This is a genomic window from Bradyrhizobium elkanii USDA 76 (assembly GCF_023278185.1).
GTDB classification, from domain to species: Bacteria; Pseudomonadota; Alphaproteobacteria; order Rhizobiales; family Xanthobacteraceae; genus Bradyrhizobium; species Bradyrhizobium elkanii.
In genome coordinates this window covers 6,430,022-6,486,590 of record NZ_CP066356.1, presented here as the reverse complement: position 1 = coordinate 6,486,590, position 56,569 = coordinate 6,430,022, and the positions used below count along the sequence as shown (strand labels likewise).

53 protein-coding genes are annotated in these 56,569 nt (G+C 65.3%); 27 read left to right on the top strand and 26 right to left on the bottom strand.

Annotation, left to right across the window (positions count from 1 at the left end):
* Positions 1-17: 17 nt before the first annotated feature.
* The 12 genes from JEY66_RS31235 to JEY66_RS31180 all read right to left on the bottom strand — a co-directional run bounded on the left by JEY66_RS31235 (position 18) and on the right by JEY66_RS31180 (position 13,759).
* Entirely contained in the window at positions 18-908 is an 891-nt protein-coding gene (locus tag JEY66_RS31235) for an ABC transporter permease (protein ID WP_018270489.1), read from the bottom strand.
* Positions 909-912: 4 nt separating this feature from the next.
* On the bottom strand, positions 913-1,854 hold the full coding sequence (locus tag JEY66_RS31230; protein WP_016842919.1) for an ABC transporter permease: 942 nt from the start codon (positions 1,852-1,854) through the stop codon (positions 913-915).
* Between the two features lie 31 nt (positions 1,855-1,885).
* Positions 1,886-3,397 carry an ABC transporter substrate-binding protein gene (locus tag JEY66_RS31225; protein ID WP_026192476.1) on the bottom strand — a complete coding sequence of 504 codons (1,512 nt, stop codon included), beginning with the start codon at positions 3,395-3,397 and terminating at the stop codon, positions 1,886-1,888.
* An 18-nt stretch (positions 3,398-3,415) separates the two neighbouring features.
* Positions 3,416-4,513, bottom strand: a complete 1,098-nt coding sequence (locus JEY66_RS31220) for an ABC transporter ATP-binding protein (RefSeq protein WP_018270490.1) — start codon at positions 4,511-4,513, stop codon at positions 3,416-3,418.
* Positions 4,510-5,499, bottom strand: a complete 990-nt coding sequence (locus JEY66_RS31215) for an ABC transporter ATP-binding protein (RefSeq protein WP_018270491.1) — start codon at positions 5,497-5,499, stop codon at positions 4,510-4,512. Before JEY66_RS31215 ends, JEY66_RS31220 begins: the two co-directional genes overlap by 4 nt.
* The gene (locus JEY66_RS31210) at positions 5,496-6,206 is read right to left on the bottom strand and encodes a DUF1028 domain-containing protein (protein WP_018270492.1); all 711 of its coding nucleotides are present in this window, start codon (positions 6,204-6,206) and stop codon (positions 5,496-5,498) included. Before JEY66_RS31210 ends, JEY66_RS31215 begins: the two co-directional genes overlap by 4 nt.
* A gap of 15 nt (positions 6,207-6,221) precedes the next feature.
* A complete protein-coding gene (locus JEY66_RS31205; RefSeq protein WP_016842913.1) occupies positions 6,222-8,027 on the bottom strand; it encodes a gamma-glutamyltransferase family protein in 1,806 nt (601 codons plus the stop codon).
* A gap of 112 nt (positions 8,028-8,139) precedes the next feature.
* Entirely contained in the window at positions 8,140-9,132 is a 993-nt protein-coding gene (locus JEY66_RS31200; protein ID WP_018270493.1) for an ABC transporter ATP-binding protein, read from the bottom strand.
* Positions 9,129-10,112, bottom strand: coding sequence for an ABC transporter ATP-binding protein (locus JEY66_RS31195; RefSeq protein WP_018270494.1), 984 nt, complete (start codon positions 10,110-10,112; stop codon positions 9,129-9,131). Before JEY66_RS31195 ends, JEY66_RS31200 begins: the two co-directional genes overlap by 4 nt.
* Positions 10,109-11,068, bottom strand: coding sequence for an ABC transporter permease (locus tag JEY66_RS31190; RefSeq protein WP_016842911.1), 960 nt, complete (start codon positions 11,066-11,068; stop codon positions 10,109-10,111). Before JEY66_RS31190 ends, JEY66_RS31195 begins: the two co-directional genes overlap by 4 nt.
* A gap of 11 nt (positions 11,069-11,079) precedes the next feature.
* Complete coding sequence (locus JEY66_RS31185) at positions 11,080-12,060, bottom strand: ABC transporter permease (RefSeq protein WP_016842910.1); 981 nt, start codon at positions 12,058-12,060, stop codon at positions 11,080-11,082.
* A gap of 103 nt (positions 12,061-12,163) precedes the next feature.
* Positions 12,164-13,759, bottom strand: coding sequence for an ABC transporter substrate-binding protein (locus JEY66_RS31180; protein ID WP_016842909.1), 1,596 nt, complete (start codon positions 13,757-13,759; stop codon positions 12,164-12,166).
* Between the two features lie 400 nt (positions 13,760-14,159).
* On the opposite strand from JEY66_RS31180, the gene JEY66_RS31175 reads away from it, so the two are divergent.
* The 6 genes from JEY66_RS31175 to JEY66_RS31150 all read left to right on the top strand — a co-directional run bounded on the left by JEY66_RS31175 (position 14,160) and on the right by JEY66_RS31150 (position 22,270).
* Positions 14,160-14,408 carry a DUF6489 family protein gene (locus JEY66_RS31175; protein ID WP_018270495.1) on the top strand — a complete coding sequence of 83 codons (249 nt, stop codon included), beginning with the start codon at positions 14,160-14,162 and terminating at the stop codon, positions 14,406-14,408.
* Between the two features lie 8 nt (positions 14,409-14,416).
* Complete coding sequence (locus tag JEY66_RS31170) at positions 14,417-15,208, top strand: alpha/beta fold hydrolase (protein ID WP_026192477.1); 792 nt, start codon at positions 14,417-14,419, stop codon at positions 15,206-15,208.
* Positions 15,209-15,267: 59 nt separating this feature from the next.
* Positions 15,268-16,818 carry a WS/DGAT/MGAT family O-acyltransferase gene (locus JEY66_RS31165; protein WP_018270496.1) on the top strand — a complete coding sequence of 517 codons (1,551 nt, stop codon included), beginning with the start codon at positions 15,268-15,270 and terminating at the stop codon, positions 16,816-16,818.
* Positions 16,819-16,830: 12 nt separating this feature from the next.
* The gene (locus JEY66_RS31160) at positions 16,831-17,826 is read left to right on the top strand and encodes an alpha/beta fold hydrolase (protein ID WP_018270497.1); all 996 of its coding nucleotides are present in this window, start codon (positions 16,831-16,833) and stop codon (positions 17,824-17,826) included.
* Between the two features lie 129 nt (positions 17,827-17,955).
* Positions 17,956-21,189: a bifunctional cytochrome P450/NADPH--P450 reductase gene (locus tag JEY66_RS31155; RefSeq protein WP_018270498.1), complete on the top strand. Its 3,234-nt coding sequence runs from the start codon at positions 17,956-17,958 to the stop codon at positions 21,187-21,189.
* Positions 21,190-21,595: 406 nt separating this feature from the next.
* Entirely contained in the window at positions 21,596-22,270 is a 675-nt protein-coding gene (locus JEY66_RS31150; RefSeq protein WP_016842901.1) for a polyamine aminopropyltransferase, read from the top strand.
* A 65-nt stretch (positions 22,271-22,335) separates the two neighbouring features.
* Here JEY66_RS31150 and JEY66_RS31145 read toward each other — a convergent pair whose 3' ends face one another.
* A complete protein-coding gene (locus JEY66_RS31145; protein ID WP_016842900.1) occupies positions 22,336-22,731 on the bottom strand; it encodes a nuclear transport factor 2 family protein in 396 nt (131 codons plus the stop codon).
* A gap of 272 nt (positions 22,732-23,003) precedes the next feature.
* A complete protein-coding gene (locus JEY66_RS31140) occupies positions 23,004-23,924 on the bottom strand; it encodes an alpha/beta fold hydrolase (RefSeq protein WP_018270499.1) in 921 nt (306 codons plus the stop codon).
* A gap of 178 nt (positions 23,925-24,102) precedes the next feature.
* Between JEY66_RS31140 and JEY66_RS31135 the strand changes: the two genes are divergently transcribed.
* The 4 genes from JEY66_RS31135 to JEY66_RS31120 all read left to right on the top strand — a co-directional run bounded on the left by JEY66_RS31135 (position 24,103) and on the right by JEY66_RS31120 (position 26,845).
* Positions 24,103-24,486, top strand: a complete 384-nt coding sequence (locus JEY66_RS31135) for a hypothetical protein (RefSeq protein WP_016842898.1) — start codon at positions 24,103-24,105, stop codon at positions 24,484-24,486.
* Positions 24,483-25,565: a PHA/PHB synthase family protein gene (locus JEY66_RS31130; protein ID WP_026192479.1), complete on the top strand. Its 1,083-nt coding sequence runs from the start codon at positions 24,483-24,485 to the stop codon at positions 25,563-25,565. Before JEY66_RS31135 ends, JEY66_RS31130 begins: the two co-directional genes overlap by 4 nt.
* A gap of 25 nt (positions 25,566-25,590) precedes the next feature.
* Positions 25,591-26,187, top strand: a complete 597-nt coding sequence (locus tag JEY66_RS31125; RefSeq protein WP_016842896.1) for a GNAT family N-acetyltransferase — start codon at positions 25,591-25,593, stop codon at positions 26,185-26,187.
* Between the two features lie 181 nt (positions 26,188-26,368).
* Entirely contained in the window at positions 26,369-26,845 is a 477-nt protein-coding gene (locus tag JEY66_RS31120; RefSeq protein ID WP_018270500.1) for a phasin, read from the top strand.
* 115 nt (positions 26,846-26,960) lie between these two features.
* On the opposite strand, the gene JEY66_RS31115 is transcribed toward JEY66_RS31120, so the two are convergent.
* On the bottom strand, positions 26,961-27,785 hold the full coding sequence (locus JEY66_RS31115; protein ID WP_026191947.1) for an IS5 family transposase: 825 nt from the start codon (positions 27,783-27,785) through the stop codon (positions 26,961-26,963).
* Between the two features lie 225 nt (positions 27,786-28,010).
* Between JEY66_RS31115 and JEY66_RS31110 the strand changes: the two genes are divergently transcribed.
* The 13 genes from JEY66_RS31110 to JEY66_RS31050 all read left to right on the top strand — a co-directional run bounded on the left by JEY66_RS31110 (position 28,011) and on the right by JEY66_RS31050 (position 39,800).
* The gene (locus JEY66_RS31110) at positions 28,011-29,294 is read left to right on the top strand and encodes a DUF445 domain-containing protein (RefSeq protein WP_018270501.1); all 1,284 of its coding nucleotides are present in this window, start codon (positions 28,011-28,013) and stop codon (positions 29,292-29,294) included.
* A gap of 189 nt (positions 29,295-29,483) precedes the next feature.
* A complete protein-coding gene (locus JEY66_RS31105) occupies positions 29,484-30,254 on the top strand; it encodes an esterase/lipase family protein (RefSeq protein WP_018270502.1) in 771 nt (256 codons plus the stop codon).
* 227 nt (positions 30,255-30,481) lie between these two features.
* Positions 30,482-31,351, top strand: a complete 870-nt coding sequence (paaX, locus tag JEY66_RS31100; RefSeq protein ID WP_018270503.1) for a phenylacetic acid degradation operon negative regulatory protein PaaX — start codon at positions 30,482-30,484, stop codon at positions 31,349-31,351.
* 77 nt (positions 31,352-31,428) lie between these two features.
* On the top strand, positions 31,429-32,421 hold the full coding sequence (paaA, locus tag JEY66_RS31095; protein WP_018270504.1) for a 1,2-phenylacetyl-CoA epoxidase subunit PaaA: 993 nt from the start codon (positions 31,429-31,431) through the stop codon (positions 32,419-32,421).
* 13 nt (positions 32,422-32,434) lie between these two features.
* Positions 32,435-32,722: a 1,2-phenylacetyl-CoA epoxidase subunit PaaB gene (paaB, locus tag JEY66_RS31090; protein WP_016842890.1), complete on the top strand. Its 288-nt coding sequence runs from the start codon at positions 32,435-32,437 to the stop codon at positions 32,720-32,722.
* Between the two features lie 145 nt (positions 32,723-32,867).
* Positions 32,868-33,644 carry a 1,2-phenylacetyl-CoA epoxidase subunit PaaC gene (gene paaC / locus JEY66_RS31085; protein ID WP_018270505.1) on the top strand — a complete coding sequence of 259 codons (777 nt, stop codon included), beginning with the start codon at positions 32,868-32,870 and terminating at the stop codon, positions 33,642-33,644.
* On the top strand, positions 33,638-34,141 hold the full coding sequence (paaD, locus tag JEY66_RS31080; protein ID WP_018270506.1) for a 1,2-phenylacetyl-CoA epoxidase subunit PaaD: 504 nt from the start codon (positions 33,638-33,640) through the stop codon (positions 34,139-34,141). Before paaC ends, paaD begins: the two co-directional genes overlap by 7 nt.
* Positions 34,142-34,143: 2 nt before the next feature.
* Positions 34,144-35,220 (top strand): 1,2-phenylacetyl-CoA epoxidase subunit PaaE, encoded by a 1,077-nt coding sequence (gene paaE, locus JEY66_RS31075; protein WP_018270507.1) that lies wholly within the window; start codon positions 34,144-34,146, stop codon positions 35,218-35,220.
* A 96-nt stretch (positions 35,221-35,316) separates the two neighbouring features.
* A complete protein-coding gene (gene paaI / locus JEY66_RS31070; protein ID WP_018270508.1) occupies positions 35,317-35,772 on the top strand; it encodes a hydroxyphenylacetyl-CoA thioesterase PaaI in 456 nt (151 codons plus the stop codon).
* 20 nt (positions 35,773-35,792) lie between these two features.
* Positions 35,793-37,124 carry a phenylacetate--CoA ligase PaaK gene (gene paaK, locus JEY66_RS31065; protein ID WP_018270509.1) on the top strand — a complete coding sequence of 444 codons (1,332 nt, stop codon included), beginning with the start codon at positions 35,793-35,795 and terminating at the stop codon, positions 37,122-37,124.
* Positions 37,125-37,257: 133 nt separating this feature from the next.
* Entirely contained in the window at positions 37,258-37,581 is a 324-nt protein-coding gene (locus tag JEY66_RS31060; RefSeq protein WP_026192481.1) for a GIY-YIG nuclease family protein, read from the top strand.
* Between the two features lie 124 nt (positions 37,582-37,705).
* On the top strand, positions 37,706-38,719 hold the full coding sequence (locus JEY66_RS31055; protein WP_026192482.1) for a quinone oxidoreductase family protein: 1,014 nt from the start codon (positions 37,706-37,708) through the stop codon (positions 38,717-38,719).
* Positions 38,720-38,744: 25 nt separating this feature from the next.
* The gene (locus JEY66_RS31050; RefSeq protein WP_018270511.1) at positions 38,745-39,800 is read left to right on the top strand and encodes a YeeE/YedE family protein; all 1,056 of its coding nucleotides are present in this window, start codon (positions 38,745-38,747) and stop codon (positions 39,798-39,800) included.
* Positions 39,801-39,955: 155 nt separating this feature from the next.
* Here JEY66_RS31050 and JEY66_RS31045 read toward each other — a convergent pair whose 3' ends face one another.
* Complete coding sequence (locus JEY66_RS31045; protein WP_018270512.1) at positions 39,956-40,864, bottom strand: DMT family transporter; 909 nt, start codon at positions 40,862-40,864, stop codon at positions 39,956-39,958.
* A gap of 81 nt (positions 40,865-40,945) precedes the next feature.
* Here JEY66_RS31045 and pdxR point away from each other — a divergent pair, with 81 nt between their 5' ends.
* Positions 40,946-42,403 carry a MocR-like pyridoxine biosynthesis transcription factor PdxR gene (gene pdxR, locus JEY66_RS31040; RefSeq protein ID WP_018270513.1) on the top strand — a complete coding sequence of 486 codons (1,458 nt, stop codon included), beginning with the start codon at positions 40,946-40,948 and terminating at the stop codon, positions 42,401-42,403.
* 224 nt (positions 42,404-42,627) lie between these two features.
* On the opposite strand, the gene JEY66_RS31035 is transcribed toward pdxR, so the two are convergent.
* The 5 genes from JEY66_RS31035 to JEY66_RS31015 form a co-directional block, all read right to left on the bottom strand.
* Entirely contained in the window at positions 42,628-43,848 is a 1,221-nt protein-coding gene (locus JEY66_RS31035) for a bifunctional alpha/beta hydrolase/OsmC family protein (protein WP_018270514.1), read from the bottom strand.
* A gap of 28 nt (positions 43,849-43,876) precedes the next feature.
* Positions 43,877-44,539 carry a sulfite oxidase-like oxidoreductase gene (locus JEY66_RS31030; RefSeq protein ID WP_016842878.1) on the bottom strand — a complete coding sequence of 221 codons (663 nt, stop codon included), beginning with the start codon at positions 44,537-44,539 and terminating at the stop codon, positions 43,877-43,879.
* 13 nt (positions 44,540-44,552) lie between these two features.
* Positions 44,553-45,875, bottom strand: coding sequence for an MFS transporter (locus JEY66_RS31025; RefSeq protein WP_016842877.1), 1,323 nt, complete (start codon positions 45,873-45,875; stop codon positions 44,553-44,555).
* An 81-nt stretch (positions 45,876-45,956) separates the two neighbouring features.
* Positions 45,957-47,183: a cytochrome P450 gene (locus JEY66_RS31020; protein ID WP_018270515.1), complete on the bottom strand. Its 1,227-nt coding sequence runs from the start codon at positions 47,181-47,183 to the stop codon at positions 45,957-45,959.
* Positions 47,184-47,257: 74 nt separating this feature from the next.
* Positions 47,258-47,464, bottom strand: a complete 207-nt coding sequence (locus JEY66_RS31015; protein WP_018270516.1) for a ferredoxin — start codon at positions 47,462-47,464, stop codon at positions 47,258-47,260.
* Between the two features lie 208 nt (positions 47,465-47,672).
* On the opposite strand from JEY66_RS31015, the gene JEY66_RS31010 reads away from it, so the two are divergent.
* Positions 47,673-48,305, top strand: coding sequence for a TetR/AcrR family transcriptional regulator (locus JEY66_RS31010; protein ID WP_018270517.1), 633 nt, complete (start codon positions 47,673-47,675; stop codon positions 48,303-48,305).
* A 182-nt stretch (positions 48,306-48,487) separates the two neighbouring features.
* Here the strand turns inward: JEY66_RS31010 and JEY66_RS31005 are convergent, their stop codons facing one another.
* On the bottom strand, positions 48,488-49,909 hold the full coding sequence (locus JEY66_RS31005; RefSeq protein WP_018270518.1) for an amidase: 1,422 nt from the start codon (positions 49,907-49,909) through the stop codon (positions 48,488-48,490).
* An 88-nt stretch (positions 49,910-49,997) separates the two neighbouring features.
* Here JEY66_RS31005 and JEY66_RS31000 point away from each other — a divergent pair, with 88 nt between their 5' ends.
* Positions 49,998-50,849, top strand: a complete 852-nt coding sequence (locus JEY66_RS31000; protein ID WP_018270519.1) for an alpha/beta hydrolase — start codon at positions 49,998-50,000, stop codon at positions 50,847-50,849.
* A 167-nt stretch (positions 50,850-51,016) separates the two neighbouring features.
* Here the strand turns inward: JEY66_RS31000 and JEY66_RS30995 are convergent, their stop codons facing one another.
* Positions 51,017-51,793, bottom strand: coding sequence for an SDR family oxidoreductase (locus JEY66_RS30995; protein ID WP_018270520.1), 777 nt, complete (start codon positions 51,791-51,793; stop codon positions 51,017-51,019).
* Between the two features lie 169 nt (positions 51,794-51,962).
* Here JEY66_RS30995 and JEY66_RS30990 point away from each other — a divergent pair, with 169 nt between their 5' ends.
* Positions 51,963-53,042: a tartrate dehydrogenase gene (locus tag JEY66_RS30990; protein WP_018270521.1), complete on the top strand. Its 1,080-nt coding sequence runs from the start codon at positions 51,963-51,965 to the stop codon at positions 53,040-53,042.
* Positions 53,043-53,202: 160 nt separating this feature from the next.
* Here JEY66_RS30990 and JEY66_RS30985 read toward each other — a convergent pair whose 3' ends face one another.
* The 3 genes from JEY66_RS30985 to JEY66_RS30975 all read right to left on the bottom strand — a co-directional run bounded on the left by JEY66_RS30985 (position 53,203) and on the right by JEY66_RS30975 (position 56,483).
* Positions 53,203-54,114, bottom strand: a complete 912-nt coding sequence (locus JEY66_RS30985; protein ID WP_026192484.1) for an NAD(P)-dependent oxidoreductase — start codon at positions 54,112-54,114, stop codon at positions 53,203-53,205.
* 32 nt (positions 54,115-54,146) lie between these two features.
* The gene (locus tag JEY66_RS30980) at positions 54,147-55,397 is read right to left on the bottom strand and encodes a Zn-dependent hydrolase (protein ID WP_018270522.1); all 1,251 of its coding nucleotides are present in this window, start codon (positions 55,395-55,397) and stop codon (positions 54,147-54,149) included.
* Positions 55,398-55,565: 168 nt separating this feature from the next.
* Positions 55,566-56,483, bottom strand: coding sequence for a LysR family transcriptional regulator (locus JEY66_RS30975; protein ID WP_016842867.1), 918 nt, complete (start codon positions 56,481-56,483; stop codon positions 55,566-55,568).
* Positions 56,484-56,569: the final 86 nt, after the last annotated feature.

The window sequence follows — 56,569 nt, the reverse complement described above, 5'->3', positions numbered from 1 at the left end:
CGCTGTTGCACGACCCTCTACCGCGCCTTCGGGTCCAGTGCGTCGCGCAGGCCGTCGCCGACCAGGTTGAACGACAGCACGACCAGGAAGATCGCAAGCCCTGGCCAGACCGCCATCCAGGGCGCGCTGGTCAGGAAGCGTTGCGCGGCGTTGAGCATGCTGCCCCAGGACGGCGCCGGCGGCTGCTGGCCGAGGCCGAGGAACGACAGCGCCGCCTCGGCGATGATCGCGGCCGCAATCGACAGCGTCGCCTGCACCAGCAACGCCGGCAGGATGTTCGGCAGGATATGGACCAGCGCAATGCGCCAGCGCGGATTGCCCATCGCACGCGCCGCCTCGACATAGTCCTCGACCTTGACGCTCATCACCTGGCCGCGGGTCAGGCGGATGAAGATCGGGGTCGCCGAGACGCCGATCGCGATCATGGCATTGCTGAGACTCGGGCCGAGGAACGCTGCGAGCGCGATCGCCAGGATCAGGAACGGGCAGGCCAGCATGGCATCGGTGATGCGGCTGATCAGCGCGTCGATGAAGCCGCCGCGATAGCCGGCGACGAGGCCGAGCGGCACGCCGATCGCAAGCGCGATGCCGACCGAGATGACGCCGGCAAGCAGCGAGGCGCGGGCGCCGAACACGACGCGGGCGAACACGTCGCGGCCGAGTTCGTCGGTGCCGAACCAGTGCTGCGCCGACGGCGCCTTGCGTACCAGCGACCAGCTCGTCGCGACCGGATCATAGGGCACGATCAGCGGCGCGAACCCGGCGAGCAGGATAAAGAGCGCGATCACGGTGAGCCCGAGCACGGCACCCTTGCGCCGGATCAGCCGCCGCCAGGCGCGCCGCGCCGGGCTCTCGAGCGCCTCAGTGGCGGCAAGTGGAGCGAGGGGGCCGAGTGCAGCGTCGGTCATCCGATCAGCCCCTTAGCCGCGGGTTGACGAGGATGTAGGCGATGTCAGCGATCAGATTGAGCGTGATGTAGATCGTCGCCGTTGTCAGCACCACGCCCTGCACGACGGCATAGTCGCGGTTGAACACGGCATCGACGATCAGCTTGCCGAAGCCCGGGATCGAGAAGATCTGCTCGGTGAGCACCGCACCCGACAGCAGCGTGCCGAGTTCGAGCGCGCCGAGCGTGATGATCGGCGTCAGCGCGTTGCGCATCGCATGCTTGAGGATCACCGTGCGCTCGGACAGACCCTTGGCGCGCGCGGTGCGGACATAGTCGCTCTCCAGCACCTGCAGCATCGCGCTTCGTGTGTGCCGCATCAGGATCGCCGCGATCGCATTGCCGAGCACGAAGGCGGGCATGACGGAAGCGGCGAGGCTCGCGCGCCAGTTTTCGCTGAGCGGCACGTAGCCGGAGGCCGGCAGCCAGCCAAGTTCGACGGAAAAGAGGAAGATCAGCATGATGCCGAGCCAGAAATTTGGCGTCGAGATGCCCCACAGCGCGAACAAATTGGCGCCATAGTCCCACGCCGTACCGATCTTCACCGCCGAGATGATGCCGGCGGGAATGCCGATCAGGAAGGCGACCACGATCGCCATGCCGGCGATTTGCATCGTAACCGGCAGCTTCTGCGCGATCAGGCTCGAAACCGGCATCTTGTTGCGCAGCGACTCGCCGAGGTCGCCCGTGAGCACGCCCTTGACCCAATAGGCATATTGCACCGGGATCGGTTGATCCAAATGGTATTGCTGACGGATTTGTTCGATGACGGCCGGGTCGCGCTCCTCGCCGGCCATGACGAGTGCCGGATCGCCGGGCAGCAAATGTTGCAGCGAGAAGATCAGGAGCGAGACGAAGAACAGCGTCGGGACCAGCTGAACCAGCCGCTTGGCGAGGAAGTTCAGCATTGTCGGCCCCGCGTGTCCTGCGCTGTGGCGATCATTTCAATTTCAGCCCGACCACGCGCACCAATCCGTCCGGCATCTGCCGGTAACCCTCGACCTTGGTGGAGTGCGCGATCAGGAGTGTGCGGTGATAGATGTAGATGATCGGCTCGTCATTGAGCACGATCCTGGTCATCTTCTCGTAGATCGCCTTGCGCTGGACGGGATCGTTGATCAGCCGCGCATCTTCCATCAGCTTGTCGGCTTCCGCGTTGGAATAGCCGCCGTCGTTCTGCGGCGCCTTGGTGTGCAGGAAGACATAGGAATTGCCGTCGGGATCGATCCGGCCGCTCCAGTTGATCTGAAACACCTGAAATTCGCCGGCCTGGGCCTGCTTGAAAGTCGTCGCAAATTCGACCACGCGGATCTTGATGTCAAAGCCTGCTTCGGCCGCCATCGACTGCACGACCTGGGCCACGGCTTCGTTCTCGGCGCCTTTGGGGACCATGTAGTCGATGGCGACGGGCAGCGTGACGCCGGCCTCCTTCAGCAGCGCCTTGGCCTTGGCAATGTCGCGTCCCCGAACCGGAAACGCCTTCTGATAGTAAGGATGCGTCGGGCTGACCCACTGATTGCCCGGCGTGAACTCGCCGTTGAAGACGACTTGGTTGAGCGCCTCGCGGTCAATCGACAGATCGAGCGCCTGGCGCACCTTTTCCGACTGGCTGAGCGGCCCCTTGCTCTTGTCGTTGCCGATGTTGATGGTGAGGCCGAGATAGCCGAGTTCAGGTGCGGTCGACAGCACGAGCCGCTTGTCCGCTCGGACGTCCTTGATATCGGTGGCGAGCACGCGCTCGATCAGATCGAGCCCGCCGGATTTCAGATTGGCGAGCCGCACCGTGGCATCGACGATAGGAAGGAACACGATGCGATCGATGAAGACGTTGTCCTTGTTCCAGTAATCCCCGAATTTCTCGAACACCATGCGGTCCTGCTGCACGCGTTCGACGAACTTGTAGGGTCCGGCGCAGACTGGATGCAGGCCGAATTTGTCGCCCGCTTCCTTCACCGCCTTCGGCGAGACCATCATGCCGGCACGGTCGGTCAACTGGGCGATCAGCGGCGAGTAGGGCGTCTTGAGCACCAGCTTGATGGTCAGGGGATCAACGACGTCGACGTGGTCGAGCGCAGCCAATTCCGGTTTGCGAAACGAGGTCGGCAGCGTCAGATGGCGCTCCAGCGAGAATTTGGCGGCTTCGGCGTCGAACGGCTCACCGTCGTGGAACTTGACGCCCGGCCGGAGCTTGATCGTCATCTCCTTGCCGTCGGCCGAGTTCTCGTAGGACAGCGCGAGTTGCGGAACGATGTTCAGCTTCTCGTCAATGTCGAACAGCTTGTCGCAGAAGGCTGAAAAGACGATGCGGCCGACATAGGTGCGTCCGATTGAAGGATCGAGGATGTCGGGGTCCTCGGCGAGCCCGATGCGAAGTGTCGTCTCGGCACGCGCGCTCGTTCCGCACCAGGTCACGAGGGCCGCCATCAGGACCGCCAAGCGCCAAAATCTCATCGCCAACCCCTTTATTCCCTACGCCTCTGTTCCCTGTGAGATAACCCCGGGCTGCCCCGAGGCTTCCGCCGCATTGAACGCCGCCACCAGCTTTTCCAGTGTCGGCGAGAACCCGCCATCGGAGGGCACGATCGCCTCCGCGCCGGGCAGCTCTCCCGTTCGGTGACAGGCCGTTGCATATCCGGTGCCATCTTCGCGCAACTGCGGCACTTCGCTGCGGCAGCGCGCGATCACATAGGGGCAGCGGGTATGGAAGCGGCAGCCGGACGGCGGATTGAGCGCGCTCGGCAGCTCGCCCTCCAGCACGATGCGGCTGCGCCTGGCGCGCGGCTTCGGCACCGGGATCGCCGACAACAGCGCGCGGCTATAGGGATGGCGCGGCGCCGCGAACAGCGCTTGTGCATCCGCGGTCTCGACGATGGTGCCGAGATTCATCACCGCGACGCGGTCCGCGATGTGCTTCACCACGGCGAGATCGTGCGAGACGAAGATGTAGGCAAGCTTCAGACGATCCTGCAGGTCGCGCAGCAAATTCAGGATCTGGGAACGGATCGAGACGTCGAGCGCCGACACCGGCTCGTCGCAGATGATCAGCTTCGGCTCGACTGCGAGCGCGCGGGCAATCGCGATGCGCTGGCGCTGGCCGCCGGAGAATTCGTGCGGATAGCGCCGCGCAAAGCGCGGCTCGAGCCCGACCAGGCGCAACAGCTCCTCGACCCGTTCGCGGCGGTCCGCGGCCGGGACGAGATTATGCAGCGCCAGCGGCTCGGTCAGGATCTGGCTCACCGTCATGCGCGGGTTGAGCGAGGCGTAGGGGTCCTGGAAGATCAGCTGCGCGTCGCGGCGGAATGCGCGCAACTGCTCGGCATTGAGCGTGCCGAGGTCGCGGCCCTCGAAGCGGATCCGTCCGGCGTCCGGCTCGATCAGCCGCAGCACCAGCCGGCTGACGGTGGATTTGCCGCAGCCGGATTCGCCGACCAGCGCCAGCGTCTTGCCGGCTTCGACCGTGAAGCTGACGCCGTCGACCGCCCTCACATGGGCGGTGGGCCGGCCGAACAGCGAGCGTTCGGCGACGAAATGCTTCACCAGCCCTTCGACCTCGAGCAGCGCGGTCATGACACCAGCCGCTCCAGCGGCGCGCGGATACAGCGCGAGGCGTGGGTCGCGCTCAGCATCGCGAGCGGCGGCGGCGATTGGGTGCAGGCAAGTTCCACGAACGGACAGCGCGCGGCGAAGCGGCAGCCGGCGGGCGGGTCTGCCATGTTCGGCACCATGCCCTCGATGGTGGCGAGATGGCTGGTGCGGCGGTCGAGCCGCGGGATCGAGCCGAGCAGGCCGACCGTGTAGGGATGCTGCGGATTGGCAAACAGCTCGTCGACCGGCGCGCGCTCGACGATTTCGCCGGCATACATCACTGCGACCTCGTCGCAGACTTCGGCGACGACGCCGAGATCGTGGGTGATCAGGATGATCGCGGCGCCGCTCGCGGCCTTCAGCTCCCGCATCAGATCGAGGATCTGCGCCTGCAGGGTGACGTCGAGCGCGGTGGTCGGCTCGTCGGCGATCAGAAGCTGCGGATCGCAGGCCAGCGCCATCGCGATCATCACGCGCTGGCGCATGCCGCCGGACAGCTTGTGCGGAAACTCGTCGATGCGTTTCTCGGGCGAGGGGATGTGGACGCGGCGCAGCAGCTCGATGGCGCGTTCGCGCGCCGCGCGCCGGGAGCCGCCGCGGTGGCGCAAGATCGTCTCCGTGATCTGGTCGCCGATGGTGAAACTCGGGTTGAGCGAGGTCATCGGCTCCTGGAAGATCATCGCGAGGCGATTGCCGCGCAGGTCGCGCAGCGTCGCATCCGGCACGTCGAGCAGGTCGAAACCGTCGAAGCGGATCGCGCCGGAGACCGCCGCGGATTGCTTCGGCAACAGCCCCATGATCGCGAGCGAGGTCACGCTCTTGCCGCAGCCGGACTCGCCGACGAGGCCGAGCGTGGCGCCGTTGGCGACGGAAAGATCGACGCTGTCGACGGCATGCGTCATGCGGCCGTCATCGCCTTGGAAGGTGACACGCAGGCCCTCGATCTCGATCAGCGGGCCTGCCGTCATTCGCGGCTCGTTGTTGCCGCTGCGATGCCGGCGTCGATCGTGGCGCGATCGCTGGTTCCGGCCGGGTTGCCGCGGGTCGGCATGAAGCTCCGGAACGGCACCCAGTGCTCGCGGCTGACGGCTTCCAGCCGCTCAAGCTCGTGCAGGGGATCGGCGTGGTCGTCGACGCGCAGATCGAGCAATGGCCATTCCTCCGCGCCGTGAATTAAGAGAGCGGCGGATTGCTTGCCGCGCTTGTCGCCGCCGGCCGCTTCACCGGCGAACATCGCCTTGATCAGCCGCTCCGCGAACGGCAGCTTCTCGTTCGCGGCATAGACGCGCGCGGTCTCGTCGAGCACCGCGGGTCCCGCCAGCACGTTGCCGGCGATCGAGAATCCGTCGCCGGCGATATGGCCGAACCAGTCGATACAGTCCTTGCCGGAATGCGCCGCGATGCGGCCGCTGGCGTCCATGACATGGAGCTGCCGGCTTTCGCGGCCGCTGTCGGGCGCAATCAGCGCTGCGATCACCTCATGCGGGCTGTTGCCGCTGCGCAGCAGCGCGAGGCCGTCGATGCCGTAATAGGGATTGACCAGCGCCTGCGTCGCCACCGCGCCGATCCCGGGTGCGATGTGTGGCACCAGCGCGCCGACCGCGAAGAACCGCGTCGCGACGGCGATGCCGAGCTGGCCGGTGGCGCTGTCGCGGGCGATGATCGACCAGGTCATCTCAAACCTTTGTGCTTAGCGGCCTGCGGCGTAACCCTGCATGCCGCGCGGATTGGCGGCGGCGCGGCGGCGGGCACCGACCTTCGAGGCCGCGGTGAGGCGGCCTTCCGACCAATCGGGACCAATCTCCACCACATGGCCGCGGCGTTTCAATTCGTCGATGGTCGATTTCGATACGCGGTTTTCCAGCACCAGCACGCCGGGCCGCGAGGTGCGCGGCCAGAACGAGATCGGGAAATGCTCGGAGTGCCAGGCCGGCGCGTCGATCGCCTCCTGCAGATTGAGCTTGGCGTGAACATGGCGCAGGAAGAACTGCGTGATCCACTGGTCCTGCTGGTCGCCGCCCGGCGAGCCCCAGGAGAGATACGGCTCGCCGTCGCGCAGCGCCATGGTCGGCGACAGCGTGGTGCGCGGCCGCTTGCCCGGCGCGAGTGAGGCAGGGTGGTTCTCCTCGAGCCAGAACATCTGGGCGCGGCTGCCGAGGCAAAAGCCGATCTCGGGAATCACCGGCGAGGACTGCAGCCAGCCGCCGGACGGCGTCGCCGAGATCATGTTGCCGGCCTTGTCGATGATGTCGAAATGCACGGTGTCGCCACGCACTTCGCCGAACCGGCCGACGGTCGGCTCGCCCGCGCCCATGGCGCCGACCGCTTCGCGATGTCCTTCGGCGTGTCGCAACTTCACGACGCCGCCGAAACCCTCGACCGAGCCGGGACGGAAGTCGAGCGAAGCCTTGTCTTTTGAGATCAGCTTGCGCCGTTCGTTGTTATAGGCATCGGACAGCAGCGTCTCGATCGGGATCTCCGTGAATTTCGGATCGCCGTAGAACGTCTCGCGGTCGGCGTAGGCGAGCTTGGCGGCTTCGATCTGCAGATGGATGAAGTCGGGGCCTGCGGGATCGAGCCCGTCGAGCTCGAAACCCTTCAGCAGCGCGAGCTGCTGCAGCATCACCGGACCCTGGCTCCAGACCCCGGCCTTCTGCACGGTGTAGCGGCCGTAATCGTAGGTGAGCGGCGCCTCGATGGTCGGCTGCCAGCGCGCCATGTCGTCGGCCGACAACACGCCGCGATGCGGCGAGCCGGAGACGTCCATCACCTCCTGGGTGCGGCAGAACTTGTCGATCGCCTCGGCGACGAAGCCCTTCGACCAGGCCTGCCGCGCGCGCTCGATCTGCGCCACGCGATCGCCGCCGGCGCTCTCCGCCTCGCTCAGGATGCGTGCGTAGGTCTCGGCAAGCTTCTTGTTGGTGAAGATGGTGCCGGGCTTCGGCACCTCGCCACCAGGCAAATAGACGTCGGCCGACGTGGTCCAGTATTTCCGGAACAGTTGCTCGACGGTCTTGATGGTGGCCGATGCACGCTCGACCAGCGGATAGCCGTCGCGTGCGTAGGCGATCGCGGGCTCCAGCACGTCGCGCAGCTTCATGGTGCCGTAGTCGCGCAGCAGCAGCATCCAGGATTCGAATGTGCCGGGCACGCAGGCCGCAAGCAGGCCGGTGCCGGGCACCATCTCGAGCCCCTCGCTGCGATAATGCGCGATGGTTGCCTTCGCCGGCGCCGGGCCCTGGCCGCAGATCACCTCGCTCTTGCCGCGCTTGACGTCGTGCACGATGATCGGCACGTCACCGCCGGGGCCGTTCAGATGCGGCTCGACCACCTGTAGCGTGAAGGCGGTGGCCACGCCGGCGTCAAAGGCGTTGCCGCCTTTCTCCAGCGTTGCCATGCCGACCGCGGTGGCGATCCAGTGCGTCGAGGTGACGACGCCGAAGGTGCCTTCGATCTCGGGCCGGGTTGTGAACGGATCGGGGTTGATGTTGCTCATGGCGATTGACCGTTCGTCGGTTTGTTGTTGGGTCTTCTCGGCGGGCGCACTTGATCACAGGCCGGCTGGTATGCCAACCGCTTGGTGGACATGGCCGCTCCCATCCGCGTGATCATGCCGGAACGGCGGCAGGACTGTTGACGGCATGGCAGGCGACGCCGTCGATCAGTTCCGGCGTCTTCTGGCGGCAGAGATCGAAGGCGAGGGGACAGCGCGGATTGAACGAGCAGCCCTGCGGCGGATCGATCGGGTTCGGAATCTCGCCCTTCACCGGGATGCGCTGGCGGCCCGACATCGCAAGGTCCGGAACCGCGCCGAGCAGCATCTTCGTGTAGGGCATCCGCGGGTTCTCGAACAATTCCCGGCCCTCGGCGATTTCGACGATGCGGCCGAGATACATCACGCCGATCCGGCTCGCCATGTGGCGGACCACCGCGAGATTGTGGCTGATGAAGAGATAGGTGAGGCCGAACTTGTCCTGCAGGTCCCGCATCAGATTGAGGATCTGCGCCTGCACGGAAACGTCGAGCGCCGAGGTCGGCTCGTCGCAGACGATGAACTCGGCTTCCGACGCCAGCGCGCGGGCGATCGCGATGCGCTGGCGCTGGCCGCCGGAAAATTCATGCGGGAATTTTTGGCCGTCGTCGGGGTGCAGGCCGACCAGCGAGAGCAATTCGCCGACCCGGGCCTTGATGTCGCGCTCGCCCTGGATCAGGTCGAAGGCGCGGATCGGCTCGGCGATGATGGCGGCGACCCGGTAGCGCGGATTGAGGCTCGCATAGGGATCCTGAAAAACCATCTGGATGCGCCGGCGCAGGCGGCGGCGCGCCTGGCCCTGCCGCGGGTCGGTCATCGAGACCCCGTCGATGACGACCTCGCCCGAGCTCGGCGGCAGCAGGCCGACCACCATGCGCGCGACGGTGGTCTTGCCGGAGCCGGATTCGCCGACCAGCGCGAAGGTCTCGCCGCGCTTGATGTCGAAAGAGACGCCGTCGACTGCCTTCAGGAATTCGAGATGACCGCCCTCGATCACGCGGTTGAGCCACGGCTTGGAGACGTCGAAGACGCGGCGCAGGTTCCTGACCTCGATCAATGTCCCGCTCATTCCGCCGTCTCCTTCGCGGGCTCGAACAGGTGGCAGGCGACGGATTGCGTGCCTTGCCGGATCGGCTCGGGGCGTTCGACGCGGCAGCGGTCAAAGGCGAATGCGCAGCGCGGATTGAACGGGCAGCCCGGCGGGATCGCCGACAGCCGCGGCATCGAGCCGGGGATCTGCACCAGGCGCTTGTCCTCGCCGGCGAGCGTCGGGATCGCGCCCATCAGGCCCTTGGCGTAGGGATGCAGCGGATTGCGCACCACCTCCTGCACCGGGCCGATCTCGGCGATGCGGCCGGAATACATCACCGCCACGCGGTCACAGGTCTCGGCGATCACGCCCATGTCGTGGGTTACCAGCATCACGGCGGTGCCGTGGTCGCGGCCGAGCCGCTTGATCAGCGCGATGATCTGCGCCTGCACGGACACGTCGAGCGCGGTGGTCGGCTCGTCGGCGATGATCAGCTCGGGCTCGGCGCAGATCGCGAGCGCGATCACGACGCGCTGGCGCATGCCGCCGGAGAATTCGTGCGGGTAGCCGTCGATGCGCTTTTCCGGCGCAGGAATGCCGACCTCGGCCAACAGATCGATGGCGCGCCTGCGCGCGGCGCTCTCGCTCAGATTGCTGTGGGTGCGAATGGTCTCGATGATCTGGTCGCCGATCCGGTAGAGCGGATTGAGGCTGGTCAGCGGATCCTGGAAGATCATGCCGATCCGCTTGCCCCTGATGCGGCGGATCTCTTCCGGCGGAAGATGGTCGATCCGCGTGCCCGAGAGTTCGATCTCGCCGCCGGAAATGCGGCCGGGCGGATCGATCAGGCCGATCACGGCAAGGCCGGTGACCGACTTGCCGGCGCCGGATTCGCCGACCACGCCGAGCACCTCGCCTTTGGCGATGTCGAACGACACGCCGTTGATGGCGCGCAAGGTCGCACGGCGGGTGACGAATTCCACCTCGAGATTGCGCACGGAAAGAACAGGCTTGGTCATCGGAGCTTCGGATTGAGTGCGTCGCGCAGCCAGTCGCCGAGCAGGTTGATGGAGAGGATCAGGCCGGCCAGCGCAATGCCGGGGAAGGCGACGATCCACCATTCGCCCGCGAATAGATAGTTGTTGCCGATCCGGATCAGGGTGCCGAGCGAGGGCATGGTGTCGGGCATGCCGGCGCCAAGGAACGACAGCGTCGCCTCGGTGATGATCGCGAGCGCGAGGTTGATGGTGGCGATGACGAGGATCGGGCCCATCGTGTTGGGCAGCACGTGCCGCAGCATGATCTTCGGCGCCGGCAGGCCGATCAGCTGCGCCGCGGCGACGTAATCCTTGTTCTTCTCGACCATCACCGAACCGCGCACGGTGCGGGCATATTGCACCCAGAAACTGAGACCGATCGCGATGATGAGGACGCCGAGCGTGCTTATCTCGTCGAGCCGGTTGCCGAGCAGCGATTTGGCAACGCCGTTGACCAGCAGTGCGATCAGGATCGCGGGGAAGGTGAGCTGCACGTCGGCGATCCGCATGATCACGGTGTCGACCACGCCGCCGAAATAGCCTGCGATCAGCCCGAGGGCGATGCCGAGCGCGCCGGCAAAGACCACGCCGGCCAGGCCGACCGCAAGCGAGATGCGCAGGCCGTAGAGGATCGCCGAGAGCACGTCGCGGCCCTGCTCGTCGGTGCCGAGCAGGAACGGGCTTTGGCCGTCGGCGGTCCACAGCGGCGCGATCCGCGAGTTGATCAGCTGCAGCTGTGCCGGGTCGAACGGGTTCTGCACCGCGAGCCACGACGCGAAGATTGCGAGCAGAAAGAACAGCAGCGTGATCACGGCGGCGACCATCGTCAGCCTGGAGCGGCGGAACGAATAGAAGACGTCGCTGTCGAGCGCGCGCCTGAACCAGCCGGCAGGGGCCTGGTGGTCTTCGGAACGATGGGAGACGACGGCATCGGACATCGGTCAGCCCCTCACGCCGTGCGGCCGACGGTCGACCGCAAGCGCGGATCGACCACGGTGTAGAGGATGTCGACCACGAGATTGATGGTGACGAAGATCAGCGAGACCATCAACAGATATGCGGCCATGATCGGGATATCGACATTTTGCACGGCCTGCACGAACAGAAGTCCCATGCCCGGCCATTGGAACACGGTTTCGGTGATGATCGAGAAAGCAATAACCGAGCCAAACTGCAGGCCGGCCACCGTGATCACCGGAACCAGGGTGTTCTTCAACGCATGGCCGAAATGGATTGCGCGCGTGGTCAGCCCGCGGGCGCGGGCGAAGCGGATATAGTCGGTCCGCAGCACTTCCAGCATTTCGGCGCGCACCAGCCGCATGATCAGCGTCATCTGGAACAGCCCGAGCGTGATCGCCGGCATGATCAGCGCCTTCAGGCCCGAGACGGTGAGCAGCCCGGTGGTCCACCAGCCGAGCTTCACCACCTCGCCGCGGCCGAACGAGGGCAGCCAGCCCAGCGTCACCGCGAACAGATAGATCAGGAGGATGCCGATCAGGAAGGTCGGCAACGAAATGCCGATCAGCGATACCGCCTGAAATAATTTGGCGAGCACGGTGTCGCGGCGCAGCGCCGAATAGACCCCCATCAGGATGCCGGCCACCATCGCGAACAGCGTCGCGCAGATCGAAAGCTCCAGCGTCGCCGGCAGCCGCTCCGCCAGCAGCGAGGAGACCGGCAGGCGGAACTGGTAGGACACGCCGAACTTGAACTGCAGCGCATTGATGAAGTAGTGGCCGAACTGCACCAGCACGGGATCGTCAAGGCCGAGCGAGTGGCGGATTTCAGCGCGCTGCGCGGCCGAGGTGTCGATCGAGACGATCTGGTTCACCGGGTCGCCGGCGAAGCGGAACATCGCGAACGCAATCACGCCGACGGCGAGCATCACGCCGATCGCCTGCAGGAAGCGGCGAAGAGTGAAAGCCAGCATCTCTACCTTTCACTGCTTTTGACATTCGGCGCGCGGCCTTGCGCGGCCGGAAAACGCGAGGTCCCGGAAGCCTGCGCTTCCGGGACCCAATTCGCCAAAGCCACTATTCACCCTGTTTGGTGGCCCAGTAGAGCAGCACCTGGTTGTCCGCGCGCTGGGTCAATTTGACCTTTTTCGACACGCCCCAGACCAGCGGTTGCTGATGCAGCGGAATGTAGCCGTAATCCTTGATGACGATGTCGTAGGCCTGCTTGATCAACTGGTCGCGCTTGGCAGTGTCGCCCTCGATCAGGACCTTGTCGGTGAGCGCGTCGACGTCCTTGTTGCAATAGCCGCCGAGATTGGCCTCGCCCCGGGTGGCATCCTTCGGATCGTCGCGGCAGCCGAGGATGTCGTGCAGCACGTTGTGCGAGTCGGACGTCGCGGGCGTCCAGCCCAGCATGAAGAACGAGGTCTGGTAGCCGCCGGGCTTCAGCACCTTGGCGAAATACTGCGCCTTCGGCTGCGCCAGCAGGTTCACCTTGACGCCGATGCGGGCCAGCATGCCGACCACCGCCTGGCAAATCGCGGCGTCGTTGACATAGCGGTCGTTCGGGCAGTCCATCGTGACTTCAAAGCCGTTCGGATAGCCGGCGTCGGCCAGCAGCTTCTTGGCACCATCAGGATCGAGCTTCGGCCGGGTGAATTCCTTCGACAGCGGATAGAGCTCGGGCGCGATCATCAACGTCGAGGGGGTCGACATGCCGCGCATGACGCGGGTCTTGATCAGATCGACGTCGATGGTCTTGTAGAAAGCTTCGCGGACGCGGATGTCCTTGAACGGATTCTTGCCCTTGATGTTGGAATACAGCAGCTCGTCGCGCGCCGTATCCATGCCGATAAAGATGGTGCGAATCTCCGGCGCGGTCATGACGGTGGCGACGCCGCTGGAATTGACGCGCTGGATGTCCTGGAGCGGAACCGGTTCGATCACGTCGACTTCGCCCGAGAGCAGCGCGGCAACGCGGGTGGCGTCGGAGCCGATCGGGGTGAAGATGATCTCCTTGAGATTATGCTCGGGCTTGCGCCAATAGCCGGCAAACGCCTTGAACACGGTCTTCACGCCGGGCTGGTGGCTCTCGATCGTGAAGGGGCCGGTGCCGTTCTCGTGCAGCGCCGCGTAGCTCGGCGTGGTTGCGGAGGCCGGCGTCGGTGCAACCGAGTTGTTCTCCTCGCACCACTTCTTGTCCATGATGTACCAGCTATCCCATTGCGAGATCAGGATGGGATTGGGCGAGTCCAGCGTCACGTCGACGGTGTAGTCGTCGACCTTGCTGAACTTGGCGTCGGCCGGGACGTTGCTGAGGAAATTGGAGCCCTTGGCGCGGACGCGCTCGGCCGAGAACAGCACGTCGTCGGCGGTGAAGGGATCGCCATTGTGGAATTTCACGCCCTTGCGCAGATGGAAGCGCCATTTGGTCGGGCTCAGCGTCTCCCAGCTTTCCGCCAGGGCGGGAATGATCTTGAGGTCCTTGTCGCGCGCGGTGAGGCCTTCGTAGACGTGGGCGTGGTGCGCGATCGTCGTGGTTTCCTTCAGCGTGTAGGGATCCAGCGACTTCAGCTCGCCCTGGTTGGCATACTTCAGCGTCTGGGCCGATGCCGGCCAAGCAAAGGCGACGAATGCGACGGCAGCCGCCGCAAAACTCCAACGTACCGACATGTGATCCCGCGTCCCCGTTTTTGTCCGCCGGCTGCTGTGTCCGGCTGGTATTATCGATCCATGTTGCCAGAGTTTACCGGCTGCGCAAGCGCGATTTGCCAAAGGGTTAACCCGTCCGCGCGGGTGCAGCGCAATGAACCGGATTAGAGAGTAGGCTGTTGGCGCGAACGCGTGACATTCGACTTTCGGAGTGCCGCTCGTCGCTCCCGGGAATGATCTCCGGCGCGCCGCGTTCATGCCGGCCGCTCCAAACGGTTTGGAGCAACCGCTCCAAACGGTTTGGTTGACCATAACGGATGATTGAGGCCGACTGCCCCCCGGGGCAGGTACGGCTCGCTTGCGCAACTCGCCCCGTCGCGGCGATACTATGGCGGGCCAAGGCGCATTTGAGGAGGCGGATATGAAGGTCAACGTCGAGATAGATTGTACGCCCCTCGAAGCGCGGCAATTCTTCGGCCTGCCGGACGTGGCACCGATGCAGACCGCCGTCATGGACAAGCTGCAGCAGCAGATGCTGTCGAACATCGAGAAGATCTCGCCGGAATCGCTGATGCAGAGCTGGTTCACCTTCGATCCCAAGCTCGCCGAGCGCTTCCAGGACATGTTCGTGGCGATGGCCGGCTTCGGCGGCGCGAGCAAGAAGAAATAGTGACCAGCATGGACAGGAGCGTTGATGGGACCGAACGCCGGTTGCGCCCGCCGAGCCTGTTCCTGATGCTGGCGGAGGCGCGCGGCGTGCTCGAGCTCAATTCGAGCCTGCTGCTGTCGCCTTTGCTGATGCGGGCGCCGAGAGGCGACGGTCATCCGGTGCTGGCGTTGCCGGGCTTTCTCGCCAGCGACCTTTCGATGGCGCCGATGCGGCGCTATCTGAAGGAGCTCGGCTACGACGCCTATGCCTGGAACATGGGCCGCAATTTCGGCGGGATTTCCAGCAGGCGGGCTGCGCTGCGCGACCTGCTGAAGCGGGTCCATGAGGCGTCCGGGCGCAAGGTCTCGATCATCGGCTGGAGCCTCGGCGGCGTCTATGCGCGCGACCTGGCGTCGCAGATGCCGGAGTTGGTGCGCTCCATCATCACGCTGGGCAGCCCGTTCGCCGACGACATCCGCGCCACCAATGCGACGCGGCTCTATGAGGTGTTGTCCGGCGAAGCTGTGAACGACATCCCGGAAATCCGCGCCGCGATCGCCGGCGACATGCCGGTGCCGACAACCTCGATCTATTCCCGCACCGATGGCATCGTGAACTGGCGGACCTCGCGCGTGCGGCCGTCGGCCACCGCCGAGAACATCGAGGTGCATTTCGCCAGCCATATCGGCCTCGGCGTCAATCCCGCGGCGCTGTGGGCGATTGCGGACCGGCTGGCCCAGCCGGAAGGGGAATTCCGGCATTTTGACCGCTCGGGCCCCTTTGCCATTGCCTACGGGCCGGCAGAACAGGCACTATCCTGACCAAACGACCAGAAGCGCCGCCCAAGGCGCCCGCGTAAGTAGGCTCTCGGGAGGAGATCATGAGCGACGCCAAGAAGCTGTCCTCGCTGGACGCATCGTTTCTCTATCTGGAAACGCCGGAAATGCCGATGCATGTCGGCAGCATGGCGATCTTCCGCCTGCCCGACGGCTACAAGGGCGACTTCTTCGAGGAGTTCAAGGCGATGATCGCCTCGCGGCTGCACATCGCGCCGATCCTCAAGGCTCGGCTGCAGAAGGCGCCGCTCGACATCGATCATCCGTCCTGGGTCGAGGACGATCAGTTCGACATCGACCGTCACATCTTCCGCGCCAGCCTGCCCGCACCGCACGATCGCGCGACGCTGGAGCGCATCGTCGGCTGGATGCACGCCAAGCTTCTGAATCGCGCCCGCCCGCTCTGGGAGTTCTACGTCTTCGAGGGCATGAAGGACAACGAGATCGGGCTCTATTCCAAGATGCACCATGCCTGCATCGACGGCGGCGCCGGCGCGGCGCTGACCAGCATGATCTACGACCTGACGCCGGTGCCGCGCGAGATTGAGCCGCCGAGCGCGAAGAAAGTCGCGCAGGAACCGCGCGACATCGCGGCCAATCTGATCGATGCCTATCAGCAGCTCTGGACCCAGCCGTTCGAGGCGGCGGCCGCCGCGCAGAAGAGCCTGGAGCTGCCGCGTTCCGGCAAGAGCGACCTTGGCTCGATCCTGTTCGACAACGCCATGTTCCAGATCGAGAGCGCGGTGAAGTTCGCCGGCTCCATGCCGACGGTCATGAAGAGCCTGTCCGACGTCGTCGCCAAGGTCGCCGATCCGAGGTCGCGCGAGAGCCTGCAGGCGATGTCCTCGCCGCCGACCATCCTCAACAAGGCGATCTCGTCCGAGCGCAGCTTTGCCGGCACCTCGATCTCGCTGTCGCGTGCCAAGGCACTGGCGAAGGCGTCCGGCGGCAAGCTCAACGACGTCGTGCTGGCGCTCGCCTCCGGCGTGGTGCGGCGCTATCTGATCAGCCAGGGCGCGCTGCCGAACAAGTCGCTGACCGCAGGCGTGCCGATCTCGCTGCGCGAGGAGGGCAATGCCGAATCCAACAACCAGGTTTTCGGCATGATCTGCTCGATCGCGACCGACATCGAAGACCCCCGGAAGCGGCTGGAAACCATCATCGCGCAGTCGACCAAGTCCAAGGAGATGTCGCATCCGCTGCGCGCCTTGGTGCCGCAGGTCACCAACATCTCGCTGCTGGGCGCGCCGATCCTGGTGCAGATCCTGGCGCTGCTCTACAGCCGCTCCGACCTCTCCAACGTGCTGCCGCCGGCCACCAACATCACGGTCTCGAATGTGCCGGGGCCGCGGCAGACGCTGTATGCGGCGGGTGCCGAGCTGCTGCACATCTTCCCGGTTTCGATCTCGACCCACGGCGTGGCGCTCAATATCACCGTGCAGAGCTACCGCGATCAGCTCGATTTCGGCTTCATCGTGGGCGCCAACATCATTCCCCACGTGCAGGTGATGTGCGACATGCTGCCGCTCGAGTTCGATGTACTCGAGGCGGCGTTCGCTCCCCCGCCTGCGGACATCAAGGGCGCAGCCGAATAAGGATCCCTGCCGATGATTGAGATGCCACCGCTGCAGTTCGCCGAGACGAACGGCATCCGCATGGGGTTTTATGAAGCGGGCCCCAAGACCGACACGCCGCCGGTTATGCTGTGCCACGGCTGGCCTGAACTGGCGTTCTCCTGGCGCCACCAGATCAAGGCGCTGGGCGAGGCCGGCATCCGGGTGATTGCGCCGGATCAGCGCGGCTATGGCGCGACCGACCGGCCGGAGCCGGTCGAGGCCTACGACATGGAGCACCTGACCGGCGACCTCGTCGGCCTGCTCGACCATCTCAAGATCGACAAGGCGATCTTCGTCGGTCACGACTGGGGCGGCTTTGTCGTCTGGCAGATGCCGCTCAGGCATCCTGCGCGGGTCGCCGGCGTCGTCGGCGTCAACACGCCGCATTGGGACCGTGCGCCGATGGACCCGATCGCGCTGTTCCGCCAGCGCTTCGGCGATCACATGTACATCGTCCAGTTCCAGGATCCGGGACGCGAGCCCGACCGCATCTTCGGCAGCCGCGTCGAGCAGACCTTCGACGCCTTCATGCGCAAGCCGGCGCCGCGTCCGGCGGATGCGCCGCCCGAACAGCCGATCGCCGGCGTCGGCGCCTCGGCGCGGCTCAATCTGGCGTTTCCGCAGATGATCGCGAATTACGACGCCAGGCATGATCCGCGCACGCCGATCCTGTCCGCGGACGAGAAGAAGGTGTTCGTCGACACCTTCACCAAGACCGGCTTTACGGGCGGCATCAACTGGTATCGCAATTTCACCCGCAACTGGGAGCGCTCGGCCGGGCTGGACCATCACGTCCGGGTGCCGTCGCTGATGATCATGGCCGAGAACGACGCGGTGCTGCCGCCCTCGGCCGCCGACGGCATGGAGCGGCTGGTGCCGGACCTCGAGAAGTACCTGGTCAAGGACAGCGGCCATTGGACGCAGCAGGAAAAGCCTGACGAAGTCAGCGCCAAGCTGATCGAATGGCGCAGAAAGCGGTTTGGGTGACGACGGGACACTAACGCCGTCATTGCGAGCGAAGCGAAGCAATCCATTGGTCCGCATATGAGGACAGATGGATTGCTTCGTCGCTTCGCTCCTCGCAATGACGAATAGAGGACAGGGGGCACTTCGAAAATGGCGTCCGGCAACAGACTGAGTCCGATTCCGCATCCGCCGACGAAGCCGGTGGTCGGCAACATGCTGTCGCTGGACTCGACCGCGCCGGTGCAGCACCTCGTCAAGCTCTCCAAGGAGCTCGGACCGATCTTCTGGCTCGACATGATGGGCGCGCCGCTGGTGATCGTGTCCGGCCACGACCTCGTCGACGAGCTCTCCGACGAGAAGCGCTTCGACAAGGCGGTGCGCGGCTCGCTGCGCCGGGTGCGCGCGGTCGGCGGCGACGGCCTGTTCACCGCCGACACCAAGGAGCCGAACTGGAGCAAGGCGCACAACATCCTGATGCAGCCGTTCGGCAACCGCGCCATGCAGTCGTACCACCCGAGCATGGTCGACATCGCCGAGCAGCTGGTCAAGAAATGGGAGCGCCTCAACGCCGACGAGGAGATCGAGGTCGTCCACGACATGACGGCGCTCACCCTCGACACCATCGGCCTCTGCGGCTTCGACTACCGCTTCAATTCGTTCTACCGCCGCGACTACCACCCGTTCGTGGAATCGCTGGTGCGCTCGCTCGAAACCATCATGATGACCCGCGGCCTGCCGCTCGAGGGTCTGTGGATGCAGAAGCGGCGCAAGACGCTGGCCGACGACGTCGCCTTCATGAACAAGATGGTCGACGAGATCATCGCCGAGCGGCGCGGCAACACCGCCGCGACCGACGACAAGAAGGACATGCTGGCGGCGATGATGACCGGCGTCGACCGCGCCACCGGCGAGCAGCTCGACGACGTCAACATCCGCTACCAGATCAACACCTTCCTGATCGCCGGCCACGAGACCACCAGCGGCCTGTTGTCGTGCACGATCTACGCGCTGCTGAAGCACGCGGAGGTGTTGAAGAAGGCGTATGAGGAGGTCGATCGCGTCCTCGGGCCCGACGTCAATGCGCGGCCGACCTATCAGCAGGTGACGCAGCTCACCTACATCACGCAATGCCTGAAGGAGGCGCTGCGGCTGTGGCCGCCGGCGCCGGCCTACGGCATCGCGCCTTTGGCCGATGAGACGATCGGCGGCAAGTACAAGCTGAAGAAGAACACCTTCATCACCATCCTGGTGATGGCGCTGCATCGCGATCCCAGCGTCTGGGGCCCGAACCCCGACGTGTTCGATCCCGAGAATTTCAGCCGCGAGGCGGAGGCCAAGCGGCCGATCAATGCCTGGAAGCCGTTCGGCAACGGCCAGCGCGCCTGCATCGGCCGCGGCTTCGCCATGCACGAGGCGGCGCTGGCGATCGGGATGATCCTGCAACGCTTCAAGCTGCTCGACGTGCATCGCTACCAGATGCATCTGAAGGAGACGCTGACCGTCAAGCCGGATGGTTTCAGGATCAAGGTGCGGCCGCGCGACGACAAGGACCGCGGCGCGTTCGCCGGCAGCACGGGCGCGGTTGCAGCCGCGCCGAAGGCCCAGCGGGCGCCGGCCACGCGCCCGGGCCACAACACGCCGATGCTGGTGCTGTACGGCTCCAATCTCGGCTCCGCCGAGGAGCTGGCGACCCGCATGGCCGATCTGTCGGAGATCAACGGCTTCGCGACGCGGCTGGGTCCGCTGGACGACTATGTCGGCAAGTTGCCGGAGGAGGGCGGCGTGCTGATCATCTGCGCCTCCTATAATGGCGCGGCGCCCGACAACGCGACGCGGTTCGTCAAATGGCTCGAAAGCGACCTGCCGAAGGATGCGTTCGCCAAGGTCCGCTACGCGGTGTTCGGTTGCGGCAACAGCGATTGGGCGGCGACCTACCAGTCGGTGCCGCGTTTCATCGACGAGCAGCTCACCAAACATGGCGCGCGCGCCGTCTATCCGCGCGGCGAGGGCGATGCGCGCAGCGATCTCGACGGCCAGTTCCAGAAATGGTTCCCGGAGGCGGCCAAGGTCGCGACCAAGGAATTCGGCATCGACTGGAATTTCACCCGCACCGCCGAGGACGAGCCGCTCTATGCGATCGAGCCGGTGGCGCAGGGCGCGGTCAACACCATCGTGACGCAGGGCGGCGCGGTGCCGATGAAGGTGCTCGCCAACAGCGAGCTGCAGACCAAGGCAGGCGCCCACCCGTCGGAGCGTTCGACCCGGCATATCGAGGTCGAGCTGCCGGCCAGTCTGAAATACCGTGTCGGCGATCATCTCAGCGTGGTGCCGCGCAACGATCCGACCCTGGTCGATTCCGTTGCGCGCCGCTTCGGCTTCCTGCCGGCCGACCAGATCCGCCTGCAGGTCTCCGAAGGCCGCCGCGCGCAACTGCCGGTCGGCAACGCGGTGTCGGTCGGGCGGCTGCTCACCGAGTTCGTCGAGCTGCAGCAGGTCGCGACCCGCAAGCAGATCCAGATCATGGCCGAGCACACCCGCTGCCCGGTGACCAAGCCGAAGCTGATGGCCTATGTCGGCGACGACGATGCCTCGGCCGCGCGCTATCGCACCGAGGTGCTGGCCAAGCGTAAATCGGTGTTCGACCTGCTCGAGGAATATCCGGCCTGCGAGCTGCCGTTCCACCTCTATCTCGAGATGCTGTCGCTGCTGGCGCCGCGCTATTATTCGATCTCGTCGTCTCCGGCCGGCGAGGCGCAGCGCTGCAGTGTCACCGTGGGCGTGGTGGAGGCGCCGGCAAGTTCCGGGCGCGGCATCTACAAGGGCGTCTGCTCGAACTATCTGGCGCGCCGCCGCGCCGGCGACACCGTCCACGCCACCATCAAGGAGACCAAGGCAGGCTTCCGCCTGCCCGACGACAATGCCGTGCCGATCATCATGATCGGGCCGGGCACCGGGCTCGCACCGTTCCGCGGCTTCCTGCAGGAGCGCGCCGCGCGCAGGGCGCAGGGCGCGACGCTGGGGCCGGCGATGCTGTTTTTCGGCTGTCGGCATCCCGAGCAGGACTTCATCTATGCGGATGAGCTGAAGGCGTTCGCGGCCGACGGCGTCAGTGAGCTCCACACCGCGTTCTCGCGTGCCGACGGCCCGAAGACCTATGTGCAGCACCTTGTCGCCGCGCAGAAGGACCGGGTCTGGGAGCTGATCCAGAAGGGTGCGATCGTCTATGTCTGCGGCGACGGCGGCAGAATGGAGCCCGACGTCAAGGCGACCTTGATGTCGATCTATCGCGAGCGCACCGGTGTCGACGCTGACGCCGCCGCGCGCTGGATCGAGGAAATGGGCACCAGGAACCGCTATGTGCTCGACGTCTGGGCGGGTGGGTAGGCTCGGCGCTGGGGACGACGGTGATGTGGTTGAGTGCAAGTTTCTTTCCCCGTCGTCGTCCCGGCCGAGTGCGCGATTGCGCACGGAGCCGGAACCCATAACCACAGGGTTGAGTCGTTGAAGAGGGCTGTGGCCTATAGCGTTTTCGAGCGAAGTGGACGCCGGTTCGCGTGAAGAAAACGCGTCCAAACAACAAGCTAGAGCTTCGGTTCTGATTCAATCAGAACCGAAAATGCTCTAGCGTCGCGCAACTATCTCTTTCGGTGGTTATGGGTCCCTGCTCCCGTGCGCAATTGCGCACTAGGCAGGGACGACACTGAGTTCGTTGCGCCATTCGTGAGTCACTATTTCGCATTCTCCGGGCGCTAGCTTCGCCCGCCCTGCCGGCCATGTTACAAGCCGCCGCATGATTCCATGGGAAAAGATCGATACCGCGCGCATTCCCGGCACCGAGGGTGAATTGCGTCTGATGCGGCGAGGCCGCGAATTCTCGATCATGCTCGGCACCAACGAGCTGATGAACAGCCGCCTGTCGGGCTCGGAAGAGGCGCTGGCGACGCTTGCCGCGAAGAAGATCGAGAAGGTCGCACGGCCGCATTTTCTGATCGGCGGCCTCGGCATGGGCTTTACGCTGCGGGCCGCACTCGCCGTACTCGGGCCCGAGGCGCAGATCACGGTGGCCGAGCTGGTGCCGGCGGTCGTTGCCTGGGCGCGAGGCCCGATGGCGGCGATCTTCGGCGACAGCCTGAACGATCCGCGCGTGAGCATCCGGGAGGAGGATGTTGCCGGCGTGATCGAACGCCAACCGCTCAGCTTCGATGCCATCCTGCTCGACGTCGATAACGGGCCTGAAGGTCTGACCCGCAAGGCCAATGACGCGCTGTATGATGTCGCCGGGCTCAAGGTCGCGCACACGGCATTGCGGCGCGGCGGCGTGCTTGCGGTCTGGTCGTCCGGTCCGAATGCCAGGTTTCCGAAATCGCTGACCCGGGCCGGGTTCGCGGTCAACGAAATTGCCGTCCGCGCCACCGGCCGAGGCCGCGGTGTCCGCCACGTGATCTGGATCGCGGTCAAGGACTAGCCGGCGTCCCGGCGCGCTCGCCAGCCTGATCATGCCAGCTGCCGAGCACAAGCCGTCACGATGTCTCAGAACATCGTGTTGCCGTTCGCCGGGTTTTCCGGAACTGGCTGCGCCACGTCCCAGTGCTCGACGATCTTGCCGTCCTCGAGCTTGAAGATGTCGACGATCGCATTGCCGCGGGTGCCGGGCTCGCGCACGGCGTGGACGTGCAGGATCACGTAGTCGCCGTCGACGAATGAGCGCTTGATCTCGCTGTGCGAGTTCGGAAATTTTTCGCGCAGGAAGCCGATGAACTTGCGGAAGCCTTCCGGGCCGTCGGCCGCGCCGGGATTGTGCTGCACATAGCGGTTGCCGACATAGGCCAGCGCCGCGTCGGCGTCCTCCTGGTTCAGTCCCTTCTCGTAGAACGCCAGCACCGCCTTGCGGTTGGCCTCCTGCTGCGCCTCGCCGGCGGCCGCCATTGCCGATGAAGACGCGAGCGCGAGGAGGAGAGCGGCGACGGCTGTCCGTGGCCGGAGAAGGGTTTTCATCTGGTGGCTCCCGGTGGCTGAGCGGTGGATAGCGCTCTCTACAGCGTCCATGCCGCGCCCGGAAGAACGCACTCCTGGCTCACATGGTTACCGGAAGATACCAGAGCCCCGTTCCGATCGAATCGGGACGGGGCTCCCGATCTGGCTTTGGAGCGTTTTCTTCACGCGAACCGGGATCCACTTCGCTCGAAAACGCTCTCGCCTCACGCCGCCTTCGCCGTCGCGCCATGCGCGTGCTTGTCGATGGCGTCGATGATCTGCGGCCACATCGGGATCGGCAGCGCGTGGCCCATGCCTTCGATCATCACGAGCTTCGCGCCCGGGATCGAGACCGCGGTGTCCTTGCCGCCTTCGGGGTGCACCAGCGGATCGATGGTGCCGTGGATCACCAGCGTCGGCGCCTTGACGCCGCGCAGGCGCTCCTTGCGGCTGCCGGAGGCGAGGATGGCGCGGAGCTGGCGGCCGACGCCCTCCGGATTGAGGCCGCGCTCGAAGGTGCGCCGCGCGCGTTCGGGATCGAGCGCCTCGTCTTCAGGGAACGAGCCGTTGCGCAGGACTTTCCAGGTCTGCCCGAAGCGGACGAAATACTCTTCCTTGCTCTTCGGCGGTGGCGCCATCAGCACCGCGGTCGCCTCGCGGGTCGGCCCCGGGATCTTTGGATTGCCCGTGGTCGACATGATCGAGGTCAGCGAGCGCACGCGCTCGGGAAAGGTGATCGCAACCTCCTGCGCGATCATGCCACCCATCGAGGCCCCGACCAGATGCGGGGTACGGATGCCGAGCGCATCCATCAGCCCGATCGTGTCCCTCGCCATGTCGGCCAGCTTGTAGGGCGCTGCGACCGGGATCTTCAGGAAGCGGAGCTTGAGCAGTTCGAGCGCGGTCAGCCGCTTGCTGCCGCTGAGGCGGGAGGATTTGCCGATATCCCTGTTGTCGAATCGGATGACGCGAAAGCCGCGTGCGGCGAGCTGGCGGCAGAACTCGTCGTCCCAATGGATCATCTGGGCGCCGAGGCCCATGATCAGGAACAGCGGCTCGGCGTTCGCATCGCCAAAAATCTCGTAGCAGATGTCGATGCCATTGGCGCGGATGATCTGCGGCGGTTGATGGGCGAGCGTGGTCACGGGCGTCCCCTGCTGGTGTCGCGGTCAGGAACCTCTATGCCACGGATTGACGCAGCGCAGAAGAGCCTCGGCGTCGCTGGTCGCGCCGCGCAGTTGACCGATCAGCAGCAACAGTGTCGTATGGCAGAAACAAATCGAAGCGCGGCAAGCGCTCAAAATTGGTGTGGAGGAGCGCCGCATGGCCGACAAGGGCAACGATCCTGCCGTGATCTGGCAGACGATGATTGGCGAGATGGAGAAGGGGTTCAACTCCTTCGGCAACCAGCTCATGAGCTCGCCGGAATTTTCCAAGGTGATGAACCAGGCCGGCGGCGTCGCGGCCGGCGCGCAGAAGCAGCTCGGCGAGCTGATGGAGAAATATCTGCTGGCGATGAACCTGCCGAGCCGCGCCCAGCTCGTCGGCATGGCCGAGCGCCTGCAGTCGATGGAGAACCAGCTCAACGAGATCAAGACGCTGCTGCAGCAGGTGCACCACAATTCGCTGGCGCCGGACGACGGCCACGGCGCAACGCCACGGCCACCGCGCACCAAGCAGCCGCCGGCGGAGGGAGGCAGCAAATGAATGCTCCCACCCCCTTTGATTTCGCCTCGATCTCCGAGCGGGTGCAATCCGAGGTGCAGCGTGCGATCCAGCGCAGCATCAAGGGCGTCGAGTATTTCTCGAGCTCCGGCCCGTCGCTCGGCTCGACGCCGAAGGACGTGCTGTATTCGCGCGGCACCATGAACCTCTATCACTACCGGCCGCTGGCCAGCGAAGTCTATCGCGTGCCGGTGCTGATCGTGATGGCGACCACCAACCGCGGCTACATCCTCGACCTGGTGCCGGGGCAGAGCTTCATCGAGTTCCTGCTCAAGCGCGGCTTCGACGTCTACATGCTGGACTGGACTGCGCCCAAGCCCGAGGAAAAATCGCTGCGCATGGAGGATTACGTCCTCGACTTCATTCCGGAATCGGTCCGCCGCGTGCAGCAGGATTCCGGCGAAAAGGACGTCTCGGTGATCGGCTATTGCTTCGGCGGCGTGTTGTCGCTGCTCTATGGCTCGATCTTCAACGACGGGCCGATGAAGAACCTGATCTGCTTCACCACGCCGATCGATTTCCGCGAGATGAAGCTGTTCTCGAATTTTGCCGACCGCCGCTATTTCGATGTCGACCGCCTGATCGACAGCACCGGCAACATGCCGCCCGAACTGATCCTGCAATCGTTCGACATGTTGCGGCCGGCCGCGCGTGTCGTCGGCCAGATCCAGCTCTGGGACAACATCTGGAACGACGAGTTCGTCAAGTCGTACCGGATGTTCGATCGCTGGGCGACCGACACGCTGCCGCTCGCCGGCGAATATTTCCGCGCCATCACCAAGGACCTGATGTGGGACAACAAGCTCTACAACGACACCATGACGGTCGGCGGCCGCGAGGCGAAGCTTGCCGACATCAAGGTGCCGATCCTGCACGCGGTCGCCGAGCACGACCACATCGTGCCGTATGATGCGGCAAAGCACCTGATCACCAAGATCGGCTCCGCGGACAAGGAGGAGGTGATGCTGAAAGGCGGTCACGTCTCGCTGGTCGCCGGCGCCAACGCAATCAAGCGGCTGTGGCCGAAACTGGACTCCTGGCTGGGCAAGAGATCGACCTGAGAAGGGCGACTTGAGAGAGATCGACATGACCGAACAACGCTCCTATCCGCGCCGCATCAAGACCGAAGCGGGCGACATCGAGTTTCGCCTGATGATTCGGGACCACGAGGCCGCGGTGCTGGCCTTCGCGCAGAAGCTGCCGACGCATGATCTCTTGTTCCTGCCGCGCAACATCAGCCAGCCGAAGGTGCTGTCGGCCTGGATCAACGAGATCGAGCGCGGCGACATCACGAGCCTGCTCGCGATCAAGGACGGCAAGGTGGTCGGCTGCGGCACCCTGGTGCGCGATCCGCATTCCTGGTCGCCGCATGTCGGCGAGATCCGGATGGTGGTGTCACCAGACGTGCGCGGGCAGGGCGTCGGCCGGGCATTGTCGCAGGAGACCTTCGCCATCGCGCTCGGTGCCGGGCTGGAGAAGTTCTCGGTGCAGATGACAGTCGACCAGCGGGCGGCGATCGCGTTGTTCGAGAGCCTCGGCTTCAAGGCCGAGGCCCTGCTGCGCGACCATGTCCGCGACGTCGAGGGCAAGACCCACGACATCGTCGTGCTGGGCCACAACGTGGCGCAGGTCCGGGCACAAATGGAGGCGTATGGGGTCTCCGAGGCAGTTGGAGGTAATTAGAAACCTTCTGCCGCCCCTTCAGTAGGCAATCTGCCGGATCTTCATGCTGTTCACAGGTTTGTGATATCGCATCGCACCATCGATGTTGCGATGCACCATGGGGCGTGTCATAACACCGTTGCCCCGGGCCAAACCGGACGGGGTGAGCCCATAGCTCAAACCTGAGGATGGAGAGACCCCAATGACCACCGAAACCAATTCCGTGCTGAACAGCGTCAAGGAAGCCTTCGCGCCCGTCACCGAGGCGTTCACCAAGCTTCAGAACCTGGAAGTTCCGGAAGCCGCCCGTGAGTTCGTGAAGAAGCAGGCCGAGGCCGCCAAGACCCGCGCTGCCGATGCCTATGCCGGCTCGGAGAAGGTGACCAACGTGATCGAGTCCGCTGTTGCCGGTTCGGTGACAGAAGCCGCCAAGATCAGCCGCAACATCCAGCAGGCGATCTACCAGGACGCCGAGGCGTTCTTCGCCGGCATCGACAAGCTCGCGTCCGCCAAGTCGCTGGGCGAAGCCGCCCAGATCCAGTCGGAGCTGGCCCGTGCGCGTGGCGAGCTGTTCGTCTCGCGGGCGAAGGCCACCACGGAGTATCTCGGCAAGCTCGTCACCGACGGTGCGAAGACCGCGCAGGACAACTTCGCCAAGGTCTACGGCAAGACCGCCTGATCGGGTTTTGCACTGACCGACTGCCCTTTTCGAAGGCTCGCCATTTTGCGGGCCTTCTTTTTTGCCTTGTCGGACGTCATCCTGAGAGTCTGACTCAAAACAAGTCATTGAGATCTCACGCTCTGGCCAATCGGCGGGAGAGCAGGCGGATGCTTGCAATGAGAACCCAAGCCTCCGCGCTGGCGATGGTTGCCTCGAAGTCTTTGGCAAGTCGTCGATTGCGGCCGAACCAGGCAAAGGTACGCTCGACGACCCAACGTCGAGGCTCGGCCTTGAACGTTCCAACGCTCTGCGAGCGGGTGACGATTTCAATCGTCCATTGGCCCAAATCAGCGATGGCATCGAGCAGCTTAGGGCCACGGTAGACGCGATCGGCGAAGATGTGGCGCAGGTTGGGGAACAGGCGGCCGATGAGCCGCAACAGCGGGACTGCACCGTGATTGTCTTGAAGGTTGGCGGGATGCACCTGCACAGCCAGCAAGGAGCCCTCGGTGTCGGTGACGATATGACGCTTGCGCCCCTTGACCCGCTTGGCCATGTCAAACCCGCTTGGACCGCCATTTTCCGCGGTCTTCACGCTCTGGCTGTCGATGATCCCAGCCGTTGGAGTGGGGTTGCGTCCTTGCCGTTCGCGCATGCGTCGGACCAGGGCATCATTGACCCTGCGCCACAATCCAGAACCGCGCCATTTGTAAAAATAGTACTGAACCGTCGAGCATGGTGGGAAGTCCTTTGGCAGCGCGCGCCATTGGCAGCCGCTGGCTCCAATGTAGAGAATTGCATTCATGATCACGCGCAGGCTGATCTCGCGCGGACGGCCGCGCCGGCATTGCGCAGGCATCAACGGCTCGATCAGTTCCCACTCCGCATCCGTCATGTCGCTTGCATAACGAAGTCCGTCGCGTCGATATTGTTGTCGGGTGATTTCGGTCCAACACATGTTGTGCTCCCTCGAGTCTTCGCAAACACGAAGGAATCACAACGGGCTGAAATCACTCAACTTTCTTTTTAAAGCAGGCTCTGAGGAGCGAGCGGAGCGAGCCTCGAAGGATGGGAGCGAGCGACGGTGCTTGTGGCCATCCTTTGAGGCGCGCAAAGTGCGCGCACCTCAGGATGACGCCGGTGTGTGTGGCGTCCAGGTAGACTAGCGTACATTCGAAATCCCATGACCCTTCCCGCCGCCCTCATCGCAACGCCCGTCGATGCCGAACGCGCGGCCGAGCTGCGGCGCGTCAAGTGGCTGGCGACCGGCGTGCTGGCGGCAACCTTCGTCATCTTCATCGCAGCGAAGACGCTGCTGCCGGTGCATCCGGTGTTCGGCTTCATCGCGGCATTTGCCGAGGCCGCGACCATCGGCGGGCTCGCCGACTGGTATGCCGTCGTCGCTTTGTTCAAGCGGCCGCTCGGCCTGCCGATCCCGCACACCGCGATCATCCAGAGCAATCAGGCGCGCATCGCCGAGAAGCTCGGCGAGTTCATCGAGAACAATTTCCTGGAATCGGGGCCGGTCGAGGCCAAGCTGCGCGAGATCGATTTCGGTTCGTTCATCGCCGACTGGCTGCGCGACCGCAAACGCTCGGAGGATCTCGCGCGCTTCGTGCTGCGGATGCTGCCCGAGGCGTTCGCGGCGACCGAGAGCTCGGGGCTGATGCAGTTCATCAGCCGCCGCGTCACGACGCAGGTGCTCGCGATCGACCTCGCGCCGCTCGCGGCCGGCGCGCTGCGCGGCTTCGTGCAGGAGGGCAAGCATGGCGGGCTGCTCGACGACATCCTGCGCGTGCTGCACCAGACGCTGACGCAGCAGGAGACCATGGCCGTGATCCGCGACAAGGTCCGCGCCGAGATGCCGACGCTGCTCAGGCTCTATCGCGCCGACAAGTTCGTGGTGAACCGGATCATCGCGTCCGCCACGAAATTCTTCGAGGAAGTGCGCAACGACCCGCAGCATCCGTTCCGCGGCGAGTTCGACCGCATGCTGCTGTCCTTTGTCGACCGGCTCGGCAGCGACAAGGCATTCGCCGATCGCATCGACGGTCTCAAGCGCGATCTGATGGCACGGCCGGAGCTCGCCAATCTCGGGCGCACCGTCTGGGCCAACGTCAAGGACTTCATCGAACGCAGCGCCTCGGGCGAGTCGCAGGTGCTGCAGCATCAGCTGGCGCGAATGCTGGTCGAGGCCGGCGACGCGCTCGACGGCGACGCCGACCTGCGCGGCGAGATCAATCAGGGCCTGGTGGCCATCCTGCGCACCGTCGTCGCCGAGCAGAAGAGCGGCGTCTCGGGCTTCATCGCCGACCAGATGAAGAGCTGGGACATGGAGCAGCTGATCTCCCTGATCGAGGTCAATGTCGGCAAAGACCTGCAATACATCCGCTTCAACGGCGCGCTGATCGGCGGGCTTGCCGGCCTCGCGCTTTACACCCTGGAGTACACGCTGCGGCTGCTGTGACCGATTGGGCACGGACGTCACTTTAGTTGTGGCAAGTGTGACCTGGACCGCTTGCACGAAAGTGTCCGGTTCCCTAGCTTTTCAGGACAGATTGTTGCGTTGCGGAACGATTCCGCCGGGTTTGCGTCAACTCCGTTGACCCATCCCGTTGGTCCCATTGCCGGCGGCCCCGCCGGAAGAGGAGCTGAAATGTCCGTTGCTGCGCAGACGCTACGCCCGCCGTCCAGGACACTGATGTTTCTGGAAGGCCGCGCCATTCATGAGCTCGGCGCCTTTCTTGGTGCATTGCCGCTGCTCAGCCTCGCGCCGCGCGGCGATGGGCATCCGGTGCTGGTGCTGCCGGGGCTGATTGCCTCCGACATGTCGACCCGGCCGCTGCGCGACTTTCTCAGGAGCAAGGGCTATGCCGTCAGCGGCTGGCGCCAGGGCCGCAATCTCGGGCTTCGCGCCGGCGTGCAGGACGGGATGGTCGAGCTGCTGCAGGAGATGAATGAAACCACCGGCCGCAAGGTCTCGGTGGTCGGCTGGAGCCTCGGCGGCCTCTACGCGCGCCAGCTCGCCAAGATGATGCCGGAGCGCGTGCGCCAGGTGATCACGCTCGGCAGCCCGTTTGCCGCCGGCCCGAAGTCGACCAACGCCTGGCGTGTTTATGAGATGGCCAGCGGCCGCCGCGCCGACGAGGAGGATTCCCGTTTCGGCGGCTCGCTCGCCAGCGCGCCGCCGGTGCCGACCACCGCGATCTTCAGCCGCACCGACGGCGTCTGCGCCTGGCAAGGCTGCCGCGAGCAGTCCTCGTCGATGACCGACAGCATCGAGGTCGAGAGCAGCCATTGCGGCATGGGTCATCACCCGGCCGTGGTCTACGCGGTCGCCGATCGCCTCGCGCAGAAGGAAGGCGAGTGGGCGCCGTTCGATCGCAGCGGCTGGCGCAGCATCGTTTATCCGGATCCCAACCGGTAAACGTTGCGCGAGTTTCTCTTCACCTCGCCCCGCGTGCGGGGAGAGGTCGGATCGCATCGCAGATGCGATCCGGGCGAGGGGGAGTCTCCGCGCATTTACGTCTATCCAATTTGTTGAGGCAGCCCCTCACCCCAACCCTCTCCCCGCAAGAGCGGGGCGAGGGAGCAGGGGTCGCGCACCCCGCACCCGCATTGTCGTGAATCGACAAAACGCGCTATGCGTTGGGCATGCCACAGCCGCTTGCCCGCATCGTCGATCAGCTGAAGCGCGAGCCGTCACGCACCGGCTCGATCGTCATCACCGTATTCGGCGATTCCATCGTGCCGCGCGGCGGCTCGGTGTGGCTCGGCACGCTGCTCGAATTCTTCAAGTCCCTCGACATCGACGGCAATGTGGTGCGCACCGCGATGTCGCGGCTCGCCGCCGACGGCTGGCTCGAGCGCAGCAAGGTCGGCCGCAACAGCTTCTATCGGCTGAACGCCAGGGGCCGGCAGACCTTCGACACTGCAACGCGGCACATCTACGATCCGCCGCCCTCGGACTGGACCGGCCGCTTCGAGCTGCTGCTGATCGGCAATGCCGAGGACCGCGACGCCGCGCGCGAGGCATTGAAGAATGCCGGCTTCGGCAGCCCGCTGCCCGGCGTGTGGGTCGCGCCGTCGGGCGTGCCGATCCCTGATGAGGCGTCGCGCGCGATCCGTCTCGAAGTCTCCGCGGAGGATGACAGCGGACGCCGGTTGCTCAGCGAGAGCTGGCCGCTCGATCGCACCGCGGACGCCTATCTGAAGTTCATGAAGACGTTCGAGCCGCTGCACGGCGCAATCGTCCGCGGCGAGCAGCTGAGCGACGCCGACGCCTTCACCGCGCGCATTCTCTTGATCCACCATTACCGCCGCGTCGTGCTGCGCGATCCGCTGCTGCCGGCGCCTCTGCTTCCGAAGGATTGGCCGGGCAGGGCGGCGCGGAAACTCTGCGGCGAGATCTATCGCGGGCTGCTTTCGCCGTCGGAACAATGGCTTGACGACCACGCAACCAACGAGGACGGGCCGCTGCCGAAGCCCAATGGGGCGGTGGCGCGCCGTTTCGAAGGTATCTGAACGTATTACAAAACTTTCTTGCATGTTGAAATTTATGTTATATATACCTGCCTAAACAACACACCGGGAGGTCGGGCATGTACACGCAGGCGCTCAACTCATCCGACGGCGACGATCGCGGCGTCGAGGACGTTGCCCGTGCCAGTCAGTTCCAGGCCCGCATCGATGCCGACGAGCGCATCGAGCCGAACGACTGGATGCCCGCCGCCTATCGCAAGACGCTGACCCGGCAGATTTCCCAGCACGCCCATTCCGAAATCGTCGGCATGCTCCCCGAGGGCAACTGGATCACCCGCGCGCCGTCGCTGCGCCGCAAGGCTGCGCTGCTCGCCAAGGTGCAGGACGAATGCGGCCACGGCCTCTATCTTTACGCCGCCGCCGAGACGCTCGGCACCTCGCGCGAAGAGCTGGTCGACGCGATGCTGTCGGGCAAGGCGAAATATTCCTCGATCTTCAATTACCCGACCCTGACCTGGGCCGACATCGGCACCATCGGCTGGCTGGTCGACGGCGCGGCGATCATGAACCAGATCCCGCTGTGCCGTTGTTCCTACGGCCCCTATGCGCGCGCGATGATCCGCGTCTGCAAGGAAGAGTCGTTCCACCAGCGCCAGGGCTTTGAGATCATGGTGACGCTGTGCCGCGGCACCGCGGAGCAGAAGGCGATGGCGCAGAACGCGCTCGATCGCTGGTGGTGGCCGGTGCTGATGATGTTCGGTCCGCCGGACCAGGTCAGCCAGCACAGCGACACCTCGACCAAATGGAAGATCAAGCGCTTCTCCAATGACGAGCTGCGCCAGAAATTCATCGACGCCACCGTGCCGCAGGCCGAATTCCTCGGCCTGACGATCCCCGATCCCGGCATGAAGCGGAACGCGAACGGCGATTGGGAACACAGCCCGATCGATTGGGACGAGTTCAAGCAGGTGCTGGCCGGCAACGGCCCCTGCAACCGCGATCGTCTCGCCGCGCGCCGCAAGGCGCATGAGGAGGGCGCCTGGGTGCGCGAGGCTGCAATGGCCTATGCCGAGAAGCGCAAGCGCCGCCAGCTCGCGCAAGCCGCAGAATAAGGGAGCGCTAGAGATGGCCACGCCGAACGTTCCGCTCTGGGAAGTCTTCATCCGCAGCCGCAATGGCCTCGCGCACAAGCATGTCGGCTCGCTGCATGCGGCGGACGCGACGCTCGCCCTGCAGGCCGCGCGCGACATCTACACCCGCCGCGGCGAGGGATTGTCGATCTGGGTGGTGCCCTCGAACGCGATCACCGCGTCCGATCCGTCCGAGAAGGGCATGATGTTCGAGCCGGCGGAGTCCAAGATCTACCGCCACCCGACCTTCTACGACGTCCCCGACGAAGTCGGGCATATGTGAGTTTCACCCGTCATGGTGAGGAGGCGCGGTAGCGCCGTCTCGAACCATGACGCCCCGATCGTAACTGCGGCCATCCTTCGAGACGCCTGCTGCGCAGGCTCCTCAGGATGACATCGAGCAAGTGGATGCAGGTGGAATAGGGAACATGGCAACCGCCAACATCGAAGTCTCCGAAACCCCGCTGGTGCTCTATGCGCTGCGCCGCGCCGACGATGCGCTGATCCTCGGCCATCGGCTGTCCGAATGGTGCGGCCATGCGCCCGCCCTGGAAGAGGACATGGCGCTCGCCAATATGGGCCTCGACCTGCTCGGCCAGGCCCGCGAGCTCTACAGCTACGCGGCCAAGGTCGAAGGCCGAGGCAACGACGAGGACAAGTTCGCCTATTTGCGCGACGTCAGGCAGTACCGCAATCTGCTGCTGGTCGAGCAGCCGAACGGCGACTTTGCCCGCACCATGGTGCGGCAGTTCTTCTATGCGGCATTCGCCGATCTCTGCTGGCGCGCGATGATGGCCTCGTCCGATCCGACGCTGGCCGCGATCGCGGCGAAGTCGGAGAAGGAGAGCGCCTATCATGTCAGGCATTCGTCGGAATGGATCGTCCGGCTCGGCGACGGCACCGAGGAGAGCCATCGCCGCGCGCAGGGCGCGATCGACGATCTCTGGGCCTATACCGGCGAGATGTTCGCGGTCGACGACGGCGAGCGCGGCCTGATCGACGCCGGCATTGCGATCGACCCGGCGGCGCTGCAGCCGCGCTGGCTGAAGACGGTCACCGGCATCATCAACGAGGCGACGCTGGCGCTGCCGAAGAGCGATTGGATGCAGCAGGGCGGCCGCAGCGGCAGCCACAGCGAGCATCTCGGCCATCTCCTCAGCGAGCTGCAATCGATGCAGCGGACCTTTCCGGGGGCCACATGGTGACCGTTGCGCTCAGCGATGCCGATCTGCGCCGGCGCGCCTGGCGCGCGGCCGCACAGGTGGTCGATCCCGAGATCCCGGTGCTGACCATCGCCGATCTCGGAGTGCTGCGCGATGTCGCGGTCCACGACGGGCATGTCGAGGTCGCGATCACGCCGACCTATTCCGGCTGTCCCGCCATGAACATGATCGCGCTCGAGATCGAGCTCGCGCTGGAGCGCGAAGGCATTCATCAGCCGAAGGTCCGCACCGTGCTGTCGCCGGCCTGGACCACCGACTGGATGAGCGAGGACGGTCGCCGCAAGCTCAAGGAATACGGCATCGCGCCGCCGCTGCCGGGTTCCTCGCGCCGCGCGCTGTTCGGCGAGCAGCAGGTCGCGTGCCCGCAATGCGGCTCAGGCGACACCGAACTGCTCTCCGAATTCGGCTCGACCTCCTGCAAGGCGCTGTGGCGTTGCAAGAGCTGCCGTGAACCCTTCGACTACTTCAAGTGTCATTGACCATGTCGACACCCCGATTCCACCGCCTGTCCGTCAGCGATCTGCGCCGCGAGGCGTCGGACGCGATCTCCATGACCTTTGCGATTCCCGATGATCTGCAAGGCGATTACCGCTTCACGCCCGGCCAGTATCTGACGCTGCGCACCATGATGGACGGCGAGGAGGTTCGCCGTTCCTATTCGATCTGCTCCGGTCCCGACGACGGCGAGCTGCGCATCGCGGTGAAGAAGGTCGACGGCGGCGCATTCTCGAACTGGGCCGCCGAGGAATTGAAGGCCGGCGACGAGCTCGACGTGATGACGCCGACCGGGCGTTTCGGCGTCGCCCACGCGCCGGGCGAGGCGCGGACCTATGTCGGCTTCGCCGCCGGCAGCGGCATCACGCCGATCCTCTCGATCATCAAGGGCGTGCTGGCGCGCGAGCCGGAGAGCCGCTTCTTCCTGTTCTACGGCAACCGCTCGACCGAGGGCGTCATGTTCCGCGAGGCGCTGGAGGAGCTGAAGGACCGCTTCATGCAGCGGCTCTCGGTGTTCCACGTCATCTCGGGCGAGGAGCAGGACATTCCGATCCTGCACGGCCGGCTCGACGGCGAGAAGGTGCGGGTGCTGCTGCGCTCGCTGGTGCCGGCTGAAACCGTCGATCACGTCTTCGTCTGCGGCCCGGCCGCGATGAGCGAGACCATCGAGGCGACCTGCCGCGAGATCGGCATCGCCGACGAGCGTATCCATGTCGAACGCTTCGTCTCGGAGTTCGGCGGCAAGCCGCGGCCGAAGGTCGTCGTTCCCGCCGGCGCGCCGCCGAAGGCGATCGCCGGGCTGATCATCGACGGCAAGCGCCGCGAGGTCCCGGTGGCCGACGGCGAGTCGATCCTCGACGCCGCGCTGCGCGCCGGCATGGACCTGCCGTTCGCCTGCAAGGGCGGCATGTGCTCGACCTGCCGCGCCAAGCTGGTCGAAGGCGAGGCGCCGATGGATCTGAACTATTCGCTGGAGCCGTGGGAGCTGAAGGCGGGGTTCATCCTCACCTGTCAGGCCAAGCCGTGCTCTGAGAAGGTCGTGGTCGATTACGACCACGTCTAATTCTGCTCGCGCGCGTTGACACCCAAGGTGTCGCGCCCAACACTGATTTGACGCCAAGAGGCCCTCCGCAACGGGCCCGCGCACAGGGAGTTCGATGTGAACGTGAAGGCCACGCTATCGCCCGAGGATGTCGCCCGCGCTTGCGCCGACGCGATGTGGAAGGAAGACGACGCCAGCAAGGGCCTCGGCATGGAGCTCGTCGAGATCAGGCCGGGGCAGGCGGTGATGGCGATGACGGTGCAGCCGCACATGGTCAACGGCCAGCGCATCTGTCATGGCGGCTACATCTTCACGCTGGCCGATTCAGCCTTCGCCTTTGCCTGCAACAGCCGCAACGATCGCGCGGTGGCGGCGCAGGGCAACGTCACTTTCATCCGTCCCGGCAAGCTCGGGGATCGTCTGGTAGCGACCGCGCGCGAGATCTCGCGCAGCGGCCGCTCGGGAATCTACGACGTGAGCGTGACCTCCGGCGACAGCGTGATCGCCGAATTCCGCGGGCATTCGCGCGTGATACCGGGCACCTGGCTGCCCGACACGGACATTAAGGCATAAAGGCTTCAGGGGAAACGTCGATGGCAACGGCAAAGCTCAAAGTCAAGGACAGCGGTTATCACGCCGAGCTCGATGCGGCCGAACGCGCCTCGCGCGACGAGATCATGGCGCTGCAGACCAGGCGGCTGGCCTGGTCGCTCAAGCATGCCTATGACAATGTCGCGCATTACAGGAAAGCGTTCGATGCCGCCGGCGTGCATCCGTCCGATTTCAGGCAGCTGCCCGATCTCGCCAAATTTCCGTTCACGGTGAAGACCGATCTGCGCGACAATTATCCTTTCGACATGTTCGCGGTGCCGCGCGAGCAATTGGTGCGGGTCCATGCGTCCTCCGGCACGACCGGCAAGCCGATCGTGGTCGGCTACACCAGGGCCGACATCGACACCTGGGCGGACGTGATGGCGCGCTCGATCCGCGCCGCCGGCGGCCGCACCGGCATGCTGATGCACAACGCCTATGGCTACGGCCTGTTCACCGGCGGCCTCGGCGCGCATTACGGCGCCGAGCGGCTTGGCTGCACGGTGATCCCGATCTCGGGCGGCATGACCGAGCGGCAGGTGCAGCTCATCAACGACTTCCGGCCCGACATCATCACAGTGACGCCGAGCTACATGCTGGCGATCCTCGACGAGTTCAAGCGGCAGGGCCTCGATCCGCGCAAATCGTCGCTGAAGTTCGGCATCTTCGGCGCCGAGCCCTGGACCAACGCGATGCGCGTCGAGATCGAGCAGGCGTTCGACATGGACGCCACCGACATCTATGGCTTGTCGGAGGTGATCGGTCCCGGCGTCGCGCAGGAATGCGTAGAGACCAAGGACGGCCTGCACATCTGGGAGGACCACTTCTATCCGGAGGTGATCGATCCCCTGACCGGCAAGGTGCTGCCCGACGGCGAGAAGGGCGAGCTGGTGTTCACCTCGCTGACCAAGGAAGCCTTTCCGATCATCCGCTACCGCACCCGCGACCTGACGCGGCTGCTGCCCGGCACGGCGCGGCCCGGCATGCGGCGGATGGAGAAGGTGACCGGCCGCTCCGACGACATGATCATCCTGCGCGGCGTCAACGTGTTCCCGACCCAGATCGAGGAAGCGCTGCTGGCGACCGATTGGTGCGGCGGCCACTTTGTCATCGAGCTGACCCGCGAAGGCCGCATGGACGAGATGACGGTGCTCGCCGAGGCCCGGCCCGAGAGCTGGGACGGCGAAGGGCTGGTTGTTCACGCCGAGAAGGTCTCCGCCTTCATCAAGAACACGATCGGCATCTCGACCCGCGTCCGCGTCGTTGCGCCCGAGACGCTGGAGCGTTCGCTCGGCAAGGCGAAACGTGTTTACGACAAGCGGCCGAAGCAATAGCTTTATCCCCTCATGGTGAGGAGGCGCGTAGCGCCGTCTCGAACCATGAGGCCCGTCTGTGGCCGCATCCTTCGAGACGCCGCTTCGCGGCTCCTCAGGATGAGGGGTGAGAGCGGAAAACGTGGTGGAAAAGATGGCCGAAGGAGCGTTCCTCTATATTCTCCGGTGCGCGGATGGCAGCTTTTACATTGGAATAACGCGTACAGCATTGGAAATCAGAATTGCTCAGCATAACTCCGGCGTACTCGGTGGCTACACGGTGACACGCCGGCCCGTCACGCTGGTTTTCTCCCAATGGTTTGATCGCATCACGGATGCCATCGAGAACGAACGTAAGCTCAAGAAGTGGAGTCGCGCCAAAAAGGAGGCCTTTGTGCGAGGTGACTTCGCCGCGTTGCGACACCTCGCTGCGCGTCGATCGCCGTATCCCTCAACCCCGCCTGGTGGTGTAGACTGAGGCGTTCCTTGGGATATTACCTCTTGATCTAATCCACGAGTCCGTTAGTTACGATGAAAGTCCCGTGGAGCCGGCCGGTGAGGGCTTCAGCGCGCGGCACCACGTCCCTCAGCCGGAGATATGGATGCAATCCGCTTCCAAACCCGACAGTCATCCTGTCGACGCGCGCTGCGTCCGCCTGCTGACAAAGGCCGAGAACGCTGCGGCGGTGGCGCCGGTGGTCGAGACTCATGCACTTTCGCGCGGCGACAACGACGTCTTGATCGAGGTGAAGGCGGCGGCGGTCAATCCGTCCGACGTGAAAGCCGCGACCGGGCTGATGCCCTATGCCGTGTTCCCGCGCACCAGTGGTCGCGACTACGCCGGCGTCGTGATCGATGGTCCCGCTGAATTTATCGGGCGCGAGGTGTTCGGCTCGTCCGGTGACCTCGGCATCCGCCGCGACGGCACCCATGCCACGCACCTGGCGGTCGAGCGCGGTGCCGTGGTGGAGAAACCCGCCGGCATCTCCTGGGACGAAGCCGCCGGGATCGGCGTGCCCTTCGTCACCGCGATGGAAGGCCTGCGCCGCGCCGGCCTGCCGAAGGCGGGGGAGACCGTGCTGGTGATGGGCGTCAACGGCAAGGTCGGGCAGGCCGCGGTGCAGATCGCGAGCTGGCACGGCGCGCGCGTGATCGGCGTGGTGCGCAAGAGCGAGCCCTATGAGGGCCACAGCAATTCGCCGGTCGAGGTGATCGACGCCTCGACCTCCGACGTCGCCGCTCGCGTGCGCGAGCTGACCGGCGGCAAGGGCGCCGACATCGTCTACAACACGGTCGGCGATCCCTATTTCCAGGCCGCGCACAAGTCGCTGGCGCTGCGCGGCCGCCAGATCCTGATCGCGGCGGTCGACCGTATCGTGCAGTTCAACATCCTCGAATTCTACCGCGGCCAGCACACCTATGTCGGCATCGACACGCTTGCGTTGTCGTCGGTTGCGACCGGCGAGGTGTTGCGCGAGCTTGCGCCGGGCTTTGCCGGCGGACATCTGAAGCCATTCCCGATCAAGCCGAGCGCGATCTATCCGCTGGAACAGGCCAAGGCGGCGTTTGTTGCCGTGGCAGGCTCGTCGCGCGACCGCGTGATTTTGCGACCGTGATGACGGGATAGCCGAGAGAACCCGCATGGACCCCGCCACGATCGTCATCATCGCCGCCCTGATCATCGGCCTGATCTATGGCGCGGTCGGGCTGCTCAGCGGCTTCTGCATGATGAGCGGCCTGCGCGGCTGGTGGGCGGAGGGCGACGGCCGCCTGGCGCGCACCTATGCGCTGGCGATGGGCGTCGCGATCGCGGCCTCGCAGCTTTTGGCGGCGGCAGGCCTCGTCGATCTCGGCAAGTCGATCTATCTGCAGCCGTCCTTCTCGGCGCCGGTGATGTTCCTCGGCGGGCTGCTGTTCGGCTACGGCATGGTGCTGTCGAACGGCTGCGGCTCGCGGGCGCTGGTGCTGCTCGGGCGCGGCAATCTGCGCTCCTTCGTGGTCGTGATCGTGCTCGGCATTTTCGCCGAGATGACGCTGAAGGGCCTGATCGCCCCGGTGCGGATCGCGATGGTGCAGGCCTCGCAGGCCACGGTTGCCGCCAGTTCGGTGCCGGCGCTTCTGGCAAGCATCGGCCTCGGCGCGGTGCCGGCGCGAATGGTCGCGGCGTCAGCGCTATCAGCCGTCCTGATCATCTTCGCCTTCTCCCATGCGCCATTCCGGAAATCATTCGGACAGATCGCGGCCGGCCTGATCGTCGGCCTGCTGGTGGCGGGAGGCTGGTACGCGACCGGCTATCTCGGCGCCGATGATTTCAATCCGGTGCCGGTGACGTCGCTCACCTTCATCGCGCCGATCGCCGACGCCCTGCAATATGTGATGCTGTCGACCGGCTCGACGCTCAATTTCGGCATCGTCACCGTATTCGGCGTGTTCGCCGGCAGCCTGGTCACGGCGCTGGCCACCGGGCGCTTCCAGCTCGAAGGCTACCGCTCGCCGCAGCACATGCTGCGCTCGGCAAGCGGCGCCGCGCTGATGGGCGCAGGCGGTGTGATGGCGTTCGGCTGCTCGGTCGGGCAGGGCCTGACCGGACTGTCGACGCTGTCGCTGTCGTCGCTCATCGCGATCGCCGGCATCATGCTCGGCACCGGCGCCGGCCTGCGCGGCGCGCTGCGGGTCAGGCCGCTCGCAACGGCGTGAAGTTAGTTCTACTGTGTCAGGAATCCCTCATGGTGAGGAGCGCGAAGCGCGTCTCGAACCATGCGGCCCGGCCAGTGGCCTCGTCCTTCGAGACGCTTGCAGCGCAAGCTCCTCAGGATGAGGGGATAGACCGGTTATGACGCAGTAGAATTAGGCTAAGCCCGCGCAGGCGCGTCCGCGAGCGAGCTCAGCGCGATCCCGCCGACGATCAGCGCCGCGGCAATCGCCAGCGAGAGGTCGATCGGCTCGCCGAGCAAGAGTGCCGCGGTCACGATGCCGACGATCGGCGTCGCTGTGGTGCCGAGCGAGGTCGTCAGCGCCGGCAGGCTCTTGTTGACCATCGACATCGCCCAATAGGCCAGCGCTGTGCCGATGAAGCCGGAATAAAGGAACAGCAGCACGAGGTGCGGCGACCATGTCACCGTGGGCACGCCCTCGGTGACCAGCGCCGTCATGGTCAGCACCAGCGTCGCGACCAGCACCTGCCACAGCAAGAGCTGCAGCGGCGTCGCGATCCAGCGGTGCGAGCGGATATAGATGATGTTCGCGGCCCAGCAGATCGCCGCGATGATGATCATGCCGGCGCCGGCGATGACATGCAGATTGCTCCAGTCCAGCGATGCCGGGTTGAGGATCACGCAGAGGCCGGCGAGCCCCGACGCGACACCGACGAGCTTGAGCGTTCCGAGCCGTTCGGTCCGTGCGGCGGCCGCGGCAAGCGCGACCCAGAGCGGCGTGGTGTAGCCGAGCACGACGCCCTTGCTGGCCGGCAGATAGCGCAGGCCGGCGGCGACCAGCGTCGAGAAGAATGTCATGTGCAGCAGGGCGACGCTGAGCACGACCGGGACATCGGCGATCCGTGGAATGATCAAATTGCCGCTGGCGCGCAGGATCACGAGCAGGGCGGCCAGCGCGACCCAGCTGCGGATCGAGGCGGTCCACAGCGGCGGCACCGCCTCGACCAGCGATTTCGTGACCGACCAGTTGATGCCCCAGGCCAGCACGACGACGATGAACAGGGCGGCGGCTTTGGCAGGGGATAGCGATGGGCTCACGGGCGGCATCCTTGCAGGCGATACCGCTCGTGAATAGGATCGCACTGGCGCTCTCGAAAGAGCCAGATTTGACAGATATGAGGAGCCAGATTGATCCTTGCCGAATTGCTCGCGCTGAAGCGTGCCGACGATGCCGGGCTGGCCGCGCAGCTGACCCAGCAGCTGCGCGCGCTGATGGCGGGCGGCCGGATCAGAAGCGGCGCCATGCTGCCGTCGAGCCGCAACCTTGCGGCCGAGCTCGACGTGGCGCGCAACACCGTGACGCATGCCTATGAGCAGCTGGCGGCCGAAGGATATCTGCGGGTCGCGGCGCGGCGGCGGCCGGTTGTGACCGACGATATCGAGGCGCGCTTCGCCAAACCTGCGCTGGCGCCAAAGCGCGAGGCCGCCCGCAAACCGTTGCTGTCGCCTTGGGCCTTGCAGCTCTCCGATAGCGATTGGCCGCTGTCCTACCAGGCGGATTTCCGGCCGCTCCGTCCCGGGCTTGCGGATGCGCGCGAGTTTCCGCACGAGATCTGGGCGCGCTGCCTGCGTCGCAGCGCGCTGCGCCGCCGCTTCAACGACCAGACCGTGGTCAACCGGCCGGGCCTGCGCGAGGCGTTGTGCGACTACCTCGAGGTCAACAGGGGCGTGCGCGCCGAGGCCGATCAGATCCTGATCCTGCCGACGGCGCAGGCGGCGCTGACGCTGATCGCCGCGACCACCATCGTGGCCGGCGATGCGGTGTGGACCGAGGATCCCGGCTATCCCGGCGCCGCGGCGGCGTTTCGCGCCGCCGGTGCCGACGTCGTCGGTGTCAGGCTGGATCAATGGGGCATGATGCGGATGCGCGCGACGCGCGCGCCGAAGCTGATCTTCACCACGCCGTCGCATCAGCACCCGACCGGGCGGGTGATGCCGGTCGCGCGCCGCACCGAGCTGTTGGCCTCTGCGGAGCGCGGCAAGACCTGGATCGTCGAGGACGACTACGACGGCGAGTTTCACTATGACAGCCGCCCGATGCCGGCGCTGCAGGGGCTCGATCGCGAGGGGCGCGTGCTCTATCTCGGCACCTTCGCCAAGGCGATGACCGCCGATATCCGCCTCGGCTATCTGGTGGTGCCGCCACAGCTGGCACGGACGATGGAGATCGCGCAGCGCCATCTCGGGCTGATCGCCTCCGTGCATGTCCAGGAGGCGCTGGCCGGCTTCATGGCCGACGGGCATTTCCTGGCCCATGTCAGGCGGATGCGGCGCATCTATCGCGGGCGCCGCGACCATCTTGCGACAGCGCTGACGCGGCATCTCGATCCGGTGCTCACCGCCGAGATCCCGCCAGGCGGCATGCAGCTGATTGCCCGCTTCAAGGACGGCACCGTGGACCGGAACGCCGTGGCACGGCTGGTGGCCGCCGGGGTCGAGGTGCGCGCGCTGTCGAGTCTTGCGCTGGAGCGGCCGCGCGACCACGGCCTGTTGCTCGGCTTCGCCGCCTGGCGCGAGAGCGAGATCGGCGCCGCGGTGCGGATCATGGCGAACTGCCTGACCGGCAAGCGCGCGGCGCGTGGGTAGAGGGGCGTTCGCACAATTTCGGAATAATGGAATAGTATCCCTGAGTTGCCCGACGTGTCAAGTTGCCTTGTCGAGCAGTTGCCTGGTCGAATGCCGGCCGCCGGCTCCTTTGCATGGGGTTGTTTTCGATATTTTTCAGCGCGCCCCCAGCGACGGCCCACAGGTGAGAGGGGGCACTGCCCAGATGCTGCTACGGCTCGGCCTTTCCCCGCTACGTCGCGGGCTCACTCCGCCTCCTTGGTGACGATCCGTATCTCCGACGTCAGCGTCTTGTGCACCGGGCATTTGTCGGCGATCTCCATCAGCCGCTTGCGCTGGTCGGCATCGAGGTCGCCCTCGATCCTGATGACGCGGTCGATCTGTTCGAGCATGCCCTCGCGGGTCTCGCACTCCTCGCAATCCTTGGCGTAGATCTTGCTGTGCGTCAGCGTCACCGTGACGCGATCGAGCGGCAGCGACTTGCGGTCGGCATACATCCGCATCGTCATCGAGGTGCAGGCGCCTAACCCGGCCAGCACGAAGTCGTAGGGGCCGGGGCCGGAGTCCTGGCCGCCGACCGCGACCGGCTCGTCGGCCAGCATGCGATGCGGGCCTGCCGTGACGATCTGCTGAAACTTGCCGGCGCGGGTCTCCTGCACCACGACGTTGCGCGGCGCAGTGCCGGTATCCGCCGCCGGCTGCGGCGCGAGGTCGATGTAGCGTTCGGCCCAGGCCCCGATCAGGTCGGCGACATAGGCGGCATCCTGCTTGCCGCTCAAGAGATGATCGGCGCCGGCCAGCGAGACGAAGCTCTTGGGGTGCCTGGCGGCGCTGAAGATATGCGTGGCGTTGTCGATGCCGACGGTGTCGTCGGTCGGCGAATGCATGATCAGCAGCGCCTTGTGCAGCTGCTTCACCTGCGCCATCAGATTCTGCTCGGCGACGTCGTCGAGGAATTCTCGCTTGATGCGGAACGGGCGGCCGGCGAGCGAGACTTCGCCTTCGCCCTGCGTGCGGATGTCCTCGATCCGGTCCTTGAAGAAATGCGTGACATGGACGGGATCGGAGGGCGCGGCGATGGTGGCGACCGCCTTGGCTTCGGGGATCTGACCCGCGGCGGCCAGGATCGCGGCGCCGCCGAGGCTGTGGCCGATCAGGATCGCGGGTGCCTTGCGCGTCTCGCGCAAATGGTCGGCGGCGCGGACGAGATCGGCGACGTTCGACGAGAAGGTCGAGTTGGCGAACTCGCCCTCGCTGGAGCCGAGGCCGGTGAAGTCGAAGCGCAGCGTGGCGATGCCCTTGGCCGCGAGCGCGACCGCGATGCGCTTTGCGGCCAGCACGTCCTTGCCGCAGGTGAAGCAGTGCGCGAACAGCGCATAGGCCTTGATCGGCCCGTCGGGCGTGTCAAGCGCGGCGGCCAGCTGATGGCCGCCCACACCGGTGAATTGAAAGCGTTCGTGCGGCACGGGCAGGCTCCATCATCTCGTTGGTTTGTCAGTCGCCAGAATAGCGCTGTTCGGCCCAGGGATCACCGCGATTGTGATAGCCGCGCACCTCCCAGAAGCCGGGCGCGTCCTCGGTGAGGAATTCGATGCGCTGCAGCCACTTCGCGCTCTTCCAGAAATACAGATGCGGCACCACGAGCCGCACCGGGCCGCCATGCTCCTGCTCCAACGGCTTGCCCGACCAGCTATGGGCGAGCAGCGCGTCCTCGGCGGCAAAGTCCTCGATCGGCAGGTTCGTCGTATAGCCGTCATACGAATGCAGCGCGACGAAGCGCGCCCCCTCGCGCGGCTGGCAGGCGGCGAGCAGGTCGCGGGTGGCGAGCCCCTCCCACTGATTGTCGTAGCGCGACCAGGTTGTGACGCAGTGGATGTCCGAGACGAATTGCGTCTGCGGCTGCGCCATGAACTGCTGCCAGGTCCAGTAGATGGTCTGCTCGACCGCGCCGTAGACGTCGAGCCGCCAGCGCTCCCGGGAGATGTTCGGCATCAGCCCGAGATCGAGCACCGGCCAGTCCGCCGTCAGGTGCTGGCCCGGCGGCAGGCGCTGCTCCTGCGGCCGGGTGACCTTGCCGGTGAGGAATTTGCCTTCGCGTGCCCAGCGCTGCTTGCTGCGCGTCAGCTTGCTCTCGGGCGGTTCGCTATCGTCGGTCATGGGCGTTGCGCCGTCACTCGTGGCGATGCATCGCGGAGTCGCGCTTGGTATCGCGCATCGTCGAATAGATCAGCAGCGACAGGAAAATCATGCCGCTGAGATAGTAATAGAACCAGTCCTCATGCCCGATGCTCTTGAAATAGAGCGCGACCGCCGGCGCGGTGCCGCCGAAGATCGACACCGTGATGGCGTAGGGCAGGCCGACGCCGAGCGCGCGGACATTGGTCGGGAACAGCTCGGCCTTCACGATCGCGTTGATCGAGGTGTAACCGGCGACGAAGATCCAGGCGCCGCAGATCAGAAGGAAGGCCATGAACGGCGACTTGGTGTCCTTCAGCGCGGTCAGGATCGGGATCGTGCCGAGCGTGCCGGCGATGCCGAAGAAGATCAGCAGCGGCTTGCGACCGATTTTATCGGAGAGTCCGCCATAGATCGGTTGCAGGATGGTCGCGAAAATCAGCGAGCCGAAGATCACGAAGGTGGTCTGGTCCTCGGTGAGGCCGACCGACAGCTTCACGAAGGTCTGCATGTAGGTGGTGAAGGTATAGAACGCTGCGGTGCCGCCGGCGGTGAGACCGACCACCAGCAGCAATTCGCGCGGATAGTTCAACAGGCCGACGATCGAGCCGGTCGGCTTGGAAACCTTCTTGGCCTCCTCGAAGGCCTCGGTCTCATGCAGGCCGCGCCGCATCACCGCCGCGACGATCGCGAGCATGGCGCCGATCACGAACGGAATCCGCCAGCCCCAGGCCTTCAGCTCGTCCGGCGTCAAAAACACCTTTTGCAGCAACAGCAGCACGATGATCGCGGTGAGCTGGCCGCCGATCAGCGTGACGTATTGGAAGCTGGAGTAGAAGCCGCGGTGCTTGGGATCGGCGACCTCGCTGAGATAGGTGGCGCTGGCGCCATATTCGCCGCCGAGGCTCAGGCCCTCGATGACGCGGGCCAGCGCCAGGATCGCCGGGGCCGCGATGCCGATCGTGGCATAGGTCGGCGTCACCGCGATGATCAGCGAGCCGAAGCACATGCAGACCACCGAGAGCGTCAACGACAGCCGCCGGCCATAGCGGTCGGCGATGAAGCCGAACAGCCAGCCGCCGAGCGGGCGCATCAGGAAGGTCGCGGCAAACAGCACGGCGGCATTGAGCTGCTGCACCACCGGATCGCTGTGCGGGAAGAACGCCGGCGCGAAATACAGCGCAAACGCCGTGTAGGCGTAGAAATCGTACCACTCGACGAGATTGCCAACCGAGCCGATGAAGATCGCCTTCACCCGCCGCTCGACGTCGTGGATGTCGAGATGATCGCTCGCGGGCTGAGCGGTTTGTTCGGACATGGCATTGCTCCCGGACTCGTCGGTTCGATTCCGGGGCAAGCTACCTCATTGGGTGACGCGATGTAACCGCTGTCCGGTTCCTCAGGCGTTGTTGCCGAACAGAACGGGCAGTTGACGCGGGCCGCGCACCGTGCCTTCCGACCAGGCGACCTTGCCGGCCGGATCGAGCCGGAAATCCGGGATCCGCTTCAGCCATTCCTCGATCGCGACCTGCATTTCCATCCGCGCGAGGTTGGAACCGACGCAGCGGTGGATGCCGAGACCGAAGGCGGCGTGGCGGTTCTCCTTGCGGTCGATCACCACCTTGTCCGCATCGGGGAACATGGCGGGATCGCGATTGGCTGCGGGGAAGGACAACAGCACCATGTTGCCCGCCTTCACCGGGCAACCGGAGATCGTGGTCTCCTTCATCACCTCGCGCGCCATCGTCACCGGCGAATAGGCGCGCAGGAATTCCTCGATCGCGGTCGGGATCAGTGCCGGCTCCGCGATCAGGCGCTCGCGATCGGCCGGCGTCTTGGCGAGGTGCCAGAGCGAGGAGCCGATCGCGCTCCAGGTGGTGTCGATGCCGGCGATCAGAAGCAGCCGCAGCGAGCCGAGCACATGCTCGTCGGTGAGGGGCTGGCCGCCGGGGCCCTTGGCCCGCAGCAGCTGCGAGATCAGATCGTCGCCCGGCTCAAGCTTGCGCTGCTCGAGATGGGCCACGAAGTAGCCGGTCATCTCGCGGACGCCGTTCATCAGCTCGTCTTCGTTCTTGATGCCGAGCTCGAGGATCTGGTGGATCCATTTGATGAAGAGATCGCCGTCCTTCTCGGGAATCCCCAGCATATGGGCGATGGCGCGCACCGGGATGTGCTTGGTGTAGCGCGCGGCGGCGTCGCAATGGCCATCGGCGATGAAGTCGTCGATCAGCTCGTTGCAGATCGCGCGCACCCGCGGCTCCAGCCGCTTCATCGCGTCCGGCGTGAACGGCGGCAGCAGCACTTGCTTGGCGGGCTTGTGCTCCGGCGGATCGGAGGTGATCGGCGGCGCGCGGGCGGTGATCTCGGGGCGGACGTCGCGCACGATGACGCGGCGCGAGGAGAAGTGCTCGGTGTCGTAGGCGATCTCCTTCACCGCCTGATAGGTGGTCGGCATGTAGCAGCCGAGGAAACGCTCGGTATGTACGACGGGCGAAGCCGCGCGCAGCGTCTCCCAGATCGGGAACGGGTCGTCGGTCCAGACCGGATCGGTATGGTCGAAATCATGGACCCAGTCGGTGACCGGGGGATGTTCGGGCAGATAGCTTGCGGACGGGGAATCGGACATCAGCTCGTTTCCTTCTCGTTCGATCAAACGCTGGTCGGCTCAACGGGCGGCGCGCGGCCGTTCCCGGCTCGCCGTTATTCCTCGGTGACTTCGATCGCGATTTCCGGGCAATTGGTCTGCGCGAGCCAGGCCTTGTCCTCGAGCCCGGCCGGGACGGTGCCGTCGCCGACCTCATGGGCGTTGCCGTATTCGTCGAGCTCGAACAGTTCGGGGGCGAGTGATTTGCAGCGGGCGTGACCCTGGCACTTGTTCTGGTCGACGCGGATTCTGAGCTTGGACATGCAAGCACCCTCCCTCGGCTCTGGCGCATTGTGGGTTGCGCCCGGTTCCTCATTCCAGTTTATGCAAGTCTTGCTTAGGCAAGTTCTTGTTTAGGCAAGTTCTTGGCTTGCTTGGGCGGCCGGCCTCTTAACCGGATCACCAAGTTATAGTATATTACATTATCGTCGCGCTTGCGCGTCAAGCGAAAATTCAGCGATCATTGCCGCAATGGGACAAATCGTTCGTAAGCCGTTCAAAACTTACCACCATGGCGACCTCCGCGAAGCCCTGATCCAGGCCGCGTTACGCGAGGTCGAGCTCGGTGGTCCCGAGGCGATCAGCATCAAGGCGCTGGCCAAGCAGCTCGGCGTCTCGCAGCCGGCGCCGTACCGGCATTTCGCCGACCGCGAGGCGCTGCTGGAGGCGGTGACCGCGGAAGCGTTCCGGCAGTTCAACGTGATCATGCGCGAGGCGATCGAGCAGTCGGGCAAAGGCTCGAAGCTGTCGCGCTTTGCCCAGGCCGCGCTCGCCTTCGGGCTCGAGCGCCACGGCATCTACCGGCTGATGTTCGCGTCGCGCACCATGGCCTGCGCGCCCAAGGGCAGCGAGCTGCACACCGCGGCGATGGAAACGCTGGCGCTGCTGATCGAGTCGTTCGAGGCGCCCGCGGTCGGGCTGCTGCGCGAGCGGCAGGCGCTGAAGATCTGGGCCGGGCTGCACGGCATCGTGATGCTCGCCGAGCAGGGCCTGCTCACCGGCGAGTCCGCGCAGATCAGCCGCGAGGAGTTGCTGGACGAAATCGTCGAGCAGACCAAGGCGGCACTCACGGTGGCGCTGCAGGCGACGGAGGATAGGGCGTAGGCTTCGCGTCTTGGGGCCGCATCAACAGATTCATCACCTCATCCTGAGGAGCTTGCGCAGCAAGCGTCTCGAAGGACGAGTCCACGGACCGGGCCTCATGGTTCGCGACGGCGCGGAGCCTGTCATCGGGCCGCGCTTCGCGCGGACCCGTTGGCGCCTCCTCACCATGAGGGAGCGGCCCTCTACCTCGGCGGACGCGGATCGATCGGCGTGGTGCCGCGCACGCCCAGAATGTCCTCCAGCACTTTCGCGCCGGCCAGCAGCTGCGCTTCGGCACGCGGCTTGGCGACCATCTGCAGGCCGACCGGCAGGCCCGAGGCGGTGAAGCCGCAGGGCAGCGAGAGCGCCGGACAGCAGGCCAGCGTGATCGCGTAGACGATGCCGAGCCATTCGACGTAATTGTCGAACTTCTTGCCGTCGCACTCGGCGACATAGCGGTTCTCGACCGGGAACGGCGCCACGATGGTCGCGGGCGCCAGCAGCAGGTCGTACTTGTCGAAGAATTCGAGCGCGCGCGCCGTCATCGCGACGCGCTGCGCCTCGGCGCGTTCGAGCTTCTCGACCGTGAGCTTCAACCCTTCCTCGATGTTCCAGATCACCTCGGGCTTCAGCAAATCGCGCTTGGTTCGCAGCAATTCGGCCTTGCTGATCGCGAAATCGAACGCGCGCAACACGTGGAAGCATTCATGGGCTTCGCGCAGATCGGGATGCGCCTCCTCGACGATCGCACCGGCTTCCGCAAACCGCTCCGCCGCCTTGCGGGTCACCGCCTTGACTTCGGGATCGACCGGCGTGATGCCGAGATCGGGCGAATAGGCGATGCGTTTCGGCTTGCTGCCGGAGCGGGCTGCGGACAGGAACGACGTCGGCAGTGCGGGCAGCGACAGCGGATCGGCGGCGTGCTCGCCGCTCATCGCGTCGAGCAGCAGCGCGAGGTCCTCGACATTGCGCGCCATCGGTCCCTGCACCCCGAGGGTACGGTCGACACCGAATTTCGGCGTGTGCGCGACGCGGCCGATCGACGGCCGCAGGCCCACGATGCCGCAGAAGCTCGCCGGGTTGCGCAGGCTGCCGCCCATGTCGGAGCCGTGCGCGAGCCACGCGGTGCCGCTCGCCAGCGCCGCCGCGGCGCCGCCGGAGGAGCCGGCGGCCGAGCGCGACGTGTCCCAGGGATTGCGGGTCGGACCGAACACCTCGTTGAAGGTGTTGGCGCCGGCGCCGAATTCCGGCGTGTTCGACTTGGCGTAGATCACGCCACCATTCTGTTCGAGGCGCTCGACCAGGATGTCCGACTTCGCCGGGATGTTGTCCTTGAAGATCGGCGAGCCCTGCGTGGTCAGCACGCCGGCGACGGCAGTGAGATCCTTGATTGGAACGGGAAGGCCCGCGAGCAGGCCGCGCTCGCTGACAGGTTTCTGCATCAGGGCCTTGGCGTGGGTGCGGGCGCGGTCGAAGCAGAGCGTCGGCAGTGCGTTGACCTTGCCGTCCACCTCGGCGATGCGCGTCTCCAGCACGTCGAGCAGATCGAGCGGCGTGACGTCACCGGCCTTCAGCTTCTCGACGACGGCACACGCCGTTTCCTTCACCAAGCCCTGATCAGCCATGCGCCGTTGCTCCTATGCCTTCTGTTTGCTTGTGCTGTAGAACATTTCCTGCCGTCGTGGCAATGCGACGTGAACGGAGGGGGTGGGGATGGCAGCGTTGTTTTCCGCGCTGGACTGGCGCGCAATGAGCCAAGAGGAGCGCGATCTCGGTCTGAACAACGGCGTTGCCGTCAAGGGCAGCGCCGAGATTGCTGCGGGATGGGAGCAGCGCTCGGCGGCATTGCGGCAGAAGCACGCGCAACATCTCGACCTCCGATATGGCCCGCGTGAGCGCAACCGGATCGATTTCCTGAAGGCACGCGACGGCGCGCCGACGCTGCTGTTCATCCACGGCGGCTACTGGCAGACCCGTGCCAAGGAAGTGTTCACGATCTTCGCCGAGGGGCCGATGGCCCATGGCATCAATGTCGCGCTGATCGGCTATACGCTGGCGCCCGATGCGACGCTCGATGACATCGTCGCCGAGATCCATGCTGGCATCGACTTTCTGGCCGGGCAGTTGCCCGCGCTCGGAGCCGCTGCCGAGGGCATCGTGGTGTCGGGCTGGTCGGCCGGCGGACATCTGACATCGATGGCGCTGTCGAACGCCCATGTCCGGGCCGGCATGGCGATCTCGGGAATCTACGACCTCGAGCCGATCAGGCATTCCTACCTCAACGAAAAGCTCAAGCTCGACGAAGCGGCGTCGCGGCGCAACTCGCCGATGATGGCGGAAGGCGGTACGGCAAAGCCGCTGTCGCTTGTGGTCGGCAGCGCCGAATTGCCGCTGCTGCGCAAGCAGACCGCCGATTTCGCCGGCCATCGCGCCCGTTACGGCTTGCCGGTGACCTATGAGGAGATCGCCGGCGCCGATCATTTCTCCATCATGAACCAGATGCTGGCGCCGCAGGGCCGCATCACGACGCTGATCCGGCAGTTGTTCGAGCGGACGGTTGGTTGACGTCATCCCCGCGCAAAGGCTTCGCCTTTGTCGCTGGAGGCGCGAGCCTTGCGGCGCAATTGCGCCGCTGGGCGAGCCTCGAAGGATGACGTAGCCCGTGGCCGTGGCCCATCCTTCGAGACGCCGCTTCGCGGCTCCTCAGGATGACGTCGCGGCAAGCGGTGACGTCATCCCCACCCCGACGTCAGCCCGCCATCCACGGTGTAGATCACGCCGGACGTATAGCCGGCGCGGTCGGACGCCAGGAACGCCATCAGGTCGCCGATCTCGCGCGCATGTGCGGGGCGGCCGAGCGGCAGACCTTTCTGGAACTCCTTGTAGCGGTTCTCGTCACCGAACTGGTTTTTGGCACGGGTCTTGAGCAGCGTGACGTGGCGGTCGGTACCGACAGGGCCGGGATTGATGCCGACGACGCGGATATTGTCGGCGAGGCTCTTGCCGCCGAGCGCGCGGGTGAACGCCATCAGCGCCGCATTGCCGGCGCTGCCGCAGACGTAGTTGGCGTCGAACTTCTCGCCGGCTGCGCCGATGTCGTTGACGATCACGCCGCCACCGCGTGCCTTCATCTGGGCATAGACTGCGCGCGTCAGGTTGACATAGCCGAACACCTTGAGCTCCCAGGCGTGCCGCCATGTCGCCTCGTCGATCTTGTCGATCGAGCCGCCCGGGATGTCGCCGGCATTGTTGACGAGGATGTCGATGTCGGCGGCTTCTCTTGCCAATCGCGCCAGATCTTCGGATTTGCGCAGGTCGACCACGCTGATCGCCGCGTCGATCTGATGCGCCGAACGGAGCCGCTCGGCCAGTTCCTTCAATTGCTCGCCGTTGCGGGCGGCGAGCAGCAGATTGGCGCCTTCCTCGGCAAAGGCTTCGGCGGCGGCCGCGCCAATGCCCTTGGAGGCGCCGGTGATCAGGACACGCTTGCCGCGCAGATGCAGATCCATGGGATGTCTCGCTTGGTATGAGGAGTGGGGTGTCGGCGAATTTGGTGGGGCAGGGTCGCGCCGCGGTCAACACTGCACTGCAGCGTTGCGCTCGCGCGAAGTTTGGTCCATTGCAGGACCATCAGAATAGGCGGCATTGCCGGCCGGGCAAATCACAAGGGTGTTCTCGATGAGCAGTGCAAAGAAGCAGTATCGGATTGCGGTCATTCCCGGTGACGGCATCGGCAAGGAAGTGATGCCGGAGGGCCTGCGCGTTATCGAGGCGGCGGCGAAGAAGCACGGCGTCGACGTGAAGTTCGACCATTTCGGCTTCGCCTCCTACGACTATTACGAGAAGCACGGCGAGATGATGCCGGCCGACTGGAAGGACAAGATCGGCAAGCATGACGCGATCTATTTCGGCGCGGTCGGCTGGCCGGCCAAGATCCCGGATCACATCTCGCTGTGGGGCTCGCTGATCAAGTTCCGCCGCGAGTTCGACCAGTACGTCAACCTGCGCCCGGTGCGGCTGATGCCCGGCGTGCCGTCGCCGCTGGCGAACCGCAAGCCCGGCGACATCGATTTCTGGGTGGTGCGCGAGAATACCGAGGGCGAATATTCTTCCGTCGGCGGCCGCATGTTCCCGGACACCGACCGCGAATTCGTCACCCAGCAGACCGTGATGACCCGCACCGGCGTCGACCGCATCCTGAAATTCGCGTTCGATCTGGCGCAGTCGCGGCCGAAGAAGCATTTGACCTCGGCGACCAAGTCGAATGGCATCTCCATCACCATGCCCTACTGGGACGAGCGCGTGGAGGCGATGGCCAAGAAATATCCGGGCGTGAAGTGGGACAAGTACCACATCGACATCCTGACCGCGAATTTCGTGCTGCATCCGGACTGGTTCGACGTCGTGGTCGGCTCCAATTTGTTCGGGGACATTCTTTCCGATCTCGGCCCGGCCTGCACCGGCACGATCGGCATCGCGCCGTCGGGCAACATCAATCCGGAAGGCGATTTCCCCTCTGTGTTCGAGCCGGTGCACGGCTCGGCGCCTGACATCGCCGGGCAGGGCATTGCCAACCCGATCGGCATGATCTGGTCGGGCGCGATGATGCTGGAGCATCTCGGCGAGAAGCAGGCAGCTAGCGCCATCGTCGGCGCGATCGAGCGCACGCTCGGCGAACGCACGCTGCGCACGCGCGACCTCGGCGGCAATGCCGACACCACGGCGTGCGGCAAGGCGGTCGCGGAGATGGTGGATTAGGCTACGCTGTCAGCCACATCGTCGTCCCTGCGAAAGCAGGGACCCATAACCACAGACGTTCGTTGTCGAAGCGAGCTGTGGCTCCAGCGTTATGCAACAATGACCTTCGGTGGTTATGGGTCCCGGCTCGCGCTTCGCTTGGCCGGGACGACAGTGGAGATTACCCCTTCACGATCCTGCGGCAATGCTCCCACGCCGCGTGGATCAAATTCTCGCTCGCCTCGGGCGTGCGGAAGGCGGAGTGCGCCGACAGCGTCACGTTCGGGATCTTGGTCAGCGGGTGATCCTTCGGCAGCGGCTCGATGTTGTAGACATCGAGGCCGGCGTGGCGGATGTGGCCCGAATTGAGCGCATCGATCATCGCCTGCTCGTCGACGATCGCGCCGCGCGCGGTGTTGATCAGCACCACGCCCTTTTTCATCTTCGCGATCTTGTCGCGCGTGATCAGGCCGCGGGTCTCGTCGTTCAGCAGCAGGTGGATCGAGACCACGTCGCTGTTGGCCAGCACGGTGTCGAGCTCGACGAATTCGACGCCGGGATGGCTCCTGGGCGACCGGTTCCAGGCGATCACCTTCATGCCGCTGCCGAGCGCGATGCGGGCGACCTCGGCAGCGATGCCGCCGAAGCCGACGAGGCCGAGCGTCTTGCCGGTGAGCTGCATGCCGTCCTCGCGCAGCCAGTTGCCGGCGCGCATCTCGCGGTCCATCTGCGCGATCACGCGCGCCGACGACCACATCAGCGCGATCGCCGATTCCGCGACCGCGGTGTCGCCATAGCCCTTGATCAGGTGCACGGAAATGCCGAGCTCGGCGAGCTCTTCCGGGTTCATGTAGCTGCGCGCGCCGGTGCCGAGGAACACGACGTGCTTCAGGCCGGCGCACTTTTTCGCAATCTCGGTCGGCAGCGCGGTGTGGTCGACCACCGCGATCTCGGCGCCGTCGAGCACCGCCGGATAGTCCTCGGACTTGATGTCCGGGTTGCGGTTGATCCGCATCCTGGGATCGCCTGATTTTTCCAGGCGCTCGGTGATGACAGCGAGCGATTCATTGGCGTCGACAAACACTGCGCGCACGAAAGCCTCCATCCGATGAGGAGAAATGATGATCAGGACGCGACGCCGGCGAGCGCCAGCACCGTATGCATCAGGACGTTGGCGCCGGCGGCGCAATCGGTCTGCTTGGCGTCTTCCAGCTCATTATGGCTGATGCCGTCCTTGCAGGGCACGAACACCATTGCTGCCGGCATCACCGTGTTGAGGTTGCAGGCATCGTGGCCGGCGCCCGAGGTGATGCGGCGGTGCGAATAGCCGAGCTGTTTCGCCGCATTCTCCACCGCGTCGACCAGTTTGGGATCGAAATGCGTCGGCGCCTTGCGCCAGACGAGATCAAGCTGCACCTCGACCTTGCGCTTTGCTGCGATCTCGCTCACGGCGGCACGCAGGTCGCGATCCAGCGCATCCATGATCGCGGCGTCGGCGCTGCGGCAATCCACCGTGAAGGCGATCTCGCCGGGGATGACGTTGCGCGAGGGCGCGGCGATCACGGCCTCGCCGATGGTGCCGACTGCCTTCGGGCCGTGCTTCTTCGCGATGCTCTCCATCGCCAGCACGATCTCGGACAGCGTCGCCAGCGCATCGCGGCGCAGCGGCATCGGGGTCGAGCCGGCGTGGCTCTCGAAGCCGGTGATCTTGCCGTCGTACCACAACACGCCCTGGCCGGAATCGACCACGCCGATGGTCTTGTTCTCGGCCTCCAGGATCGGACCCTGCTCGATATGCAGCTCGACGAAGCTGGTGAACTTCTGGCGGCCGACCGGGGCGTCGCCGCGATAACCGATCGTGTCCAGCGCCTGCGCCACCGTGACGCCTTCGGCGTCCTTGCGCGACAGGATGTCGTCGGTGGTGAAGTCGCCGACATAGGCGGCGGAGGCCATCATCGCCGGCGCAAAGCGCGAGCCTTCTTCATTGGTCCAGTTGCAGATGCAGATCGGCAGCTCGGTCTCGATGCCGGCATCGTTCAGCGTACGCACCATTTCGAGCGCCGCCAGCGTGCCGAGCACGCCGTCATATTTGCCACCGGTCGGCTGGGTGTCGAGATGCGAGCCGACGCCGATCGGCGGCTTCGACATGTCCCGTCCTTTCCTTAAGCCGAACATCGAGCCCAGCGCGTCGACCTGCACCTCGAGGCCCGCGTCCTCGCACGCCTTGCGGAACCAGTCGCGCACCTGCTTGTCTTCGGCGCTCAGGGTCAGCCGCCGCACGCCGCCCTTGGGCGTTGCACCGAACTGCGCGGTTTCGTGGATGGTGCCCCAGAGGCGGGCGGAATCGATCTGCAGGTTGGTGGCGGCTCGGCTCATGTCGTCAGTCCATTTTTATTTTCGTCATTCCGGGGCGATGCGTCAGCATCGAACCCTAATGCGCAATTGCGCATTATGGAATCTCGAGATTCCCCGGTGCGCGGTTGCGCACCTGAGGTCTGGTCCTTCGGACCATCCCGGAATGACGTTCGATTATCCGGCAATCGTTCAATGACGCGCCACTCTCGCGCCGTCAACCGCCACGCTCGCCTGCGCGATCTGCCTGGCGAGATTGGCGACGCGCTCGATGGCGACCGCATCGGGCGAGGCGAGCCAGCTCGCGGTGAAGGTGAGGGGCGGCAGCTTGAGGTCGGTGTCGAGCAGTTGCAGCCGCCCGTCGGCAAGCTCGTTCTCGACGATCGCCGCCGGGATCACCGCGATGCCAAGCCCTTCATTGGCCATGTGGATCACGGTCGCGAGCGAGGTCGAGGCGTGCAGCCGGATCGGCGGCAGATCGGGGGCGTTGAACAGCGCGCGCACGGTTTCGTAGGGCTGGGTCTTGCGCGGAAAGGTGATGATCGGAAACCGCGCCAGGTCCTGCCGCGCCACCGGGCCGTCGCCGAGGCCGAGCGCCGGGCTCGCCAGGAAACCGATCGGGTAATCGCACAGCACATGGTTGTGCGCGCCGGAGGCCGAGACCGGTCCGAGCACGAAGGCGAGCTCGATCTCCTGCGCCAGCAGCCGCTGCGTCAGATTGGGCGTGATGTCGACCTCGATCTCCAGCGACAGGTTCGGGTAGACCTCGTTGACGCTCTTGACGAGGCGCGGCAGCCAGGTGTGCACGATGGTCTCCGCGACACCGAGCCGCAGCGCGCCGCGCATCGCGGAACGGTCGCCGACCTCGGCCATCATCTCCGAACGCAGGCCGATCAGCTTCTCGGCATAGATCATCATCAGCCGCCCGCTCGGGGTCGGCGAGGCCACCCGGTGGTCGCGGTTGAGCAGCTTGACGCCCATTTCGCGCTCGAGCTGGGCAATGCGCTGGGAGATCGCCGGCTGGGTGGTGTTGAGCCGCTGGGCGGCGCCGCGGAAGCTGCCGAGCTTGACGACCCAAAGGAATGTCTCGATCGAGCGGAAGTCCGTCATTGGAAGTATTTTCCCGATCGATAAATCTGTTTTATCGATTTTGATTAGAAAGGACGATTAGACATTATACCACGCTTGGTGTTGGT

Bases quoted from the DNA above. Each gene is read 5' to 3' on its own strand.
- JEY66_RS31235 (WP_018270489.1), bottom strand. From the start codon at position 908: ATGACCGACGCTGCACTCGGCCCCCTCGCTCCACTTGCCGCCACTGAG.
- JEY66_RS31230 (WP_016842919.1), bottom strand. From the start codon at position 1,854: ATGCTGAACTTCCTCGCCAAGCGGCTGGTTCAGCTGGTCCCGACGCTG.
- JEY66_RS31225 (WP_026192476.1), bottom strand. From the start codon at position 3,397: ATGAGATTTTGGCGCTTGGCGGTCCTGATGGCGGCCCTCGTGACCTGG.
- JEY66_RS31220 (WP_018270490.1), bottom strand. From the start codon at position 4,513: ATGACCGCGCTGCTCGAGGTCGAAGGGCTGGTGAAGCATTTCGTCGCC.
- JEY66_RS31215 (WP_018270491.1), bottom strand. From the start codon at position 5,499: ATGACGGCAGGCCCGCTGATCGAGATCGAGGGCCTGCGTGTCACCTTC.
- JEY66_RS31210 (WP_018270492.1), bottom strand. From the start codon at position 6,206: ATGACCTGGTCGATCATCGCCCGCGACAGCGCCACCGGCCAGCTCGGC.
- JEY66_RS31205 (WP_016842913.1), bottom strand. From the start codon at position 8,027: ATGAGCAACATCAACCCCGATCCGTTCACAACCCGGCCCGAGATCGAA.
- JEY66_RS31200 (WP_018270493.1), bottom strand. From the start codon at position 9,132: ATGAGCGGGACATTGATCGAGGTCAGGAACCTGCGCCGCGTCTTCGAC.
- JEY66_RS31195 (WP_018270494.1), bottom strand. From the start codon at position 10,112: ATGACCAAGCCTGTTCTTTCCGTGCGCAATCTCGAGGTGGAATTCGTC.
- JEY66_RS31190 (WP_016842911.1), bottom strand. From the start codon at position 11,068: ATGTCCGATGCCGTCGTCTCCCATCGTTCCGAAGACCACCAGGCCCCT.
- JEY66_RS31185 (WP_016842910.1), bottom strand. From the start codon at position 12,060: ATGCTGGCTTTCACTCTTCGCCGCTTCCTGCAGGCGATCGGCGTGATG.
- JEY66_RS31180 (WP_016842909.1), bottom strand. From the start codon at position 13,759: ATGTCGGTACGTTGGAGTTTTGCGGCGGCTGCCGTCGCATTCGTCGCC.
- JEY66_RS31175 (WP_018270495.1), top strand. From the start codon at position 14,160: ATGAAGGTCAACGTCGAGATAGATTGTACGCCCCTCGAAGCGCGGCAA.
- JEY66_RS31170 (WP_026192477.1), top strand. From the start codon at position 14,417: ATGGACAGGAGCGTTGATGGGACCGAACGCCGGTTGCGCCCGCCGAGC.
- JEY66_RS31165 (WP_018270496.1), top strand. From the start codon at position 15,268: ATGAGCGACGCCAAGAAGCTGTCCTCGCTGGACGCATCGTTTCTCTAT.
- JEY66_RS31160 (WP_018270497.1), top strand. From the start codon at position 16,831: ATGATTGAGATGCCACCGCTGCAGTTCGCCGAGACGAACGGCATCCGC.
- JEY66_RS31155 (WP_018270498.1), top strand. From the start codon at position 17,956: ATGGCGTCCGGCAACAGACTGAGTCCGATTCCGCATCCGCCGACGAAG.
- JEY66_RS31150 (WP_016842901.1), top strand. From the start codon at position 21,596: ATGATTCCATGGGAAAAGATCGATACCGCGCGCATTCCCGGCACCGAG.
- JEY66_RS31145 (WP_016842900.1), bottom strand. From the start codon at position 22,731: ATGGCGGCCGCCGGCGAGGCGCAGCAGGAGGCCAACCGCAAGGCGGTG.
- JEY66_RS31135 (WP_016842898.1), top strand. From the start codon at position 24,103: ATGGCCGACAAGGGCAACGATCCTGCCGTGATCTGGCAGACGATGATT.
- JEY66_RS31130 (WP_026192479.1), top strand. From the start codon at position 24,483: ATGAATGCTCCCACCCCCTTTGATTTCGCCTCGATCTCCGAGCGGGTG.
- JEY66_RS31125 (WP_016842896.1), top strand. From the start codon at position 25,591: ATGACCGAACAACGCTCCTATCCGCGCCGCATCAAGACCGAAGCGGGC.
- JEY66_RS31120 (WP_018270500.1), top strand. From the start codon at position 26,369: ATGACCACCGAAACCAATTCCGTGCTGAACAGCGTCAAGGAAGCCTTC.
- JEY66_RS31115 (WP_026191947.1), bottom strand. From the start codon at position 27,785: ATGTGTTGGACCGAAATCACCCGACAACAATATCGACGCGACGGACTT.
- JEY66_RS31110 (WP_018270501.1), top strand. From the start codon at position 28,011: ATGACCCTTCCCGCCGCCCTCATCGCAACGCCCGTCGATGCCGAACGC.
- JEY66_RS31105 (WP_018270502.1), top strand. From the start codon at position 29,484: ATGTCCGTTGCTGCGCAGACGCTACGCCCGCCGTCCAGGACACTGATG.
- paaX (WP_018270503.1), top strand. From the start codon at position 30,482: ATGCCACAGCCGCTTGCCCGCATCGTCGATCAGCTGAAGCGCGAGCCG.
- paaA (WP_018270504.1), top strand. From the start codon at position 31,429: ATGTACACGCAGGCGCTCAACTCATCCGACGGCGACGATCGCGGCGTC.
- paaB (WP_016842890.1), top strand. From the start codon at position 32,435: ATGGCCACGCCGAACGTTCCGCTCTGGGAAGTCTTCATCCGCAGCCGC.
- paaC (WP_018270505.1), top strand. From the start codon at position 32,868: ATGGCAACCGCCAACATCGAAGTCTCCGAAACCCCGCTGGTGCTCTAT.
- paaD (WP_018270506.1), top strand. From the start codon at position 33,638: ATGGTGACCGTTGCGCTCAGCGATGCCGATCTGCGCCGGCGCGCCTGG.
- paaE (WP_018270507.1), top strand. From the start codon at position 34,144: ATGTCGACACCCCGATTCCACCGCCTGTCCGTCAGCGATCTGCGCCGC.
- paaK (WP_018270509.1), top strand. From the start codon at position 35,793: ATGGCAACGGCAAAGCTCAAAGTCAAGGACAGCGGTTATCACGCCGAG.
- JEY66_RS31060 (WP_026192481.1), top strand. From the start codon at position 37,258: ATGGCCGAAGGAGCGTTCCTCTATATTCTCCGGTGCGCGGATGGCAGC.
- JEY66_RS31055 (WP_026192482.1), top strand. From the start codon at position 37,706: ATGCAATCCGCTTCCAAACCCGACAGTCATCCTGTCGACGCGCGCTGC.
- JEY66_RS31050 (WP_018270511.1), top strand. From the start codon at position 38,745: ATGGACCCCGCCACGATCGTCATCATCGCCGCCCTGATCATCGGCCTG.
- JEY66_RS31045 (WP_018270512.1), bottom strand. From the start codon at position 40,864: ATGCCGCCCGTGAGCCCATCGCTATCCCCTGCCAAAGCCGCCGCCCTG.
- JEY66_RS31030 (WP_016842878.1), bottom strand. From the start codon at position 44,539: ATGACCGACGATAGCGAACCGCCCGAGAGCAAGCTGACGCGCAGCAAG.
- JEY66_RS31025 (WP_016842877.1), bottom strand. From the start codon at position 45,875: ATGTCCGAACAAACCGCTCAGCCCGCGAGCGATCATCTCGACATCCAC.
- JEY66_RS31020 (WP_018270515.1), bottom strand. From the start codon at position 47,183: ATGTCCGATTCCCCGTCCGCAAGCTATCTGCCCGAACATCCCCCGGTC.
- JEY66_RS31015 (WP_018270516.1), bottom strand. From the start codon at position 47,464: ATGTCCAAGCTCAGAATCCGCGTCGACCAGAACAAGTGCCAGGGTCAC.
- JEY66_RS31010 (WP_018270517.1), top strand. From the start codon at position 47,673: ATGGGACAAATCGTTCGTAAGCCGTTCAAAACTTACCACCATGGCGAC.
- JEY66_RS31005 (WP_018270518.1), bottom strand. From the start codon at position 49,909: ATGGCTGATCAGGGCTTGGTGAAGGAAACGGCGTGTGCCGTCGTCGAG.
- JEY66_RS31000 (WP_018270519.1), top strand. From the start codon at position 49,998: ATGGCAGCGTTGTTTTCCGCGCTGGACTGGCGCGCAATGAGCCAAGAG.
- JEY66_RS30995 (WP_018270520.1), bottom strand. From the start codon at position 51,793: ATGGATCTGCATCTGCGCGGCAAGCGTGTCCTGATCACCGGCGCCTCC.
- JEY66_RS30990 (WP_018270521.1), top strand. From the start codon at position 51,963: ATGAGCAGTGCAAAGAAGCAGTATCGGATTGCGGTCATTCCCGGTGAC.
- JEY66_RS30980 (WP_018270522.1), bottom strand. From the start codon at position 55,397: ATGAGCCGAGCCGCCACCAACCTGCAGATCGATTCCGCCCGCCTCTGG.
- JEY66_RS30975 (WP_016842867.1), bottom strand. From the start codon at position 56,483: ATGACGGACTTCCGCTCGATCGAGACATTCCTTTGGGTCGTCAAGCTC.